The organism is Rhodopirellula sp. MGV (assembly GCF_002251265.1).
Classification (GTDB): Bacteria; Planctomycetota; Planctomycetia; order Pirellulales; family Pirellulaceae; genus Stieleria; species Stieleria baltica_A.
This window is the reverse complement of the sequence record NZ_NPDI01000052.1, coordinates 57,672-115,342: the sequence shown is the minus strand read 5'-3', so window position 1 is coordinate 115,342 and position 57,671 is coordinate 57,672. Positions and strand designations below refer to the sequence as shown.

The following is a 57,671-nucleotide window of genomic DNA, read 5'->3' as shown; positions in this document are numbered from 1 at the left end:
TGTCGAGAAGCACTCGATGATCTTCGGCAACAACGGGCCGAACTTGAACGCCAAGGTATCACGTTGGTGCTAGTTCACATGGGTGACAATACCGAACAGGCAACGTTCTTTGACCGTTACGGACTGGACGACGTACACCGAATCAGTGACCCCAGCTGCCATTTGTATCAAGCGTTTGGCTTGCAACGCGGTGGCCCCAGCCAACTATTTCCACCTGGCGTCTGGTGGCGAGGCTTTCAAGCGGCGATTGTCAATCGACACGGCTTCGGCAACTTAATCGGCGACGGATTCCAAATGCCTGGCACATTCCTACTAAAAGACGGCCGAATCGTAAAAGCTTATCGGCATAAAACGTCTGGCTCGCGCCCCAACTATTGTGACATTGCAATCACACCACTGAACACAAACACCGCTAACCTGGAGTCTCACCCCTCTCCCAGTTGCTGAATTCACTCACATTGCCAATTCGATGTTTGTCAGCTGGGCTCAACTTTTTTATGCTATGGCGTCTGCGATGCCTTATGGGGCACGTTTCGTGGCAACGACGACCAATGAAATGTGTTCCAATGGTGCCGGATCACCTACCCCACCTGGAACACACCCAGGCCCATCCTCACCCCGCCTTGAATCTGATGAACTCGATCGATCGAATTCAGTTTTGTAAGGTCTCTCGGCTGCCACACCGCGCCACGCACCACCGTGACCGGATCGTGAATCGAACGAACGAACGACTCGCAATCGCGATCGCTTTGTCGTTGATCGTTTCGATCATGCCGCAGGCAATCCTTCGTGGTGGAGAACTGCCGTCGATCGAATCGGATCCTGTTGCAGCTTATGAATCGGACATCGTGCCGATCTTGCAGCAGTACTGTTATGACTGCCACGGTTACGGTGAGCGTGAAGGCAATTTCGTTCTCGACCAGTTCTCCTCTGGCCAAGAGGCTAACGCGGATCCGATCTTTTGGTGGCGCGTCCTGAAAAACCTTCGCGCCGGTGTCATGCCACCGGTCGATTCGCCGAAGCTAAAACCTGAAGAGATGGCCCGGATCACACGTTGGGTGAAGCTTGGACCATTTCACATCGATCCGGAAAATCCAGATCCCGGGCCGATTGCCGTGCGCCGCATGAACCGACAAGAATACGGCAACACCGTACGATCGCTGATGGGTGTCGACTTTGACGAGAAGCTGCTGTTCCCGCCTGACGACTCGGGGCACGGCTTTGACAATGTTGCTGACGCGTTAATGGTTTCGCCTCTGCTGCTGGACAAGTACCTGCAAGCGGCTGAGATGATTACCGACCGTGCCGTCCCCAGCGTGACCAAGATCATCCCACGTCTGGACTTCCGCGGCGACGATTTCAAATCCACAAGCCCGGACTCCGACCGCACGGGTCGATCGATCGACGGCAAGAAAACGACGACGGTCGAACGAGCGTTTAAGCTCGATGCGGACGGACAATACAACGTGACGATTGGGACCAAACAACACGGTTCCTTCGAGTTCGATCCGGCACGCTATCACGTCACCTGCAAAATCGATGGGGAGGTTGCTTTCGAGTCCGAGTTGGGCTGGGACGAAAACAAGCTGACAGAGTTCACCTCGGTGAAAGGGTGGCCCGCCGGCGAACACAGGATCTCGTTCCACGTGACCCCAGTCGTTCAAGAAAACGACGAGGACGAAGATCTCGATGACGACGGCGGAACGCACGTCCATTTCGAAGTGTACCGAGTGTCCGTGGAAGGACCGCTGGAAACAAACGACCTCGTCCACCCACGCAACTACGAACGGTTCTTTACCCGCGACGCGCCGCCAGAAAGTCCCGAAGAGCGTCGCGACTATGCGGCCGAGATTCTGCAGCGTTTTGCCACCCGCGCCTTTCGGGGCAAAGTAGATTCGGTCACGGTGGGTCGTTTGGTGGACATCGCGGAATCTGTCTACACACAACCCAACGAAACCTTTGAATCCGGTGTCGGTCGAGCAATCGTCGCTATTCTGGCATCCCCAAAATTCTTGTTCCGAATCGAATCAGCAGAAGCGACCGATCCCCACCAACGCTTCGCCCCCGTCGACGAACTCTCCTTGGCCTCACGTCTGTCTTACTTCTTGTGGTCATCAATGCCAGACGATGAGCTCGTTGGTCTCGCCGAGCAAGGCAAGCTGCGTGAGAACCTGCCACAGCAAGTCGATCGGATGCTTGCCGACAAGCGTGCCGATGCGTTCATCGCGAACTTCGTCGGACAGTGGCTGCGGACACGAGACGTCGTCAACGCCAACGTCGATCCGAATGTGATCTTGGGTTACGCCGACGAGCTTGAGGAACTACGTGAATGGTTCAAAACCTTGCCGCGCGGGTTCTTCCGCCGACGAGGCGAAATGCCAGCTGAAGACCAAGCAAAACTCGATCGCTTCCGTGAAATCCGTCGTATTGTCGATCGTGTCGATGATGATCTGAAACGCTCCATCCGCCGCGAAACCGATGAGTTCGTCGAATACGTCATGCGGAACGACGTTAGCCTGCTGGACCTGCTCGATTGCAACTACACGTTCTTGGACGCACAGCTTGCCGAGCACTACGGGATCGAAGGCATCAAAGGCGAAAAGATGCGTCGGGTCGAACTACCTGAAGGCAGCCCACGTGGTGGTCTGTTGACGCAAGCTTCAATGCTGATGGTGACATCGAATCCAACCCGTACGTCACCGGTCAAACGTGGTTTGTTCATCCTGGACAATATCTTGGGCACCCCGGCGCCGCCGGCTCCTGGTGTAGTACCAGAACTGGAAGAATCAGCCGATCGATTCGGTGATCGTGAACCGACGCTGCGAGAACTGCTTGCGGTTCACCGCGAAGACGCCTTGTGCGCGTCCTGCCATGCACGGATGGATCCGCTCGGCCTAGCACTCGAAAACTTCGACGCACTCGGTATGTGGCGTGAAACCGATAACGGTTCTCCGATCGAACCCCAAGGGGAATTGGTCACCGGCGAAACGTTCAACGACGTTCGCGAATTGAAGAAACTGTTGCGTGAAAACCATGCCGACGACTTCTACCGTTGCGTCACGGAAAAACTGTTGGTGTTCGCGATCGGACGTGGCATGGAATACTCCGACGAACACACCGTCGACATCATCGTCGACAAATTGCGGGCAAACGATGGCAAGTTCAGCGTGTTGGTCAAAGCGGTGATCGACTCGGCACCGTTCCAAATGCAACGCGTGACCAATGTCGACCATCAGGCGAATCAGGCGAGCGACATTCACAGGGGGGGAGAGGGACAATGAGTAACGGACAAAAGCGATCTTTAAGTCGACGTGGTTTCTTGCGTGGCAGTGGATTGACACTCGCCCTGCCAGCGATGGCTTCGCTGCGTGGCCGCGCGGTCGCCGCAGAAACGGCGGCACAGTCAGCGACCGCGGTCACCTCCACCGGCGCGCCGCTGCGGATGGCGTTCATGTCGATCCCCAACGGCGTGCAACAAGAAAACTGGTTCCCGTCCGACGACAACGAACTGAACGAGACGATGAAGCCGCTCAATCGCTTGAAATCGGATCTGCAAGTGATCAGCGGACTTGACCACATCAATGCGACACCGGGGCCGGATGGCGCCGGCGACCATGCCCGCGCCAACGCGACCTTCCTGACCGGATTGCGTGCTCGTAAAACGGCTGGCAGCGATATCGAATGTGGTATCTCGGTCGACCAAGTCGCCGCCCAGAGCATCGGCTCAATCACACGCATGCCTTCGCTGGAACTGACGTCCGACTTGATCCGCAACTCCGGCAGTTGCGATTCCGGCTATGCATGTGCTTACCAGTACAACTTGGCTTGGAGTTCGCCTTCCACGCCGGTCACGCCCGAAGCCAATCCACGTTTGGTTTTTGAGCGGCTGTTTGGCTCGGGTTCACGCGGGGATCGCAAAAAGAATTACGAAGCTCGCCTAGCCACCAAGAAGAGCGTCCTGGATTTTGTGCTCGAAGAAGGCCGCGATGTCAAGCGTCAACTCGCCGCCGCAGACAGCCGCAAATTTGACGAATACTTTTCGGTCGTCCGCGACATGGAACGACGCATCGAAGCCGCCGAACAATTCAAGGATCCACCGGAAACCGACGAAGACGCACCGGCCGGGATTCCACGCGACTTCGGCGACTACATGACGCTGATGTACGACATGCTGCACTTGGCATTTCAGACGGATTCGACGCGCGTCGCAACGCTGCTCTTGGCATACGACGGCAGCAATCGCACGTTCCCACAATTGGGCATTCCTGAAGGCCACCACTGGCTGACACACAGCCAACGTGACGAGGCGCTTGCACAAAAGGTCGCTCGCATCGACCAGTTCTACATCGAACACTTTGCCCGGTTCCTGGAGAAGATGCGACAGACCGAAGATGTCGATGGCAACAGCTTGCTGCACAATTCGATGATCGTCTACGGGGGTGCAATCGCAGACGGCAATCGACACACCCACGAAAACTTGCCGGTGATTTTGGCTGGACAAGCCGGAGGCCAGATCGAAACCGGCCGCTACTACCAAGCCGAAAAACAGCCGATGAGCAACCTCTACGTCAGCATGTTGAACCTGATGGGCATCCCAGTTGACGAATTCGGCGACTCCAACGGCAAACTTTCATTGTCGTAGTCTGCTAAACTGATAACGGATGACGCCGGGCGTTGATCAACGCCCGGCGTTTTCTGTTGCCGCTTGCACTCCGCGTGCCGGCCGCGCCACCCCGCCTCCACCGCAACGCCCTCCCTCCTGCGGACCCAGCCGATGAGCCTGTCAAACACGCTTGTATCGCGTTGTATTGCTTTATTGCGTTTTCATGGGATTCTATTTCTAGGTCTCGCCACTGCGCACGCGTCGCCGGTAGCTGCCGCTGAGGATGACGTCGCAAACTTTGAAGCCTCGATCGCACCGCTTTTGCAATCGTATTGCATTGACTGTCACACGGGCGATGAAGCCGAAGCGGAGATCGATTTGTCGCTATACCAAAATCAAGGCGACCTTATCGGCGACCAGACCGTCTGGATCAAAACTCGCACCATGCTGTCCAGCGGTCAGATGCCGCCCAAAGACTCTGTACAGCCGACTGATGCCGAACGTGCGGACCTTGAATCTTGGGTGACCGGATATTTGTCGAACCTTGCCAAAGCGAGTGCTGGCGATCCCGGACCGGTTGTTTTGCGTCGTTTAAACAATGACGAATATCGCTACACCATTGGCGACCTAACAGGTGTAACGTCACTCAATCCGACACGCGAGTTTCCGGTTGATGGTGCGGCAGGCGAAGGCTTTATCAACTCCGGTGAAGCTCAAGCGATGTCCCCCGCGTTGGTGACAAAGTATCTTGATGCGGCCAAAGAAGTCGCATCCCATGCAGTCCTGACGCCCAAGGGGATCCGATTTTCCGATTTCGATTCCCGTCGCGACTGGACTGACGAACGGGTGCAAGCGATTCGTGATTTCTATCGTCGGTGGACAGTCCCTGCGAACGTCGAAATGCAGGTCAGCGGCGCAGGGGACGTTCCCAATGAAGGCGGAACCCTACCGCTTCGTCAATCGCTGCTCACTCTCCTAAAAAACCGCGACTCGCTAGAACGAGGCAGCGTCAGTTTTCGAGAAATCGCCGAGTCCGCCTCCGACGATGGAACACCGGTCAACGCGAAATACTTGTCACTGATTTGGAACGCGTTCAACGCAGACGACAACGCCGATGACGCGATCATGAATTCGCTTCGTCGTCAGTGGCGAATCACCAACGTCAGCAATCTCGATTCGTTCGTCGCATCGATCAATCGGTTGCAGGACGTCACGTTTCGATTTAATTCGATCGGCCACATGGGCGGCGATGGGAAACCAAAAGCATGGATCGAAGGCCTCAATCCGATCCAGTCCAAACAAAGCGTTCGTCTGGATCTGCCGACCACGCCGAATGAAGACCTCACAATCTACTTGGCGGTCTCAGACGCTGGTGACGGACCCGAAGGTGACCAGGTACTGTTCAAGAACCCACGACTTACCACAGACAGTGGCATCTCGATTCCGCTGAGTAAGTTGGCAGGATTAGCGAACGCACTCGAGTCTCGGAAAAAATTGGCACTGCGTTCGGTCACGGAATACTTGAGTGCGATCAATTCGATCGAATCAACAGCGATCAGTACCAACGAGGAATTCCAAACAGTCGCAATCGAACGAAACCTCGATCCGATTTTGTTGAAAGCGTGGGCGGACTATTTGGGGCTGAACGTGTCCTCGACGGTCGAAGTCAACGGGCGTTTTCAAAACACAGAAACCAATCCGACATATCCCTTCATTAAAAGCTGGGGATCAGGGTCAACGCCTTTCGTTTCTTCAAACGCGTCCGACGACCAAGTTCGAATCCCTGGCGTTGCAAACCCACACAAAGTTTTCGCTCACCCCGCACCCGATCGTTTTGCCGCGATTGGGTGGCAAAGCCCTCTCGACGGAACGGTGGAGGTGACAGCGTCTCTACTTGATGCCCACGCTGATTGCGGTGGTGGTCAGGAATGGTGGCTTCAACACCTGAGCGGGCGTGGTGACCGCAATCTTTGGCAAGGCAGAATTGGCCGCGGCGGTCGCGCACAGTCTGAAACAATGGAAGTCACGGTTCGGAAAGGCGACGTGATTTCGTTTCTGCTGGGTCCCGGTGACGAATACACCTGCGACCTAACCGAAATGGACCTGACGATCAACGAAAATGGAAACGAAAAACGACACTGGAATCTTGCCCAAGACGTCGCGGACGACCTGCTAGCCAGTAACCCTCATGCGGATCAATTCGGCAACGCAGACATTTGGCATTTTTACCAAGGCGACTTATCCAGCGCACGATCGGTGGCGTCACCGACCGATGCAATCCCGCCGGATTCGACGCTGGCTCAGTGGTTGGACGAAAGTGATTTAAATCGTCGTCAACAACTTGCATCGCAAATCCAAGCTCAATGTGATCGCATCACCAACGATAACCAATCGCCTGAGAAATCAGCGGACACAACAGTTTGCCAACAGATTTCGCACCTTGTCGCACGCAACGTGTCACTGGATGCCATGCTCCGTGAAGAGCATCCTGACGAACGATTTGGCCCGAAGGGCGACAATGAACTCGCCCCGGAAGACTTGCTTGTCCAAGCCCCCGCTGTCTTGGCATTTTCCATTCCACATGAACTGTCACTGGGCCGAAGACTTGAAGCACAAGCCAGCCTGGCGAAAAGCGATGGAAACCCCGGCAGTGTTCGGATCGCGGTCAGTTCGACTCCGCTTACCGCAGCCGAAGTGGGTCTGGAACAACCGACGCTTGCCGTGCCGGGATCCAAACGATTCGAAGAAATTGCAAACAGCTATCGACGATTTCGCGAACTGTTTCCTCCAGCAGTTTGCTACACAAGAATCGTCCCTGTTGACGAAGTCGTCACACTCAGTCTGTACCATCGCCAAGACGAGGCTCTTCAGCGTTTGATACTCAGTGAGGATGAGATCGCAACACTGAACGCCATGTGGGACGAGATGCTGTTCGTCGCCCAAGAACCGCTGCGTTACGAAGTCGCATTCGAACAGTTACGTGAATTTGCGACGCAAGATCGCCCCGATTTAGTCAAAGTTTGGGACCCACTCAAACCCGGTGTAACCGCTCGGGCAGAAGCGTTTCGTCAGCGGCAAATGCAGCTAGAACCGTTGCACGTCAATTCAGTAATTGAATTTGCGAACCGGGCTTGGCGTCGCCCGCTGGAGACAGAAGAATTCGACCAGATCCGCGATCTCTACCAAATATTGCGTGCCGAAGGATTGGACCATGAACCCGCGATTAAGTTACTGCTAGCACGCGTTCTTGCTTCGCCATCGTTTCTATATCGCCGCGAGGTTCAACCACCAGGCAACGCACCGGCGGAAGTAAACGGAATCGAATTGGCGAACCGATTGAGTTACTTCTTGTGGTCATCCATGCCGGATGACGAGCTATTGCAGCTTGCTCTCGACGGTCGCTTGTTGGACGACAGGATTCTTGAACAGCAAGTCGATCGTATGTTGGACGATCCGCGGTCACGACGTTTGGCAATTCAGTTCGCGTGTCAGTGGCTGCACCTGCGAAACTTTGACCAAAACGACGACAAGAACGAAAAGCTCTATCCCGAGTTTGCAGTGCTGCGTCAGGAGATGTACGAAGAAACCATTCGCTTCTTTGACGACCTATTTCGATCCAATCGCCCGGTCACCGCGATCTTGGATGCGGACCATGTCTTCGTCAACGAGCGTATGGCCAAACACTATGGCATTGATGGAGTGCACGGCGACGACTGGGTGAAAGTCGATGCCGCCGGTGACGTCGGACGAGGCGGTATCCTGGCGATGGCGACAGTCTTGGCCAGTCAATCGGGCGCGTCCCGAACCAGTCCGATCTTGCGGGGAAATTACGTCTATGAAACGTTGCTGGGTCAGCGATTGCCACGACCACCAGCCAATGTGCCACAGCTTCCTGATCAAGTTCCTGAAGGCTTGACGGCGAGACAATTGATCGAGCTCCATAGCTCCGCCCCGGAATGCGCCAAGTGTCACGAGTTAATCGATCCATATGGTTTCGCACTCGAACAGTACGACGCGATCGGGCGTATTCGTCCTGTGCCCACGGACACGTCGGCGCTATCATCCGATGGCACAGAACTCAATGGAATCGACGGTTTACGAAACTACCTGCTCGGCGAGCGACGCGACGATTTTCTCCGTCAATTCTGCCGCAAACTCTTGGGCTACTCGCTCGGTCGTGAAGTCCAGTTGTCCGACGAAGTCCTACTCGATGAAATCCGGCAAACGCTTCATTCAAATGATGATCTTGTCCGGATTGCTGTAAAATCGATTGTCACCAGTCCGCCGTTTCGGCGGATTCGTGGTGCCGATTGGGTCCAACCCTAATCCCCTCCTGCTTTCGCCCACCTTTCGGATTGTCGCATGCCTTCAACATCAGTTCAGCGCCGTACATTCTTGCGTGGAATCGGCGTCAGCATGGCGTTGCCTTGGATGGAGTCCCGCTCGGTCTGGAGCGAATCGCCAACATCGACGAGCGATTCAGCATCCGCGCCGACCCGAATGGCAATTTTGTTTTCCGGTTGCGGCTATCACTCGACCGAATGGTGGGCCGAAGGTCAGGGAAGCGAGATGAAGCTTGGGCGCGTCTTGCATCCGCTGAATGAATTCCGTGACCGAATGGTTTTCATCAACGGTTTGTACAACGCCGAAGCATTGAAAGGCAACATCCACAGCTCACAGACAGGCAACCTATTGTCTGGTGCCCCGCTGTCCTCCGGCGGAAAAATCCGATCGGGTACCAGCGTCGATCAAGTCGTCGCGCAGCACCTCGGTCGCCAAACCAAACTGCCCAGCTTGGTGCTTGGCTGCGAGAAATCCAATCCGTCGGTCCACAAAAATTATTCGATGCTTTACAGCTCGCATATTTCATGGAGCAGTCCGACAACACCGACACCGCTGGAAGTTTATCCGGCCCTCGCATTTGATCAGCTATTCAAAGACGCCGCACAGCAAGGTGACAAGAGCGTGTTGGATGCGGTATTGGAGGACGCCAAAGATTTCCGTCGCGGAATCAGCCACCGCGATCAACAAAAGCTTGATGAGTACCTTCACTCGGTCCGCGAAGTCGAATCACGCTTGGATCGGGCTGGGCAGCGTGGCGAACTACAAGGCTGGCGTCCAACCTTGGAAAAACCCAACATGGCTCGTCCCGTTGATGGCTATCCACAAGACATCGTCGAACACATGCGGCTGATGTGTGACATCCTTGTCTTGGCATTTCAAACAGACACAACGCGTGTCTGTACTTTGAAACTGAACAACGACCATGGCACGTTGCGATTCCCGCACTTGGGAATCGACTACATGATCCATCACTTGCTCTCTCACACCGACAACGAAGATTGGTTGACGGTCAATCAATTCTTCTTGGAACAATTCCGCTACTTGGCGGCGAAGATGGACTCGATCGAAGAAGGCGAACGAACTTTGCTTGACAACTCGATGCTGATGCTGTGTTCGAGCATGCGGAACGGGCAGCACGATGCGTCACGCTTGCCGGTCGTCATGCTTGGCGGTGGTGGCGGTAAAATCAAAGGCGGGCAAAATCTTGACTACAGTGACAATCCCGATCGCCAGATGTGTCGCTTGTACCTCAGCATGATGAAGGTGATGGGGGTCAATCGCGAGACGTTCGGCGACGCAACGGCACCACTTGCCGAAGTCTAAACTGCGAGTTTCGTGTTACGCCAAGCCCGGTGTTCTTGGTACTTGGCGACGATCGCAGCCGATCCGAGGCAGATCGCAAACACGCACGCGACACCGTTGCTGCCGGCTTCTAGAAACGCGATCGGTATCATTCCGACCATAGCGACCGAGTGCAGGATCAAGTTGGCGGCAAGCTGTCGTGACTGGCCCATGAACAGCAACGCGGTAGGCGAAAGCGAAAACAACGTCCACAGACATGCCCCCGAACTGATCCAGATCAGTGCCGTGTGCGACGTCACAAACTGGGGTCCAAACAACGACAGAATCCAGTCGCCGAATTGGTACAAAATCACCCAAAACACAAGTGCCGCTCCACCGATCACAGCTTGACGACGTCTTCGAAGAAGCTGGTCAGATTCCATGTCTCCAGTATCAATCGCGACAGCAAGCATCGGGAAGTAGTATTTGTCGGCGGACTTCGAAAGCAACAGGACGAGACAGCCCGTCTCAAACGCTGGGGCAAGCAACCCCAATTCCGCCGAAGAGTGCGGCAAGTGGTGGAGCACAACGAGCGGTGCTTTGAAAAGCCACGTGATCGCGCACCCGATCGCAAAGTATGAAAGACTGCGATACAGCCAATGCCCCCACTGGATCCCTGTCGTCGATTCGTTTGCGATGGAATCGTCTGGTCCGATGTCCGGCTGCGAACGTTCAATCAAAAGCGGTAAGCAAACGAGTAGCCCGACGACACTGCCGATTCCGAAACAAATGACCGCCAGGGTCGCATCAAACGATTTAATCCAATGCGCGCTTGCCAAAATCAATGTTAGCGTGACGGTCGGCACCAAGGCACGCGCGATCAATGTCCCCAAAATCGGCGACCGACTTGCGATCAGCAAATCGACTGCCACACCACACCCTGCAATCGCCGGAATAAACAGCACCGCAGTTAACGACGTCAACTCAACAGCGCCCCGCACCAACTGCGATTCGAGTCCAATACCGATTGCAACAAACAGTGCACTGACGACGAAGACCATTCGCTTTGCGAAGGCAAAATAGGCTTTCCGTTGACGGCGACTATCGGATTGATCCGCCAATGGAATGCGTTTATAGGCGTACTTCCCCACCCCTGCTTCGGCGAGCGCACCAAACATGGTGAGCACCGCAATCGCCCCGACGAATCCGTCAAACTCGTGCGCGGACAATCGATGAGCTAAATACAGCATCAACAAATAGCTCAGCAGCACGCCGGTGATATTTGCACCGATCAGAATCCCTGCGATTGAAGTGGAGAATCGCGTGGCAGATTCAGAAGTGTCTGGCAGGCGATCCATAGATGCAGAAGGCCGAGAGCGGTGGGAAGGGAGACGCGATCACGACGGGTAGGGCAATATCGTTGTGCCCACAGCGACAGAGGGCAGCAATTTACCTTAGACAGAAAGCAATAGCGATAGATCAGTGTCGTTGAGGTGGGACCGACGTCTAAGTCTGCTGTTCGATCATCTTGAAATACAGAAAACCGATCAACACGACAATCAACGCGTGCAAAACGATCGTCAAGTAAAACGCGATTTGGAACGACAACTTCCGAGTTTTGTGACGCACCATTCGTTGTGCGATCCAGGCGCCGGGCCACCCGCCGAGGACCGCCCAAATGTGCAACGTCGCCTCTGGAACGCGCCAACGTCCCCGCTGAGCCGACCGTTTGTCAGCGACATAGATGAAGAAAGTTCCCAAACTGACGATCAGGATCCATCCTATGTAGATCAAAACTAAATTCAAATCACTGCTCGATTTGGTGAATGAGTACGACGCAGAAAATTTCGCGTTTCCACACCCCCACTGCGGGGCCACTATATGGAGGGTGCACCATTCAGCGGTTTACTGGATTCGAAGGAGTTTTGTCCATCCCGACTCGCTTGAAAACCCTCCCAGTCGCACAACACAGCCACGGCCGGCTCGGCTTTCGCGGCAGATATGCTTTGTCGGATCGATGAACTGCCATTAAACTTTGGATCCGACGCCCCGCCTCATGATCATCCCCCCGCCCCTGCCTATGTTTGCTTCGCACCAGCTCGCTTCGCTGTTCGCAGTTTTCGTTGTTTTGTGTAATCAGTCACTCGGCCAAGACTGGTTTCGTTGGCGAGGCCCCAACCTTGACGGAATCGCCCAATCAGAAAAATGGTCGGGAGAACTACCGAAGAGTGACTCCAAGATTCGTTGGCGTGCGTCGGTCGGCATCGGATTTTCCTCGTTCGTGTGCCACGACGGACTTGTGATCACCATGGGACACCAAGGCGATGATTCGGTCGTCACCGCGTTAGACCAAGAATCCGGTAAAACGACTTGGCAATTCAAGTTCCCAGCGCCGCTTGATGATCGCGATTTTGAAGGTGGACCAACTTCCACGCCGACGATCGACGGCGACAACGTTTATGTGTTCAGCCGAATGGGCGAGCTGTTCTGCTTGACACTCAAAAGCGGCGAACAAATTTGGAAAACGTCGTTGGCCGATCGCGCCCAAGTCCGCTTGCCAGGATGGGGATGCTCCGCCGCGCCCTTGGTCCTTGGCGACAAACTGATTTTGAACCTTGGCGAAGCCGGAATGGCGGTCAATAAACAAACCGGCGAATTGATTTGGCAGTCCGATGACCGCGAATGCGGCTACGCTTCCCCGGTGCCGATTCCAAATTCTGATCCCGCAGCCGTGATCATCGCATCTGGGAAAACGTACGTCGGCGTTGAAGTCGAAACCGGGAAAGAACTCTGGGCCGTACGCTGGCTGACGAGCTTCAACTGCAACGCTGCCGATCCGATTGTCAACAACAATCAGATGTTTTTATCGTCCGGATACAACCGCGGTGCAGGCTTGTTTGACCTCAGCAGCGAAAAACCCGATGCGATTTGGAAGAACAAAGAGATGAAGAACCAAATCCATGGTTCGATTCTCTATCAAGGCAAGCTGTACGGAATCGACGGAGACATGGAAAGCGGCGGCAGTTTGAAATGCTTGGACTGGGCGACCGGCGAAGTCGAATGGTCAACCGACGACTTACGACCGAGCGGACTATCAATGGTCAATAACCAACTGCTAGTTCTGACCGAAGAAGGCGTTCTGATCACCGCACCGGCAACGCCCGACGGTTGGCAGCCGATTTCGGAAATGAACGTCTTGGAAGGCAAGTGCTGGACCAGCCCTGTGTTTTCAAATGATCAGATCTATTGCCGAACGATTCACGGCGAAGTCGTTTGCGTCGATTGCCGCGAGTAAACTATCGCGGCGATTCAAACCTTTCTCATCTAAGCAACACTCCACCACGATTGTCACTATGAACCTGAAACGTCGTAGCTTCCTAGCCGGTACCGCCGCCGCCGCAACTTGGGCCTCGGCACCCGCTGTCCACGCGGCGCCGAAAGATAAAAAGTACCGCACCGCATTGATCGGTTCGGGCTGGTGGGGAATGAACATCTTGCGTGAAGCTTTGACGGCAGGCCAAACCAAGGTTGTCGCTTTGTGCGATGTCGATAGCGATCGATTGGAGATCAACGCCGAAGAGGTCAATGACCTGTGCGGCGACACGCCAAACACCTATAGCGACTATCGCGAGCTGCTCGAAAAAGAAGACATCGAGGTCGCGATCATCGCGTCTCCCGATCACTGGCACGCGCTACAAACGATCGCGGCGATCAACGCCGGTGCGCACGTCTTTATCGAAAAACCGACCGGACACACGATCGGCGAAAGCCAAGCGATGGTCAAATTGGCCAAAGAGTCTGACCGGATCGTCCAAGTCGGATTGCACCGACGTATCGGACCGCACCACGTTTCGGGAATGAAATTCTTGAAAGACGGCGGTGCCGGCGACATCGGGATGGTGAAGATGTTTGTGCATTCACGCGGTGGAGCCGAACGGCCGACACGCAATAGTGAACCGCCAGAGAACCTGGATTGGGAAATGTACTGTGGGCCAGCGCCAATGCGACCGTTCTGTCGCCGTATCCATCCCGGTGGTTTTCGTCACTACCTCGACTTTGCCAACGGTACGCTTGGTGATTGGGGTGTGCATTGGCTTGACCAAGTGTTGTGGTGGGCGGACCAGCAATCGCCGACTTCGGTGTATTCCAGTGGCGGTCGACCGATCGCCGGTGAAGTAGTCCTTACCGACGACGAACAGACCACGGACGCGCCGGATCATCAAATCGCGACGTACAAGTTTGATAACTTCACCGCTTACTGGGAACATCGCAAATTCGCCGGGAACGGCCCCGAACAATCAAGTGTCGGTTGTTATTTCTATGGCACCAACGGCACCGTCCACATGGGCTGGCGTGATGGCTGGACGTTCTATCCGGCGGACAGCAAGAAACCCGTCATTCACGAAGACCACCAACTGCAAGAACCCGACGGACACAACATCCAGTTGCTGTGGAAGGATTTTTTGAACTCGATCGAGACCGGCCAAAAACCCGCTGCTGACATTGTGATCGGACATCAAGCGACGACTCTCAGCCTGCTGGGGATGTTGTCGATGAAGCTCGGACGCAGCATTCAATGGGATGGCGATCGTGAAATGATCCCAAATGATCCCGAAGCCGCCGCGTTGATGCGGCGTGATTATCGCGGCGATTGGGTCTATCCCAGTTAACGAACGAGAGCGAAAACGCTATCGTCAGGCCAACCTTGCCTGACCGACTCCCGCAGTTTTCCGAACCGATGCTCTCCAATCTCTCCGCCCTCGAATTCACGCTGCTATTTCTTGGGGCGATGGGAATCGGTATCTCCAAATCGGGATTCCCGGGCATCAGCATGTTTCATGTCGTTGTCTACGCGTCGATTTTCGGTGCCAAAGAATCCACCGGTGTGCTGCTGCCGATGCTAGTCGTCGGTGACTTTTTCGCGATCAAAGTCTTCGGACGAAAAGCCGACTGGGGTCAAGTGCGGCGACTGCTACCGCCAACGTTAGTGGGAATCTTGGTCGGCTGGCAGATGATGGGAGTGCTCGACGAAACGATCTTCAAGCGACTCGTCGGCACCATCATTTTGACGCTAACCGGTGTCCAAGTCATTCGGATGTGGAAACCGGGATGGTTCGACAAGGTGCCGCATTCGACAGCCTTCGCGATCGCGCTCGGATTTCTGGCCGGCGTGACCACCATGCTTGCCAACGCGGCCGGACCAGTGGTCGCGCTGTACTTGATCGCAATCAGTTTGCCAAAATGGGAACTGATCGGAACGGCAGCGTGGTTGTTCCTGGTTTTGAACGTGCTCAAGCTGCCGCTTAGCTACAACCTAGGGCTGATCACTTCCAAGTCGCTTGCCGTCGGGGCATTGATGTCGACCGCGATTCCCATCGGAATTTTCTCCGGACGTTGGTTGGTCTCGCGGGTTCCACAAACACTTTTCAACGGCATCCTCTTGGCATTCACCGCAATTGCGGCATTGCGATTAATTGGCCTGTTCTAGTCACAGTCGGCCATCGATTCGCAGACCATCAGTTCGCCGGCTCTGGCGACCAATCAAGCATCTGCTGTTTGAGGTCTAGCGGATACGAAATCTGCACATCGGTGATCTCTCCGGCATCGTTCGTGACCGCCGTCAACGTCGGCTGGACGAAGCCTGTGTAAGCGGGCGGATCTAAGTCCGCATAACGATCCAAGACTTCATCACGAAGATCGATGTTGATATTGATCGCGTAGTCCTTCATTAACCGTTCGGCCGACGCGCGGTCGCCTTCAGATTTGATTCGTTGTACTTCGGCCAGCAGTCGTCCGACGCCGGCATGCCACGCTTTCACATCAGCGACGCGAAAGAACGTTTTTCCGTCACGTTGGTCAACTTGAATCGCACTCGTATTTGCAGCCAGCCAGCCGACAATCATCTGGCGATTTCGCATGTGATCTTCTTCGATCGTGGTACCGGTTTTGATGCGACGCAGCTGTGTCATTGCGTTGCGTGTATACGCTTCATAGGCCGCCAATTGCAATTCTTGAAGATCGGCTTCGTTCGCCACCAAGCCCAATTCGATTAGCTTTTCGTTCCCGATGAAGTATAGCGCAACCAAATCGGCGCGTCCTTCTTCGAGTGCGCTGTAGTACTCTTTGATCGAAACCGCCGGCTCGACACCCGCGTTCACTTGACCGGACGCGTGACCGATCACCTCGTGCATGTTGACTTCGAGAGCCAAGGCTTCGGTTTTCCATTTGTCAGCGCGTGCGGCCTCGGCTTCGTCAAAGCAGAACTCCGAGCGGGCCGCTTTCGAACCCGACTTGTCGTACGCTTCCATCACGTTACTCAGCGACACTGACTTGCTGCCGTAACGCTGCCGAACGACCGGATCGTTGGGCAAATTGATTCCGATCGGGGTCACTGGTCCCGAGTCACCAGTCTCCATGACGACTTGGATAGCTTTGGCCGAGATGCCTTTGACGTTCGCTTTGCGGAATCGCTGGTCGTAAGGCATATGGTCTTCGAACCACTGAGCGTTGTCGGCAAATTTGCGGATCATGTCCATCTTCACCGGATCGTTGAAATACACGACCGCTTCCCACGCCCCCTTCATTCCACGGGCGTCGACGTAGACCTCGATAAACCCGTTGATCGTGTCAACCGGGCTGTCTTTGTCGTCGACCCAAGCGATGTTGTATTCGTAAAAGTCCCTCGCGTCACCAGTTTTATAGAAGTGAATCAGAGCACCGATTGCCTGGGCCATCTGTGGCGTCGCATAGGGAATCGCGGCTTCCAAATGGTCGACAATTCCGGTGATCTGTTTCGCATACAACCCGGCCGGAACGTATTCGTCCAAGCCCATCCGGTAGACCTGTTCGACGATCTGGCCGTCGGCTTGTTTCACCACGCGTGAATTCAACGGATACTGTTCGCGAAAACCTTCGATGTCTTGCATCGTGACGTTTTCATAAAAGTTGTTGGCACTGGCAACCAAGATGTCGCGGCCGTCAGCGGGTGACTTTTGCGTCACGTGGGATTCGTAGTCTTCGTCGAAAAATACCGGGGCAAGCTCATCCAACAGCGGTTCAAGCTCCGTCGTACCTTCGGGCATCAGTGCCCCGTTGGCAATCGCTATCTCGATGGCGGCTTCCAAGGATTCTGGATCACACTCCATCAAGTTCTTTTGCGCGGTCAGTGAACTGTGCGGTCCGTTGTTGACCCAAAACAGTTTCATGTACTTTTCGATCGCTGACAAAGTCACCTTGTCGATGCCTTGGGGATGTTCCAGCACACCTTCGAGCAACGTTCGAATGGTGAGTGAATAGCGATAACGCTGATCGATGTAGATATCGCGTCCGGCGATCGCGGCTTGGGACAAATGGTAGATCAGGGCTTTCTCGCGAAGTGGCAATTGCTCGAACCCGTCGACGTATAACTGAACGATCGCCACATCATCAACGCGATCGAGCAAGTACTGACGTTCGTTGGGCTCGGGGGCGCGGTCTTGTCCAATAGCCGGGTGCCAGGCCGTCAGCACAGTCAATGTGGCGAGTAGTTTGGAGATTGAACGCATCTCGATTGGTTTCCGTGGGGTGTTGGTAGCAAAGGTGAATCAATTGATCGCTGCACGCAGAATGGGCTCGAATACGTCCGCTTGGCGATAGAACCCAAGGTCGCTGGCATGCGAACCGTCAGTCGCGCCATCGCCATCGGTCCCATACAGTTCATCGCCGGGAACGTAGTAAAGCTGCTCGACTCCGTCATCGGTCAGACGTTTGAAGGCTTGCTTCAAGGCATCGTGATTCGCGGTGTGATGTGCATCGCGTGCTGGCAAGATCCAGCTGTTTGTGTTGCGCCGATCCTCGACCAAGACAATCGGAGTATCGGGCTTTGCGGCGCGGATCTGGTTGACCAACGGTACACAACGTTCATCGACCATTTTTGCATTCATGTTGGGAAGGCAGTCGATGACGTAGACCGCTGCATCGATCTGCACCAAGTACTCGCCAACGGCTTGATGCATTTTTCCGTTGCCTGAAAATCCCAAGTTGACAACAGGGTGATCAAATCGACGTCCCAGAATCGCGGTGTGAACCATTCCGGGACGGCTTGCGCAAGCACCGTGCGTGATGCTGGTTCCATAAAATACAATCGGTTTGGAACGGGGCGCAAGCGTTTGAAAATGACTTCCAGCTGGTACACCGATGCTGAGTGAATCGATACCGTTGTAAAGTGGCAAGTAGGCGGCGAATTCTCGATCACCGGGTGCGATGTCTTTCGCCAAGACAGTTTTTACTTCTTGGCTGTTTGGACGTGTGACTTGCACCCAACGCCAATTCCCATTTTCGTCGCGAGCGTACAAGTCGATTCCGCTAACGCCGGTCGCCGGCATGTGCTGCATCGCCAAATTGGCGCTCAGCAATTTGTAGTGGACGTGAATGTTGGTCGCATCGGTTTTGAATCGAACCATCATTCCGGCGGAGTGCCTGCTGAGGTTCCACACATTCGACGTCACAGACTGCTGTGCCGAGGCCGGCAATCGGTCGAACCATCGCAGGCGTTCTTGGTCTGGCAAGATTCGTCCCTCGACATCCCACGTCGTGACGTCGTACCAAACCAAGCCATCCGCAGAAGGCTTGGGCTGGGCCATTTCTGGATCCAGCGTTCCGATTTCGGACGACGGTTTGTCTTGAGCGGAGGTGGTCTCGACCGAACAGGAGAGAGCGAGGGACATTGCAAAGGCAAGCCAGAACAGTCGGTTTGGTTTCATCTTTGGCGCGGTGGGGCAGAGGAGGGAAGTGTTTGACATCCTTCGATGATTGGCGAGTTGCCACCAGTATAAGCGTCGTGGTGATGTCGCCGGTAACCGTGCCGATTGCGCGTCTCGAATTCCGTGTTGTGGTCACGGCGTTGTAGTCGCAGCGCAAAGAAAAATCGCGGCCCCTGAAAACAGGAACCGCGATTGGCGTGACTTAACGTTGTCGAGTGAGAACTAGTCTTTCAATGGCATCACTTCGACTTTGCGGATCTCGACAACGCTGCCGGGATCGTGTTGTTGGAACGCGAAGTGGCCTTTCTTGAAGGTCTTGTCGAAGTCCAGGTATTCGAACAGCTCGTCGCCATCGATGGTGACTTTGATGCGGGTCATTTCACGACCGCGCCATACATCATCACGGACTTCCAATTCGTAGGTGAACCAGGTATCGGGTTTTGAAACTTGCTTGTAGACGTGGCACATACCGTAGATCGAACCGGTGCGGATCGGGTCGGTATGGGTGCTGTCGATCTGTGCTTCGTAGCCGTCCAAGAATCCAGGCTTTGGCGAAGTACGGAAATACAGGCCGGAGTTTCCGCCGTCATTGATTTTGACTTCGGCGCGATAACGGAAGTTTTTGTAGGGGCCGGAGGTGGTGACCAGCATCGAAGGGTTGCCGGTTCCTTGGATGGCGCCGTCTTTGACGTCCCAGTGGCTGTCGTCGCCGCCGACTTTTTGCCAACCGTCAAGCGTTTTTCCGTCGAACAGAGAAACCCACTTACCATCTTCGGCCTGTGCGTTCGAACCGAGAATCAGCAGCAGCGCTGCGACGAGACCGAGAGTGCGTTGTGTCATGGACAAGTTGTTCACCTATGTAAGTCGTTACGATCGTGTTCGCCCCACCCAGTGGCGATGGGGTAGTTCTCGAGATTTGCGTCGGATTTTACCGTCAAATCCAAACGTCAATGTAGCATTCGAATCTTTTCCGGCCACCCATCCCCCGAATGCCGCATCAGGCGGTCGGTGTGTTCTACAATGCGGCCCGGATAAGGTAGCGAGCGAGGACACTCCAGCGTCAACTGAACTGCGCAATGTCGCCCTCGCTTTTCGTCGACGGATCCTTTCCCCAGCCTAATCCGTCGCCATTTTTTCAGATCCAAATTGTCTTGGAATTTATGACTATGCACAATTTCGCCCCTTCACGTCGTCAATTTCTGGCCGCAGTTGCTGCGACAGCCTCGGCGGCAAGCCTTCCACGAGTAACCTCGGCCGCCGAAGACGCCGGCTACAAGCTTGGGATCCAGCTCTACTCCTTACGCGGCTACAACGTCGACGAAGCGCTTCAGCACGCTCACGACCTTGGTTTCCAGCAAGTCGAATTCTACAGCGGGATGCTGCCGATCGACTCGTCAGCCGAAGCGATTGAAGCGATGAAGAAAAAGGTCGCCGATCTGGGCATGTCGATTTCGGCTCATGGCGTCAACCGATTAACCAAGAACGCTGACGAGAACCGCAAGCTATTCGAATTCGCAAAAGCGCTTGGTGTTCCCGCCATCACCGCCGATCCCGATCCGGACTCTTTCGACAGTCTCGACGAGTTGGTCAAAGAGTTCGATATCCGCGTCGCGATTCACAATCATGGCCCCCGTCACCGTTACAACAAAGCCGTCGACGTACTCACCGCGATCGAAGGCCACGACGAACGCATCGGTGCTTGTGCAGACCTGGGACACTACATCCGCTCAGGCCAACGTCCGACCGAAGTCATCCGTTTACTTCAAGGGCGACTGTTTGGCATCCACCTGAAAGACTTCGAAGAGATGCAAGACCGCACCAAAGGAGTGATCCTTGGCAAAGGTCACTTGGATGTCGAAGGCGTATTCATGGCGCTCAAATCGACTGGCTTTCCAACCAACGGCGCGATCTCGTTGGAATACGAAGAGAACCCCAAGGATCCGATTGACGATATCCGTCAATGCGTCAGCGTTGCGAAAGAAGCGATGAGCAAGCTGTAAGCAGATTCGCAAAACGATCGCTCCAGAAACAAATCAACCCCAGCGACCGAGAGATTGGTCGCTGGGGTTTAATAATTTTAGACGTCCAATGTCTAATTCGAATCCATTCGATCGGTCACATCCTGCGAGCCGAAGTGATCCGCGTCAGACGCGGTTGAATCCTTCACTGGCGAGAAGTGTAGGGCGTGTAACGATTTCGACCAATACCAAATTCAGGTAGTTTTTAACGATTCCAGATGGGCGGATTGGTTTGGCTGATTCGAGGTGGTCGTATTGAACGCTTTCCTGTTCGAATCGCTCACAGTTCGTTCGAAACGGTCATCAACATCGCCGCTGACATCAGATCAAAGTGCGTGGGCAAACGTGTTTATTCACGAGGGAAATTGCCGTTTCAAACTTGCAGAACGACTTTTCATTTCATCGTGCCAAGTCACAATAGAGAGTGCGGTCGCCAACGAATGAGATGACCGCGGGCAATTGGCGGGTGCCCCTTTTCTTTGTACTTCTGCACTGCATGACCACTTCGTCCCAATGACCACCAACTATGGAATTCGCACGCGAGGCGAATTGATTCGCGACCGGCGTGTCGAACTTGGACTTTCTCAACAAGATCTTGCTGACGCCGCCGACGTCGCACTAACGTTGATCGTTGATGTCGAGTCCAGCGTCTACACTCGTGAATTTGCCGCACTGGAATCTGTTGGAAACATCCTCGGCTTTCAACTTGACGAGATGACCAGCCCCGGCGCATCGGTGCGCCCTACCGAACAGGCATTCGCGTCGTGGCCATGGAGTCTCAGCAGCTACGTCCAAAACCACTTGCTGCCCGATGATCTGGCCTACTGCCGTGACAAGGACGACGCGCGGGCGTCGATCGAGCAAATGCGTGACGGTTGGCGAGAACATCTGCGTCAATGTGGAGAAGAGGTCGAAGAGTTTCAACTCGCCGATGACTTGCTCAATCAAGAGCGTGACCGCTATGTCGACCGCTACGTCAAACTATGGCAGGCAAACGACGAAACCTTGATGCATCCGATCGTTGACGGCCAACGTGTCGCCTTAACCGTCGTCTTGCCTGTCACCGCGAAGGCGTACGAAGCCATGCGAAATGGCCAAATCTCGTTCATGGACATCGGCCCCGATGACGTCTTGCCAGAAAGCCAGCACATCGTCTTGGATTCCGCCGTGGAGTTTTCCTGTGACCCGCCTCCGGCGACCAAGAAAGTCGCAAATGCGATCAGCTATTCGGTGTTTTATCAAATTGCAGTGCTTGCCAAAGACCCTTCAGCGGACGACTTTTGCATGCTCGCGTTTGCGGCAAGTGGAACCAATATCCAACGACTTGCGGCGATCGGCTTTATCGATCATGACGTCACGATGCCGAACTACGGTTACCAACTCTGTGAGTTCAGAGCCGACAACAAAGACTTGCCAAACAACATTCAAGAACGACGTGAGTCGATTTCGTTCTTCGCAGGAATGTTTCGCCGCTGGGTTGCCGGAGACAAAACTCTCCGTCGCAAACGACGGATGATCCTTGGAACGCTTTCGGTTTTTCATAAGCTCGTCAAACCGCGACGAAAAGGCAGCCGCAAACGCACTCGGGCAAGCTGACTCGTTTTTTCATAAAATGCGAGGTTTGCTGTCGATCCGATGCAACCGCCTTCGACCAGTTGATAAAGCTGGTTCCTGACGCGTTGCGCTGTTGTTCGCGCAATCAAGCTCCGGCTCATCTCACCTTCAAGCAACTGAGTACCGGTATGAAATTCGTTTGCCTAGGTTACATCGACGAAAAGAAGTTTGCCGAAGTCCCTCCTGAAGAGGGCAAGCGGATGATGGAGGCCTGTTTCGAATACGACGACGAGCTTCGCCTTGGCGGACACTTCCTCGGCGGAGAAGCGTTGGGTTGGTCACAAAAAGCGGTCACTCTGCACAATGTGAATGGCGAAATTGAAGCCGTCGACGGTCCTTTCGCAGAAACCAAAGAAGTGCTCGGCGGGATCTTGTTGCTCGAAGCGAACAACATGGAGCACGCAATAGAACTGATGTCGAAGCATCCCGGGGTGCGCGTTGGGCCTTTCGAAATTCGCCCCGCGGATGAAGAGATCAACGCACTGATTCGGCAACGTGACGCAGCGGTCGCAGCCGAGTAGGCTCAATCCGTGCATGCACGCGGGGGTCGCATATTGTTTCCGATTGCGATTTGTCCAAATCGCAATCACCCTGTTCATCGATCACACAAGATCGGGTCGTGCACTGAACAGGAAATCCGCGTAATCAAAACTCGCCCAGTTCTTGATCGCGTCGGGCAATGTTTGATCACTTTACGCGTTGCTTTCCCACCTGACGGAAACTGTTCGCATGTCAGGTAGGGACCACAAGCACACGCTCAATCCGCCCAGCCCGCGACGCTATCGCGCGCGTCTGCCTGGAACGCATCTAGAACACATTGCGGCCGCCCAAATAGTTGCCGGTGTATTGAGGGCTACCAACCACACCACAACAGAATTTAGCTTCTTCGCAAAGAATCTGGACAAAATTTCTTCGATGTGGCACGGGCCTAGCAGGATCACAGCAATCGTTATCCGTTGGCTCAGCAAGAACACATCGAGATGTGTCCCTGCGGCCAAGCACTTGAGCGATGGAGAATCGAACGATGTCCACGAGCGTAACCGAAGTCGACGGCGGCAAGACGATTGAAGTCCATTTGACTGGCAAGTTGTCCGGTGCGGACTACGAGCATTTCGTACCGTTGACGGAGCACCGAATCGAACAGTACGGCAAGATCCGGCTGCTAGTCGTTTTCAGCGATTTCCATGGCTGGGATGCCGAAGCCCTCTGGGACGACATCAAATTTGATGTCAAGCACTTCAACGACATCGAGCGTTTGGCCGTTGTCGGCGATAGTCGCTGGGAAAAAGGGATGTCTGTGTTCTGCCGGCCATTCACCACGGCAAAGATCAAGTATTTCGATACGTCGCACCTTGCGGATGCCCGGGCCTGGGTAAACGAAAACTAAAGCCTCAGCAATGAGGCCCTCGGTAGACGTAACCCAGCCGACCGAATTTGATCTGATCCACAGCATGTTGAGTTTCCTCCGCTATGTTCCGTTGGTGATTGTGGTCGCAACCGCTTTCGCCACCGGTTACTACTCCACCGCCGGTTCCCTGCTATGGCTAGGGGCGGCGATACCATTGTCCGCACTTGCCATTCTCGGATGCTACAACCTGTTCCATCCGACAAACAACCTGCTGCGGATCTATCCACTGCTCGCTTATGGCCGGTTCTTTTCTGAAGAGATCCGGCCGGAGATTCATCAGTACTTTGTGGAAGACGACACTCATGGGTCTCCGCTAAGTTTCAACGACCGCCAGATGGTTTACGAGCGGGCCGCGAAGGAACATCAAGAGAAATCGTTTGGTACCGAGCTTGATGTCTATGCGTCAGGGTATGAATGGCTTAACCACACGATCGCTCCCAAGGACGCGAACCCCGAACAGTTTCGTATCACAATTGGCGGTGCGGCCTGCAAGCATCCGTACGACATGGCATTGTTGAACGTGTCATCAATGAGCTTTGGTTCGCTGAGTGCCAACGCGGTTTTAGCGCTGAATGGTGGAGCCAAACTTGGTGCGTTCGCCCATGCGACCGGTGAAGGTGGGTTGAGCCAATATCACCTCCGGCCCGGCGGCGATCTGGTTTGGGAAATTGGCACAGCGTACTTCGGATGCAGAACCGAGGACGGCCGGTTCGATCCAGAACAGTTCGCCGAAAAGGCAGCCGAGCAAGCGGTCAAGTGCGTCACCGTGAAACTCTCTCAAGGTGCAAAGCCTGGCTTGGGAGGTGTGATGCCGGCGTCGAAGATGACGGAAGAAATCGCCAAGGTTCGTGGTGTCCCCGCCCATCAAAAATGTGTTTCGCCACCGGGGCATACGGAGTTCAATACGCCGATCGGTCTGTTGCAGTTCCTCGAACAACTACGCGAACTATGTGGCTGGAAACCGGTCGGATTCAAGCTTTGTATTGGTCACCGAAGTGAATTCTTGGCGATTTGTAAAGCGATGTTGGAGACGAATATCTTGCCCGACTACATCATCGTCGATGGTGGTGAAGGCGGGACCGGTGCGGCTCCGCTAGAGTTTGAAGACCACGTCGGTGTGCCACTGACCGAGGGTTTGCATTTCGTCAACCAATCGTTGATCGCATGTGGATTGCGTGACGCGATCAAAGTCGGGTGCAGCGGAAAAATCACCTCTGCGTTCGGGATGGCCAAACGAATCATTCAAGGCGCCGATTACTGCAATTCAGCTCGCGCGATGATGCTGGCCCTTGGCTGTATTCAAGCCCAACGCTGTGAAACGAATCGCTGTCCGACCGGCATTACAACGCAAGACCCGTCTCGGACGCGAGGCTTGCAACCTGACGTTAAGAAGCACCGCGTCAGAAATTTCCAGCACGCAACCGTGATGGAATTCAATCGACTGATCGCATCGATGGGCTTGGATGGCCCCGAGCAACTCCACCCAAGCATGTTGATGCGCCGCGTTGGGCCGACCACGGTGAAGTCCTACGAAGACATCTATTACCAAGCCGAACCGAATGAATTGGTCGATGGCTGTGATGCTAGTTTTTGGGGGCGTGATTGGACCGACGCTCGCAGCGATTGCTTCGGTCCGCGAACGATCAAGGCAAACGCATAGCCAGTTTTCCCACTCGACTTTGCGGGTGATCGTGCCCCTCAACAAATCGTTATGTCAACAACAGTTTCAGAACAATTGCTCGACCTGCTCATCAAGGCTGGCGTGCAACAAGTCTTTGGCGTCATCGGCGACGCATTGAATCCATTCGCACAAGCGATCCATCGCAGGGAGGGTGTGGATTGGGTTGGTGTCCGGTTCGAAGGCAACGGGAGCTACGCAGCGTTTGCTCAAGCGGAACTCAGCGGACATTTGGCGGTCTGTGCCGGCACCGTTGGGCCTGGTGCGCTGCACTTAATCAACGGACTATACAACGCGAAACGCGAACGATGCCCAGTGATTGCGGTAACGGGACAAGTCCCTTTGTCACAACTTGGCACGAACTTTCACCAAGAGGTCGATCTCGAAAAAGTCTTCGCGGATGTATGCGGCTATCAAGCGATCATCCGTTCGGCTGCAGAAGCCCCGCGTTTGATTCAGCGTGCGATCAAAGTGGCACTAAGCGAGCGAACCGTGTGCCGGATCGAACTCCCTGCCGACATCGCGGCGATGCCCGCGTCCGGCGATCAATTCATTCATCCGCTAGTGCAATCCCAGGCTCAACTGACACCATCCGACGCTCAGGTACGAGACGTCGCAGCGATGATCCGCGAGCATGAAAAAATTGCAATCCTTGCTGGTGCGGGTTGCCGCGACTGTCGTGACCAAGTCATCCAGCTCGCCGAACGACTGCAAGCACCGATCACACACTCGTTGCGTGCTTGCGATGTTTTTGATCACGATTGCCCGCACGTCGCAGGACTAACCGGCTTGATCGGTATTCCATCAGGCTATCATGCCGTGATGGATTGTGACTTGCTGATCATGCTAGGCACAGATTTTCCCTATACCGGATTCCTTCCCCACAAAACGAAGACGATACAAGTCGACACGCGATTGCCAAACATTGGAAATCGAACGGCCGTCAGCCTTGGCATTCACGGCGACATCGGTGCGACCCTGGAAAAGCTGCTGCCGATCGTTGATCCACGACCAACCAATCGTTTCCATGACGCGATCTGTAAGAACTTTCGGTCCTGGCGGCAATCGGCGAAGGAAAATGCTTCGCCATCTCGAGACCACGAGCCGCTGCATCCGCAGATCTTTTTGTCGATGATCGATCAACATGCGGCGGACGACGCGATCTTCGTCGTCGACACGGGGACGGCAACCGTCTGGGCTGCTCGGCATGTCTCGTTCCATTCCGACCGTCGAATGATCGGCTCATTCAACCACGGTTCGATGGCAGTCGGCGTCCCCGGTGCACTCGGCGCCCAGATGTTGTTTCCCGATCGAGAGGTATGGGCGATCGTCGGCGACGGAGCCTTCACAATGGCGATGCAGGATTGGTTGACGATCGTTTCACATCAATTGCCAGTAAAACTCCTGGTGCTGCACAACAACAGCTTGGCATTTGTGAAGTTGGAGATGGAAGTCGCCGGAATTGTTCCTGAAGACGACGTCCTCGGCGTGGACGTCCCCGATTTGGCAGCCTATTCGCGTTGGTGCGGCGGGGACGGTATTCGCGTCGAGCATGCCTGTGATATCGAAGCGGCGATTCAACAGGCGAAAGCAGCGGACGGCCCGTTCGTGATCGATGCGGTCGTCAGCAGCGGCGAATTGATGATGCCACCGAAAATCGGCATGGATCAAGTCACCGGGATGGCAGCGAGCAAGATCAAGCAAACGATGATGGCGATCAGTGGTGACCAAAAACAATGGGACATGATGACTGAAGAGCTAACGAGCTACTTCGACACGTCACGTTGATCCACATTCGAGACATCAAATCTGGAGGGGTTGAATTTCATGTGTCGCTGGCTTGCATACTTTGGCGATCCAATTCGGTTGGACAAGTTGTTGTACTGCGCAGAAGACGCCTTCATCGGGCAAAGCTTGCACTCACGCCGGTCGACGACTCCCGTCAACGGCGATGGCAGCGGTTTGGGCTGGTACGGCGATTCGCCGCGACCCGGCGTATTTCACACGATCCGGCCGGCATGGAATAGCGGGAACCTCCGCAATCTGTCGGACCAATTGAACAGCCATCTATTTTTTGCCCACGTCCGGGCAACCAGCGGAACGGCGATTCAAGAATCCAACTGCCATCCGTTTCGATACGAACACGTTCTGTTTCAGCACAACGGTTTTATCAACGGATATGACAAGCTGAAACAGTCATTAGATATGGCCGTCGACGCGGAACTGTATCCGTTGATGCAAGGCTCAACCGACACCGAACGCATGTTCTATTTGGCACTCACATTTGGGTTGCTCGATAACGTGCAAAACGGATTAACTCGAATGGTTCGATTCGTCGAAAAGACGGCGACCGCCTATGGCATCAAGAACGCGATCTCAATGACGGTTGCCGTCGGACTTGGCGATTGTTTCTATGCCGCGCGCTACTCGACGTCAGGAAACTCGCCAACTTTGTTCCACAGCAATCACTTGCAACGTTTGAAAGAAAACAGTGGGCAAACGGAATCGATTCCCCAGTCAGGTTCGGTCGTTCTATCCGAACCGCTTGACGACGTGCACGAACATTGGACTGAGATTCCTGAATCGACTTTGGTGCGTGTCTGCCGTGATGGACTCTCAATGAGCCCGTTTTGCCAGGGAGCGACTTGCGACTGAACTTCCGATCGATCGTTGCAGCTTCCCGGCGCTGTATGGAAGGACCTGTCGAATCGACTGGCGAAATGTGTTGCAGCACTCGGTCGCGCTGCGCACCTTCGAACGGTCCTGATCCTTGGCTCACGAGCAACGTGATGACGCCCAAGGTCAGTGGGCGTGAATTGCTTAGTACTGGTAGCATCAGGTACTCCAGTTCGAACGAAGTACGAGTGGATAGCATCCCTAACTGAATCGAATTGCGAGCCCCGATAATTCGCTGCTGGTGCGAAAAGCGTGAAACAAACGTACAAACAGTGGGTTGATATGCCGCGATGACGCATTTCCGCCGGGAATTTGCAGTCTTTTCTAGGCGCGGACTCTCAACACACCAATCGCAAACAAACTCGCCAACTTCTTGCAAGACGTGAACACCCAAGGTGGTACGCAATCCCCTTGCTTTGGCCCAATTGAGTTTTGTTTCCCATAATTGTTTGACGAGCCCCAATCTGGCGATAACATCATGTTCACCGGTCGGCTGAGCTGGTTAGTTGCAGGGGCAACGACTCACAGTTTCAGTCGATCGGTTTTCTTTTTGGCATCAAACATAACGAATCGGTGACAACGTCAGTCATCGTACCGATTGTTCTTCAATCGATGTCAGGTGTTTTGTATTTCCGGTGCAACCATCGGCTACGGGCAATTGCACAACGCTTGATCTTCCACTACCAAAGTGCCGCACCATCGGTGCGAATAACAAGACACCCCGCTTGCAAGACAAAGAGGCGTTACCATGGCAATGCAAGTCAATGAATACTTTAACGGCAATGTAAAATCGATCGCGTTCAGCAACTCTGACGGCAAAGCCACCGCCGGCGTAATGGCTATCGGAACGTATGAATTTGGCACGAGCGAAAACGAATTGATGAAAGTCGTTTCGGGTGAAATGTCGGTGAAGTTGCCAGGTAGCGATGCGTTCGAAACGTTTTCTACCGGACAAGACTTTCGCGTGCCGGCAAATGTCAAGTTTCAAGTCCAAGTGATTCAAGAAACCGCTTACTTGTGCTTTTATGGGTAACGTGCAGGCGTCGTTAGGCGCGCGCACGAAGCCATTGTGAGCTCACACCCTTTTGCAGGATCCGTCATCAATGGCGAAGAAAAACTCTTCCGTCACCGAGTTCATCAACAAGGACAAAACTTGGCAGCAAGAGATTCGCAAGCTACGCGAACTGCTCTTGGAAAACGGCCTGACGGAGGAGTTCAAATGGCGAGCCCCCTGCTACACGCACGAATCAAGCAACATCGTCATCATCGGTCGACTAAAAAAAAGCTGCACTCTTGGCTTTTTCAAAGGTGTGTTGCTGTCAGATCCGCAATCGATCTTGGTCGCCCCTGGCCCCAATAGCCAGTCCGCCCGCGTGGTCCGATTCGAGAGTCTTGAAAGCATTGAATCGCTGTCAGACACGATCGGTGCGTACATCAAAGAAGCCATCGAACTTGAGGCGAAAGGCGCAAAGGTCGACTTCAATCAAAAAGATGAAATCGAACTGCCCGATGAATTGCTGCAGACCTACGACGAAAACCCGCTCTTGAAGTCTGCGTTCGAGTCACTTACCCCAGGCCGACGACGTGCCTATGTGCTTCACTTCACATCGGCCAAACAGTCAAAGACTCGCAAATCGCGTGTCGAAAACTGCATCCCACGCATCATGGCTGGCAAAGGGATGCACGATTGTATTTGTGGCCTTTCTGATCGAATGCCGCGATGTGATGGTTCGCACCAACGAAAACGCTAGAATCTTCACCTGACATCTTTCGAAGGCCACTTGAAAACAGGTGTTGGGTGATGTTGAAAATCAGTCGACGGTTGATGCTTGGCGGATTGGTGTGTTGCTGCGCGTTTTCAAATGCTGACGAGCCTTACCGCAGTAAAGAAGACTCCGCTATTCATGTCCCCACACCACGTGACGTTGTCGACAGGATGTTGGCACTGGCCAGAGTGACCAAGCAAGACATGCTCGTGGACTTGGGTTGCGGCGATGGACGAGTCGTTGTTGCGGCCGCGAAACGCTATGGCTGCCATGCGGAAGGTTTTGAGATTGATGCGAGGAAAGTTGCGGAGTCACGAGAGAACGTGAAGACCGCGGGAACAGAAAAGCTGGTTCGGATCACCCAGAAAGATATCTTCGACGTGGACCTTCGCAAGGCGACCGTTGTCACGTTGTACCTGTTGCCCGAAATGAATGAAAAGCTGATCCCACAGCTTCGTCAGATGCCAGATAACGCTCGGATCGTTTGCCACGATTTTCCGATCGAAGGCATCAAGGTGACTCAAACCGAATCAATGAAGTCCGTGGATGACGGAGGCCCACACACCATCTATCTCTATCGCCTTCCGCTTCAAGACAAATAGATTGGCGTGATGCCAAGTAGATTGGCATCATGCCAGGGCCTTACTCCTGCAAGTTGACCGGACGACTGTCTCGCTTTTGCATCAGGTCAGCCATTTTTTCGCGATCAAAAAGTCCGTCGGTTCCGATCAACAGTGCGGCGTCTGGTTCGTGACTTTGATCCAGTGCCCGTTGATACTGCTCGCCCATGATCGCGCCGCGGCTTTCCAGCGATTCGAGAAAGTCATAATCGAAATTCTTCGTATGCGGCAACGAATTGAATCCACGCTCAGCCATCAGCCGAATCGCGTGGTATTCGTCGTCCATCCCCAACAAAAAGAACAGGGGCATCCACTTTGTGCCGGATGCTTCTTGCGCGGGTTGCCACTGGAACGCATTCACTTGCAAGGCCCGCTGGGCGGCGTCTCCGATCATGAACTGCAATACCCCCGACGCAATGTTCTTTTGGTCGCTGGTCAGCTGGGGTAAGTCGTGCCCGTACCAATCTGTGAGGTTCGTGGCGGTCTCTCCAAGGGTGTGGTCCAAGTGACAGAGATTGCAGGCGTTTGGACGCCCTGTCTCAAGCGTGGACTTCACAGAAGGACTCGTGATCGTATGCGAACGGCTGGTTTTCAATAGACCGTAGACCGTGTGCGGCATGTGACAATTCATACAGCGGCTGCCTGCTGAATCGATCGGATGGTGCGTGTGCTCGATGCCCAGTTCTTTGTATTTGGGATGGCATTGGATACAAGCATCATCGCCGCGCATCTGCGGTTTGAGTTGATCGTCTTTCCAGGTGTTTTGTCGAGAGAGATCTTGTTCGTGCATGGTGTGACAAGAGAAGCACGAGAGTTCGCCGTTTTTAAAACAAGGCGACTCGATCATGCCCGAATAATCGCGTCCCGTTACTCGGATTTCTCCATCCGACCAAAAGTGATTCTGGGTAAACCCCGAGTGCGCGTCGAACAGCTTGAATGTCTCGCCTGTTCGATGTTCTTCGGTTGCCCGCACCAAACGCAAAAAGGGCGCATCGTTTAATGAATCACCTGGGCGGAACTGCCTCCCGTCCTTGAAATACTGCTCTTGCTGATCCGCGTCCGCGATGCTGATCATCATCATGCCATGACATTGGCCACACATGTCCGATCGCAGTTCGGCGGGCAGCTTTGCCGGGTTCACAATGGGATCAACGGTATCACCGATCGACAGTGATAGCGATGTCGCGGCAAGTGACGAATCATGGCATTGAATGTGGTTTTCACCAGGTCCATGACACGCTTCACAGCTGATCCCAAATTCCGCAACACGCGTGTCCCAAGCCACATCACCTCGAGCAGGAGGACGTGTACGAACCTGTGTCGCGTGGCAATTGCTACAGATCGCATTCCAGCGTGAAAACTCGGGACCTTTGGCCATATCAGGGTGCCGCAGGAATGCGCTCTTGCGCGGAATCCATCGCTGCGCGTCAATGTAGTAAACAATGGGCAGCTGCGCAGGTGTACCGTCGTACCCTGACTCGTACCAAAACACTTGCATGTGGTGTGATCCGGTCGTCAGAACCAACTTCCGCTTCATACGCTTTCCGTTTGCGATCGGATCGGCCAATTCGACAAAGTACTCGTCGCCCTGACGGACAAAGTCGAATTTCGCACCTTCGCTCACAACGGATCCGCCATCGACAATAGGTGCCGGCACAGCGTCTGGGCTGACAACTTGTGTCATGGTGCGATGGTACGACTCATGCCATGACTGGTGATATTCGCGGTGGCATTCCAAACAGGCTTGTGAACCGACATACCCCGAGGTTCGTGCCACAGTTGGTACTGCTTCGATTGGGGGCGGCGTTGTAGCAGCTGGCTCAGGCAACTTGCTTTTCACCGAAGCAATCTTGACGACCTGAGGCGATGATTCGGAAAACACCAGCGCATAGACGAGGATCGCAGCGAAACCGATCGCCAGAAGCTTCCAGAGTAGGCTTGTTTTCATCCCAATCCGACTTGATGGTTGTCGTGAATCGTAGACACGTCAGCACAACCATTCTAGTGAAACCGCATCACCCAGCGTGTACAGAACCGCATTGCGATTTCAATTCCGTCGCCATTCCGCGACCTCACTGATCAAAGAGCGCCTCTACCACCTGTTCAATATCGAAATGGACGATGTGGTCTTCGGTCGGCTTTTGACGTTTGGCTCTAAGAATCAAAACAGCCATCGTCACGCCCATTTTGCGGTACAACGCTTTGTTGAACCGGAACAGTTGGCCATCGGGCAATTGGCTGAAATGAAGGATCTTTTGGACCATCCGTTGCACCCCCTTTGTGTACGGTTTGTTAATGGTAGCGGGGGACGGAGTGTAGGTCTACGAGAAAATCACCTGAAGAGGGCGACTGACATCGAAAGGCAGCCCTGTTTTGCTGGACCAATCAGCAGTACTTCAGTATTTGTCCATTACGCTGGTCGCATTAGCTCGCGGTAGCTAATCGCGTCCCAATCGAGGGCCAAAATCCGCCTTAGACTCGCCCTCAGACGTAATCGATGGTCAAAGGGATGAAGGGCGATTCTCACAGGTTTTTTCAAATGCCGCGTTGCCATCGCCAACTGATTCGCAACACGTAAAAACTGTTCGCGGAACAACGTGTCGGCTTCGAATCCGAAAAGCGGCAAACGCGTCCTTGTGAGCGTTTGTACTTGCCGTATGCCGGACAAAGTTTCGATCATCGGAAAAGGCAGATGAAGCAGTTGTTTCGCAGAAATTGCTCCCATTGCCCAAGCTGGCGGAACGTACAACACCGGACGGTCAAAATCTTGTTCATCAAACCACCGTGCACATCGCGAAACCAATTGGCAAATCTCTTCACCGGACAGGCTCAGATGCTCGGCGACATTTCGCGAAATCAGTCTTTGGTGAATCCGATGTTTCCAGCCATTCACCGAGCGGCATCGATGGAGCCAACCATGTCCCGCCAACTCGCAACCCTCGTCGCACCAGCGGCGCAGTAGTCTCAGATCAGAGTTGGACCATTGCTTGCCTGGAACAACTAGCAAGGTGATCCGCCGATGGCATGCCTCGCGACAGATCGCGAGCAATTGCCCCACTTCATCCAGAGTGTCCGGCATCACGTCATGAATCGACAACAGTGCCTTGGGACGCCGACTATCCATCAATCGTTTCTACGATACGGTTGCATGAATTGGATGCGGCATCGGTCAAGAACCGGAGCCAAACACGGATCGTGTGACGATTGAAATCTTCGACGGCTTCCCACCCGATTCGTCCGGTCGCTAATCGGTCTTGCCCCGACATCTTACAAAATGAAGCGATGCCCTCCGCGACGCTCTTCTCGTCGTCGAGATAAAACAAGCCGTTGGCAAATGAAGGCCACTTCGCAATACCACAAGATCGACGCAGAAGCACAAACCGTCGACGAGCGAGTGCTTCCAGAGCAACCGTACCAAACGCTTCGATCGATGATGGCAACAACAACGCGTCGCTGCGGTCCATCTCGCGGCGCACCTCATCACGCGAAAGCCAGCCGAGATAGCTTACGTTGCGATGACGACTTGCAAATGCTTCAACTTCGCATCGTCCTGGACCATCGCCGGCAATCGCGAACTCGTATTGCGTGTGCGTCTTTGCCGCGTCAAGAATTTCGGCGACACCTTTCTCAATCGCGAGTCTTCCGACGAATAAAAATCGGCGAACATCGGCGGAAGGTGGTACAAGTCTGTCGTTCAAAAAGTCGGCAGAGACGGGCGTTCCCATGATGCGAACTGCGTCAGCGCCGAGTTGCTTTGCCGCAAGGAATGAATCTGGATTCAACGCCGCGACCATCGTGGCTCGCCGTATGAGCCAGCGGTTCAACCAATTTAAACACCAACCAAGTGGCTTCGAAATCACCCCGGGCCAATACAACGGCAGCAGGCGATCAAAATTCGTATGATTGACGACCAAGACCGGAAGACTGCGTTCGATCGCATAACGCATGCCCATCAGTGTGTAGACGCCTAGCGAAGGCAACACGATCAACTGTGGCGACTGGCGATCCAATTGCGCTACGAATTTCCGATAGCGCGGCCAAACCATTCGCTGTGTCCTGTCACCGGGCATCGGCACAGACCATCGTTCAGTATCGCGATCGCATTCCGCTGAAGGACAGATCAACTGAATCTGCTCAACGGCGGGACGTAGATGCTCGATCAAATCTGCGTAGTACGTCCCGACCCCATTTCGTCCACGGATCGCGTCGGAAACAATCGAAATCCGCAAGCGACGTCGTCGCGAGCCCCAATCCGACACAGACGAATCCAACGTTCGCGGACTTTTTTCGGCAAGCCTTACATTCATGGTCCCACCTTCTGCTTCGCTGTGAACGACGACGTTTCGTATCCTTCATTCGGTAGAGCACCGAACGATTCCATCAACGTGGCTCGGTCGATTCCGAACTCGGCTAACGAATACAAGTGTGAACTCCGGTACGACTGCTGTTCTTCACACGCTGTCATGATTCGTCGACGCCCCGCGATCGAATAGATTGAACCGAATCGGGTTTCGATCCGTTCGACAACATTCCGTTTGGAATCGACAAGGTCTTGGTATTCAATCAGCAGGAAACGAGATTCGGGCAGCCTTGCCGCACAATGTTCCAAGACAAACCAATAGTGTGAAAGCAGATTGATAAACTTAGAAACGATTCGTGGGTCAGTGACATCGTTTCCAAACAGCGCCATGCCCTCACGCAGAGAACTCAGTTGTGATGGCACCGCCGAAACCGGACTTCGCCGAAGCCCAATGAAGGTCGCATCGGGAAACGCTTCAGCCAGTGCAGGTACCCACGTCGTCAGACTCGGATTCTTTGCCAAGTACCGGGCATCGGTCCCACGAAAGAAAAGGTGACGTTGAATCAATCGTTTGTAGGTTGCCACCAGCATTTTTCGCCGTTCCGTACCCAGGCGACTCTGAAAGTACCCCAGATCCCAAACCGCTTGATCAAACGGGTACAGCAAGACTTTCAAGAAACAACCATCGAACGGCAGCAGCCCCAGAAAATCTTCTTCGGGAGAGGTCAGCCTGGTGAGATGAACCGCGTCAAAGCGGCTGCCAATCATCCGCTGAATCAACGTCAGCATTCGCGCGACCGGGCGTCCAAAGAATTGATCGAGATTGCCGAGTCGCTGCACCAGTCGCTTCTGACATACGGCAGGCGCAAAGACGAGTTCCCATAACGGCATCGTCGCAAAAGCGGCTTCATCGCTTGCGAGCAGTCGATGTAACAACGTCGTCCCACTGCGCGGCAAACCAACGATAAACAGTGGCCTTTGAACCAAGACATCACGGAGCGACGGATAGAGCCAATCATCGATCTTAAAAGCGATTCGATGAATCCCAAAAAGGGGAACGCTCAACAGACAAATCAAAGCACCTTTCATCGCTCTCCATCTGTGCTTCCAAAGGCAGCTTAGCTATCCGAGAGCAAGCGTGTGAATTATCAGCGCGGCTGCATAGGCCAATCGAACCGATGCCAATTCACTTCACCAACCTTTCATCAGGCCTCCATAGGATGCTCCGATTGTGAAGCAATGTGTCCGTCATCATGACGTATGCTTAACAATGTTCGGCGAAGAGATACGCGGCGATAACGAAGCGAAACACTTCTCAAGAGACGCTTTTCCGACAGCGCTCATGAACACGGATCAAATGACTCGTATGATCATGCGATCAGTTCAAACGGAGTTGTACGTTGCCCGACATCCGATCGGCCGACCACATGAGCGCATGGGCCATTGCACGATAGAGAGAAAGCCAAAAAAGCTGGCGCGTTCGACGAACCGAGCGTCACGTTAACAACGGACCAAGTGAAAAAGAGATGAATGGTCAGGCTGATTAGTGACTTGTTCGCTTATTGGGCGACTTAATCCACCTTTGTGATCACGACTTTACATTCGCTGCTGTTAGGGCGAATGACACGCGATATGATTGAGACGTCGGTCGAGTGCTCGGAATGCGTAGGGGCAACACCATTCCATAAGCACTCGGCCGGCTTCTTTGAGCCAACCGGAAAGGGGAAGTCGAATGGGGCAGATCCGACATCCCCCTTGGATTCCGGTTGACTTTGAAAAGTTAGCTCCCAGCTAGACATATTTCAACCCTAACTGGCGGTTTGCAGCCCCCGCCGCGGAAAATTGTTCGGTTAGGCGATGAAATTGTTATTGCCGCCTTCTAGGGCCCGGTGAATCGGCGTTGCTTTTGACAACGATTCAACCAATTTTGCCCGATGCGTGCCTCAGCGACACACTTTTGCGTCAACCCGCTTCACCTGCAAGAGGGGAAACGTCACCGCAATGACGGCAAACCCGTGTTCGTTTCCAGCAAGCTGGCTAAGTGGTGACGCACAATTCGATGAGTTCCCTCACCTGGGGACTGTCGTTTTTGCTCCAACTGGTTTGACAGGTACGTGGTAGACCAATGGCATTCTCACCACAGCTCGTGGTCGCTTCGACAGAACTTTCTTCCAAAGTCGACTCAATCCAAACGAACCTCGACCTGTTGTGGGTATTGATCGCTGCCGCCTTTGTTTTCTTGATGCAAGGCGGATTCATGTGTCTCGAATCAGGAATCTGCCGCGCTAAAAACTCGATCAACGTTGCGATCAAAAACATGTTCGACCTGTTGATTTCGGTGGCGATCTTCTGGCTGTTCGGCTTTGGCCTGATGTTCGGACACAGCTATGAAGGTTGGATCGGAACAACGGACTTTTTACCGACATTCGAAACCAGTCCCTGGGCCGCTTGTTTCTTTATTTTTCAGGCGATGTTCTGTGGGACCGCAGCGACAATTGATAGCGGAGCTGTTGCGGAACGGACACGATTCGGAGTCTATCTGTTGGTCTCTGCGGTGATCTCAGGTCTGATTTATCCACTGATGGGGCATTGGGCCTGGGGCAGTTTCTTCCATGGCGAAACGAAAGGTTTTCTTGAAGCGATGGGCTTCATCGATTTCGCCGGGTCAACAGTGGTCCACGCGACCGGCGGTTGGGTGGCGTTGGCGGGAATCATCGCGATCGGGCCTCGACTGGGCAAATTTGATAGCGAAGGAAACCCACAAAAGCTGCCGGCTCATAATTTGGTCCTTGTCTACCTAGGAACGTTTGTCTTGTTCTTTGGGTGGTTCGGCTTCAATTGCGGCAGCACGCTTTCGGCCGGTCCTGAAATCGCCATGATCGCTGTCAACACCGCACTCGCCGCCTGCTTTGGCGGTCTATCGAGCGCGTTCGTTAGCGTTTTGTTCGGGGACGATGGACTGCCAACTGCAGAAGACATTGCCAACGGAGTTCTTGGTGGGTTGGTCGCGATCACCGCCGGATGCGCTGTCGTCGACCCGGGTTCGGCAGCCTTGATTGGGCTTACCGGGGGCATCTTGGTTTGGTTTAGCATCCAAATGATTGAACGGGTTTTCAAACTTGACGATGTCGTTGGGGCCGTCAGTGTTCACGGCGTATGCGGTGTCTGGGGAACCCTCGCGGTGGCTTTGTTCATGGGTTCTGATCACCTGCCGGAAGGAATGACGCGACTGAACCAACTCGGCATCCAATCGATTGGTGTGTTGACCTGCTTCGTTTGGTCCTTCGGCTGCGGCTATCTGGTTCTCTCACTGCTTAAGCTATTCGTGCCCTTGCGCGTGAGTCCTCACGACGAAGCGATCGGTTTGAATGTCGCCGAGCACGGTGCCAAGTCATCGCTTTTGGAATTGGCGATGTCGATGACTGCGGCGACACAATCGAACGACTACAGTGGTGCGAAGATCACTGACATTGAACAAGGAACTGAAATCGGCGACCTCTCGCATTGCTACAACAAGATGATCGATGCGATTCAATCCGACAGAACCAAGCTTGCGGATTCCGCTCAACACGATCACCAAATCGCGCTGCGGCTGCAACAGAATCTCGATCGATTCGCAAGCGAGGGCGAATCGGCAGTTCGCCAATCGCTCGACGCTTTGGATGCGGCTCGCGCTTGCTCGACGCAGATGCACGAGAATTTGAAAGAAGTCACTGCAATCGCCGGCCAAACTCATCTGTTGGCTCTGAACGCAACCATCGAAGCCGCGCGTGCTGGAAGCTCCGGTCGCGGCTTCGCCGTGGTCGCGAATGAAGTCAAGGCGCTTGCCAACGCGAGCCACCTCGCGGCGTCTGGCATTCACGGCATCGTAGCCGAAACGAATTCCAAAATCGAAAATGGTTGGAACTCTGCGGCTCACGCATCAAAGATACTGAGTGACATCGTGTCCGCTGGCAGCGAATCCGCAAACGAACTTCTTTCTCGGACAAGCTCCCGCACTTCTGGCTAGGACCACGATCGGGCCTATCGAAAACCACCATTCGGCCCAATGCTTTTGGGGACAACGGCGAGAGAGTGTGCACGCGCGACGGTATTTCCGCCGCCCTGACGACAACAAGCTTCTAAGAACTGCGTAATCCGTCGCATTTTCGCTCACCTCGTCTTTGGCACAGCACTTGCCAATTGGCGTGGACGTGTATTTCGCCGGTTCGTCCGGCACCGTCCGCCCCAATGAGTCAGTTGCCTTCATGCCTCTTCAAACCGAAGCCCCCACACTCGAACATCATGGCGGTGTAGCGGGTGCAATTGTCGGTAATCAGTTCTACGTCATCGGTGGGATGCTTAATCCCTTTGAACACCTCGACACGGCGCTCGCGATTTCGCTCAACACCGAATCGGAGCCACAATCGCTGGCACCACTTCCGACGCCACGGGCAAATGTTGTCGCGGTCGCAAACGGGACAAAGATCTATACCGTCGCCGGTGGGATTTCGCCTCAGTCGGAATCAGGCTTGCCGGAAGGCCCATCGTCGGTTGTTGAAATCCTGGACACAACCACAGGCGAGTGGCACAAAGGAGCTGACTTGCCAGCCCAGCGTGTTAAACCAGGCATCGCTGCGGTCGGTGATACCGTGTACGCACTTGGCGGGCGTGAAGACAAAGTGGATGCGAACACCATCTTCGCCTATGACACGGCGAATGACAGTTGGTCACTCGTGGGTACGCTTCCCTATGGTGCTCGACACGGCGCGGCTTGTTCGCACCGTGGACAGATTTATTACACCGGCGGATGGACAGCCGGCCCCGACAAAGGGACCTTCCAACGCGGCCTCATCGAATTCGATCCCGCGACCAATCGATCGCGACCGCTCGCTGATCTGCCGGAACCGCGTACAGCGCACGCGATGGTTGCACACGACGGTTCACTGTACGTGTTCGGCGGAGTCGACGCACAAAAACAGCCAACGTCAACCGTATTTCGTTACGACATCGCAAGCGATCGCTGGGAAACGTGCGAACCACTCGATTCGGTCCGTGCCGTTTTCGCCTGTGCAGTTCATGCCCCCGAAGGCGACGACGCACAAGTGATTTTGGCGGGTGGTTGGACACAAATGCATCGCCAAGCCAACACCACCCAAGAGTTCTATCGCCTGCCGAAGAAGGCCTAGCGCGCGTGCTCCTCTTTCCCATCCAACTCCAAAACATTTCGTCAGAATTCAAGAGTCGACACCTTATGAGCTTCACCCACGGATCGAAAGAATCGAGACGCGGCGGCTTCACCCTCGTTGAACTGCTGGTCGTAATCGCCATCATCGGGATACTTGTCGGACTGCTGCTGCCGGCGGTCCAAGCTGCCCGGGAAGCCGCACGGCGGATGCAGTGTTCTAACAACATGAAGCAAATCGGACTCGCACTGCACAACTATCACAGCGCGTTTCGAAAATTCCCCTGCTACGAAATCCTCGACCTCAGCGCTTGGCGCGGTCACGAATACAAGTCAGGCTGGGTCTCGTCGTTGTTGCCGTTCTTTGAAGAAGGCAACCGACTGGATGACTACGACTTTGACTACACCTGGTTCCACGAGGAAAACCAAGACGTGGTAACACGTCCGCTCCCAAACTTTGAATGTCCTTCCAGCCCTGGCGGGACACAAAAAATCTATACGAATTCGTTCTCAGACGAATTCACCGCAGTGACTCCCGACGTAGAAGCTTGGTCCGCCGACTATGCGGGGAACTGTGGACACCGGGCCACACTTCTGATGCCGGAAGAAGCCCGCGACAAACAACGCCGCAAGGGTTTCTTTGTACGAGCGTATCCGGTCCAACCACAGAAGTTCCGCGACATCTTAGACGGCACAACAAACACCGTTGCGGTGTGGGAATCCGCCGGCCGACACAGCGTTTACTTGTTCGGCCAACTTTGGAGCGATCCGAACACCGGCGAACTGCTGAATGTCTCCCCAGACAACTGCGCATGGGCCTCCGGTAATGCGTTTTGGCTTCAGTCATGGAGTCACGACGGGATTGCAAACGGTGGATCGGTCGTCGTGAATGCCACCAATCGCAACTCACAGCCGTACTCCTTTCACACAGGAGGCGTGTACTTGTTGATGGCAGATGGCTCGGTCCAATTTCTCACCGACTCCGTCAACGCGACAACGTTCATCCACATGTTGACCACGCAAGCAGGCGAACAAATCAACTTGGGAGAAGTGTTCTAATCATGGCTTCTTGGATTCCAACACTTTCGCAACGACTCCCACAACTTGTCGCATCGCTCATCGCAGTGTCTGTCATTGTGAGTCCGGGATGTAGCAAAAAACAGGAGATCCCAGTTCAGCCGACAACAGGACGATTGACCATCAACGGAGAACCCGCGGTCGGTGCGATCATCGGACTCTATCCTGTTTCAGGTGACTTCGACCAACGAGGGACTCGCCCGGCCGGACAGGTCAAACAAGACGGCGCGTTCACGATCTCGTCTTTCGGCGTGGGCGATGGAGCCCCGACCGGCGAATACAACGTCTCGATCTTTTGGCCCCAATTCCCCGGGCGAAGATCGTATGATGGGAAAGTACGCAAATCCAGACACATCCGGTTTGACAGTCAATGTTGGCGAGGGCAGCAATACTCTCGAGCCCATTGTGCTCGACAACGTCAAACTGATACGCCGCTAGGATCGCCCGATTCACAGATGGAACACGCGACGCTTTTTAAAGCCTTGTGCCTCTGTTTGCTTTCGGTGATCGGTGTAACGGCACTGATTCGGTCCTCAGATCCTGTGGGGGACGCTTCGAATCATCAGGCTACGGAGCGATCAAAGCGGAACCAAACGCCACTTTCCGAATCCCCACCACCTGGGTTCGGTTCGACACCGTTGGAGATTTCCCCCCAAGGCAGCCAGTACTTGGTGCGGCACCAGTTGGGAACGGTGATCGTCCCGATGCAGCCAACCCGGATTTGCGCTCTCGCGTTTACAGACGAGCTTCTGGCAATTGGCGTTACTCCCTTCGCGGCATCCTGCACAAATGGCGAATTCCCCGATTACTTGCGTGATCGACTTGAAGGAGCTGTCGCGATCAACCAGTTGATGGGTGTTGGGCAGCCGGACTTTGAAACGATCGTCGTGTCCCAGCCCGATCTAATCATCACATCGGCAGGGGATCCACAGACGTATCATCAATTGTCAAAGATTGCCCCCGTGGTGGTTCTTTCCGGCGACGGCGACAACAACCGTCAACGTGTACTGGACCTTGGAAAATTGTTGGACAAGGAACGTTCGGCGCGCGACTGTGTCTCGCACTATGACCAACGGATTCGGAATGCCAAACGTTTGCTCCATGAAACGATCGGCGATCGAAAAGTTGCCTTCTTTCGTATCTTTGGGAAGCAGTTCTACATCCACGGCCATACGCGTGGTGGGCTGATGCTCTACGACGAACTTGGATTGGCAACGCCGGCTTTGATCGACCAATCGCCACGCGGATTTATGCTAAGCCCTGAATCGCTGCTGCAGCTGGATGCCGAATTCATTTTCCTGGCAGTCGAAGCAAACCGGGGTGCGCAACGTTCTTGGAAATCATTGTTGTCACATCCCGCTTGGCAGCGCGTACCGGCTGTCCGCGACGGGCGAGTTTTTCTGTTACCGGAACAACATCATTGGCTGCGTCCTGGCTTCCTCGCCAAGTCAATGATGCTGGACGAAATCGTGCGTTCAATCCTTGGGCCCAATCGGATACAGGGCGATTGATGGAACGACGCCTTGAACGACATCGTTGGTCGATCGTCTTCGCGATCTTGGCATGCGCAACAGCATGCTGGGCATTATTCGTGGGGCCGACGCCAGTCACACTAGATGATTTGACGTCAACGCTGTTTGAATATGACGCGACAAGAGACACACAATTTGTCATCTGGGAACTCCGTCTGCCTCGCGTCCTGTTGACCGCGATGGTTGGAGGTGCGCTCGCCTGTAGCGGCGCGTTGATGCAGGGCGTGACCAAGAATGCGCTCGCAGGTCCGTCGATCATGGGGCTTAGCACGGGTGGAACACTGTGTTTGCTCGCAGGTTTGCTATTGCATCCGGACCTCAACTACAGCCAGTCGATCGTCCTTTCATTCGGCGGCGCGTTGTTGGGCTACCTAACGGTCTGTGCCGTCACGACTCTGTCCAGAGCGGGAGCCACGCCGGCAGGTTTTGCGCTCGCGGGTGCGGTCGTTTCCGCATTGTTTGGTGCGATTACACACGGTCTAACGATTTACTTTTCCCTTCACGACGAAATGCTGTACTGGACGGTCGGTGGCGTTTCTCATGTTACGTGGGTACAAGTCGTTGTCCTGGCGCCGATCTTCTTCATCGGGATTGCGGTTTCATTTGCGATAGCGCCCGCGGTCACGCTGCTTAGTCTTGGCAGCGACGTCGCGGTCAGCTTGGGGCAAAAGACGCAGCGGACCCGTTTCCTGGCGACCACGGCTGTCCTTTTCTTGACGGGCGGCGCGATTGCGGTTGCCGGCCCGGTCGGCTTCATCGGGTTGATGGTCCCGCATTCAGCTCGGCTTTTTGTCGGCGCTGACTATCGATACATCGTCCCGCTGTCGGTCAGTTTGGGCGCGTGTCTGGCCATTGCCGCTGATGCGCTCGCTCGGACGATTGGCGGTGCTCAGGAATTGCCCATGGGGCTGTTGACCACCATGATCGGTGCACCGTTCTTTGTCTATCTGGCGTCGAACCGGTCGTCACAAAGTCTCACTCTAAGACGCTGACGCATGACCAATCAGTTCAAATTGATGTGGATGATCGTGACGGTTTTGGCCGTTTCGCTAGCCGGCGTTTGCCTGGGAAGCCAGACGTTGTCACCAAGTCGGATCATTGAACTTTTGGACGCTCAACCAGACAACGTCCAACGCACAATCCTGCTCTCGTTCCGTTTGCCTCGCGTTGCAATGGGCTTGGGTGTTGGCATGACATTGGCTATCTCGGGAGTCTTGATTCAATGCGTCCTCCGCAACGAGTTGGCGGCACCAGGGATCTTGGGCGTTTCAAGCGGCGCGAATCTTGGCGTGACCCTCGCGGTGATTTTTGGTGGAGCACAAATTATCTCGGCTTGGATTTTCCCAGCGATGAGCATGTTGTGCGCAGCCGCAACCGTCCTGTTTGTCTGTGCGTTGTCGTATGACTCGCGAAAACTGCTACCGGTCCGATTGCTGCTAACCGGCGTCGCGGTCAGTACTTCGATGAGCGCAATCACATTGGTCTTTGCGATGAAGATGGATCGCCAAGCCTATGCCCAATCCATCGCTTGGATGTCAGGCAGCTTTGGTAAGTCGGATTGGAATTACGCGACCGCAATCGGGTGCGTCTTGCTGATCTTGTTGCCGACATGTTGGTCTATCCGGAAGCAACTCGATGTACTGCGGTTTTCTGACCAGACCGTTATGGGCCTAGGTATCGCGGTGGATCGGTGGCGTGTTTCGATTTTGCTGCTCGGCGTGATGGCCGGTGCGGCGGCAATGGCAGTGGTCGGCAGTGTCGCCTTTGTTGGGCTGATTGCCCCACACATCGCGCGGCGGCTAATAGGTCCAAACCATGGCACCCTGGTTGCATCGGCAGGTCTGGTTGGCGCCGGATTTCTGACGGCCGCAGACACGCTCGGGAGAACGATGTTTCATCCCATCGAAATGCCTGCCGGAATCATCGTCAGCGTCTTGGGTGGCATCTATTTTTTATCTCTTCTGATCATGCAAAGGCATTGAATACGATGGCCGAATTGACTGCCGAAAACCTGTCGCTGCGCTACGATGGTGACAATATCATCCACGATGTCACTCTGTCGATCTCCCCAAATCGGATCACCGCGTTGGTGGGTCCGAACGGTTCAGGCAAGTCAACCTTGCTACGAGGGCTGGCGCGTTTGCTGCCCCCATCGTCCGGGCGTGTGACGATCGATGGTCAGAACATCCACCAATTGAACACACGCACCGTCGCCAAACGCGTCTCCATTCTCGCCCAATCAAATGACGCCCCCGACGGATTGACGGTTCGTGAGCTTGTCGGATTTGGCCGGTTCCCTTATCGAGGCTGGCTGGGACAAGCCGACCCTGACGACCATGCGGCGATCGAGCGTGCGATGGAAATCGTTGGGATCAAAGACCTGGCCCAACGCCCGCTCGGAGAGCTATCTGGGGGGCAGCGTCAACTTGCCTGGATCGCCATGAGCGTCGCCCAGGATTCGGAAATCATGCTGTTGGACGAGCCAACGACGTTTTTGGACTTATCCCATCAACTGGAGGTTCTGCACTTGCTGGAAACCCTGCAGTGCGATCACGGCCGCACGATCGTGATGGTGCTGCACGACATCAACCAAGCCGCTCGGTTCGCGCACCATATCGTCGCATTGCGTGACGGCCGCATCCGATTTCAAGGATCGCCCGCTACAATTCTGACACCAGAAATGCTGGAAGATGTGTTTTCTGTCGTGGCGAACGTGATGTCCTACACCGAACAACCAACCGATCGGTCGGATGTTTTGACATCGGTCCCTTACTGCGTGCCATTGCATCCCGTCGGCGTGATTGAAGCTTAGGAACGAACGCTTGATCTTTCGATTTTGCCTCTACGGATTTCTGAAAAATCAACGGTACTTCGCGCCGTTTTGGATCCTTGCGTTTTTGGACAAGGGGCTGTCGTTCGCAATGATCGGCGCCCTCATCGGATTTCGCCAGATCTGCGTGACGATTGCCGAAGTCCCCACTGGTGCATTGGCGGACACGCTCGGTCGACGACGAGCAATGATCTTGTCTCATATCGCATACGTCATCGCGTTCTTGACATTCGGATTCGTCGATTCGGTACCACTCTTGTTTGCCGGTATGTTTGCGTTCGCCGTCGGTGAAGCGTTTCGAACGGGGACGCACAAAGCGATGATTTTCTCGTGGCTGAAGCAACACGGCCGAGAGAACGAAAAGACCGAGATTTATGGTTTGACAAGGAGCTGGTCACAAAAAGGCAGCGCGCTGTCGACAGTCATCGCTGCCGCATTGGTTTTCACGACCCTGGACTACTCTGCGATTTTTTGGCTCAGTGCGATCCCCACCGGCTTGAATATTTTCAATTTCCTGGGCTATCCGAAATCACTCGACGGATTGGTTGATCGATCACACAATGCGCGTTCATTGTTCGCGTTTTTCGCCAAATCGATCCGCGATTGTATTGCCAGAGCCAAACTCCGTCGCCCGATTGTCGAATCGATGGGATTTGAAGGCGTCTACGGTGCGAGCAAAGATTACCTGCAGCCCATCATTCAGCAGACCGTATTGGGTTTGCCATTGCTGACGATGCTGGATGTCGAACGACGCACTGCGTTGATGATTGCTGTGATCTACACCACGCTGTACTTGCTCTCAAGCGTCGCATCGCGCCGAGCTGGTGCAATGGCCAAACGGTTGGGTGGCGACGATGCCGCGGCGAGACGCTTGTGGGGAATGTTTGCGGCGACGTTTGTGTTTGTCCTAGTTGGGACACTGACGCCCTGGTCGATGCTTGCCGTTGTCGGTTTTATTGCCTTGGCCATCCTGCAAAACATTTGGCGACCGGTACTCGTTTCGAGAATCGCCGACCAAGTCGACGAGACGAACATGGCAACGGTGCTGAGTGTCGAATCGCAAGCCAAATCATTCGGGATCGCAATCTTGGCACCCATCATCGGAATGTTGATTGACAACACACCGGAGGGGTACCAGTTCTCGGCGATTGCGATTGTCGGAATTGCGGTTTCTTTGCTCGCGTTGTTCTTCTCGCGATCGAGCACACATGCGAAAGAGAATTCGCTTGCGAGCACGGGATAGGTCTTCGTTTCAAGCGACAGACTAGGACGTGCCAAGTCGGTATCATTGATACGGTCCGGTGCGCCCGTCCGACCAGCAAATGCGACGATGAATCGGGGCCCTACGGTGGAAGCGTCACACGGTGCGTGATGACGCGGCAACACACGGAGTGAAGATGGCTTTTGAAATCGGAACGTTGGCTTACTTGCCTCTCTTGCTGTTGATTCCGCTGTTTTGGTTTACCGGACAAAAGCTCGCACAAGTTGTCGGACGCAAACGGGCCTTCATCGCGATCACTTTGCGTTCCTTGGTCATCGCTTGTGTCGTCTTGGCATTGTCAGAGCTGCAATTCGGATGGCTCGCTGATCGACTTGCAGTCGTCTACGTCTTGGATCAATCGGACAGTATCTCCGCCGAATCACGTCGAGCGATGCTTGAATATGCAAAGACCAGTGCTACTCGTGATCGGAACGAACAGCGCCAAGACATGGTTGGCATGGTTGCATTCGCCGGTGACGCGAGGATCGAGACGCCGCCTTATGAAGCGGCATTGCCGAGTCGACCGACGATCTCCGGCGATCAATTAAATGCAGACGCGACAAATCTAGAAAAGGCGCTCGACCTTGCGGTCGCTGCAATGCCACCGGAGAGTCGTCAGCGTGTCGTCGTGCTTACAGACGGCCACGCCACAGCAGGCGATGCGCAAAACGCGGCCTCGCGTGCCGCAAAACATGGGATCGGTATCGACATCGTTCCTGTCGCTCGAGATAACGCCGGCGACGTCGCGATCACTCGATTGGATGTGCCACAACATCTCGATGCTGGGCAATCATTTTCGGGCCGATTGATTGTCGAGTACCAAAACGTCGACCGTTCCGCGAAAGCGGCAGGCAATATCACGGTCACCCAGACCACGATCGAAGGACGACGGTTGGTCTTGAGCGAAGCTGTCGAACTTTCGACGGGCAAAACGGTCTTGCCATTCAATCATGTCATTCAAGATCCATCGATGGTGACGTTTCATGCCGAATTTGTGCCCAAGAATCGCAGTGACGATCGCCATCACAAAAACAACCAAGTCAGCTCTTACGTTTGGGTGGGCGGACCGTCGCGGACGCTCTTGATTAAAAAGGCAAGCCAGCCCGGCGAATTCGATTTCTTGGTCGAGACGTTACGTCAACAAGAGATCGAAGTGGAAGTGCGTCAGAGTGATGCCGCGTTCGATTCGCTTGCGGATCTGATGTCCTTCGATTCAGTGATTCTGGCGAATCTTCCCAAAGCCGGCGGCGATTCGGCGGAGACGATCGGTGGACTGAGCGATCGCCAAGTCGACATGCTGGTTCGAAACACACAACGGTTCGGCGCAGGCCTATTGATGATTGGCGGCCCCGATTCATTTGGCGCAGGCGGGTGGCGTGGTTCAGCACTGGAAGCAGCGATGCCAGTCGACTTCGAGATTAAGAACACTCGGATTCGCGCTGTCGGCGCGCTGATGCTGGTGCTCGACACATCGGGCTCGATGGACGGCCAAAAGATTCAACTTTGCCGGGCCGCGGCTCGCTCGGCAATCGAATCACTCGGTTCGACCGATTTCGTCGGCGTGGTTACCTTCGATAGTGAAACGAAAGAAACGATCCCGTTGCAACAAGTCAATGACCCGCGGCGCATGAAACCGGCTTTGTCTCGAATCGCGGCGAGCGGTGGGACAGATATGTTTCCGGCGATGTCGCTTGGATACGCAAAACTGTCTCGGGTCGATGCAATGGTCAAACACATGATCATCGTGACCGACGGACAAACCAATCCAGGGCAGTTTGACCAATTGACGCGACAAATGCGTCAAGATTCGATCACGGTCAGCACCCTAGCGGTCGGTGCAGACGCCGACCAAACACTGTTAAACCGGATCGCTTCTCAAGGCGGCGGAAAGTACTACGCCGTTAAGTCACCTCTCGCAATTCCACAGATCGTCCTGCGTGAATCAAGGCGTGTTGCCAAGCCGCTGATCTATGAAGTCCCCGAAGGAATGGTTCCGCTAAAGTCATCGGTACACCCAATCATCGACGGAATCGAGTCGCTGCCTCCGGTCACCGGCATGGTGTTGACGACACCGAAAACCAGCCCGCTCGTTCAAAACCTTCTCATGGCTCCACAACCGGTCGACGGCGATTACCCTTTGCTTTCGGTCTGGACCTATGGACTTGGACATACCGCAGCGGTGACAACCGACAGTGCGCCGCGTTGGTCTTCGACATGGATGGACTCACCGTCGGCAAAACAGCTTCTCGGCCAATTGGTTCGTTGGCTGAAACGCCCCACCGATGGTTCCGATCAATACGACGTTGTGAGTCACTGGAAAAACGGTGAAGCCAAAGTGATTGTCGACAACCTGCGCCCGGACGAGTCGACGAACGATTTGATTGAATTCGAGGCCGCGATGATTGGGAGCGATGGCGAACCGATTCCGCTTTCGCTTCGCCAAGTCGCACCGGGACGATTTATCGCAACGGCGGCAGTGACCGATCCCGGCAGCTACTTTGTGCAAGTCGTCCCCAGCGACACCCGCGCTCCGATTGTCAGGGGCTTCAACGTCCCGTTTGGGATCGAATACGCGACCAATGCGCATGATACGACCGTTCTCCATTCCATCGCCGATGCGAAACCGGTTGGTGGACAACCGGGGGAAGTCTCGCAGCCGATTGGGTCGAAACAAACTGCACCATCCCTCGTCAATCACTTTCGCGATGGACTACAACGTCACGCGACAATGCAAGACGTGTGGCCATGGCTGGTCTTTGTATCCTGCCTGATCTTCCTGGGTGACATCGGCAATCGGCGGCTGACGATTGCCTGGCCATGGAAGCGAAAAAACTTGGCCGAAGAATTGTTGGCTGGAGATCGAGCGCCACGTCCCGTCGACAGACTGTCGCGTCCAACAGATGCTGGCCAACCAAACCCAGCAACGAAATCAAACGCCGGTGTCACCAATCGATTCGAATCGGACGCTGCTGCGGAGACAACACAGCCAGAAATCGATCCCCGCCCGTACACTCAACGACTGCTTGAAGCAAAACGTCGGGCGCGTGCGAATGAGTCATCGGATAAGTACGAGAGCTGACGGAACGATCGGGTGGCGAACAGCCAAACTGTTCGATCATTGACCAAGCTGGAATCAATCTTTGTTTCGATTGACCGTGCGAGGCGTCTCTTGTCCAGAGTGAAAATGGTTCGGCGCGAAGTTTGCAAAGGGTGATTGACCCTCAAATTGACCTCAAGCTTTGTCGTCAGTGCCGTGAATCGCGAACGATTCTCCCGCGGTCGCGGCCACTGGCGGCAATCAGTTGACAGGCTCTCTACCATCACCTCCCCGAGACAAGGATTCTTCGATGAAGATGCGATTCGTTCAGCGTAGCTTCGTGGCATTGGCGTTGGCTTGCTGCGTTGCGGTTCCTGCATTTGCAGTCCAACAAACAACCGCCACGCCACGCCCTGCGGCACCTCCAACCACTGGTGCGGCGCACTCCGAGATTGACCATGCCCATGTACCACAACACGCGGTCGCAGTCGTGTTCCCGACCCAAGGGAATGACGTCCGCGGTGTCGTCGTTCTCCAACAGGACGGAGACGACATTACCGTTCGCGGTCGAATGATCAACCTGACACCGGGTAAACACGGATTCCATATTCACCAGTACGGCGATCTTCGATCGGTCGATGGCAAATCGGCTGGCGGACACTACGATCCCGAAGGCCACGACCACGGCGGTCCCGATGCGAGCAGCCACCATGTCGGAGACCTCGGCAATATCGAAGCGAACGAAGAGGGTACTGCCGAATTCAAGATGACAATCAAAGGGCACAAAGTCCATCTATTGGTGGGCCGAGCGATTGTCGTCCATGAAGGTGAAGACGATTTGAAGAGTCAACCGTCAGGTGCGGCCGGTCCTCGTGCTGGCGTTGGCGTGGTCGGTATTGCGAACCCCGAAGACAACTCATGAGTTCAAGCGGAACGCGGCAACACCCCGTTCGCGAACTGTTGGACAAGCTCAGAGAGTCTGCCGACCAGCACGATTCTTTGACTTTTGGCACCGTCATGGATGCCGTGGGGCGAAACTCCTTCGCCTCACTGCTCCTGGCGATTGGCTTGATCATGATGGTCCCTGGACCGGCCGATATTCCTGGCGTCCCCAGTCTGCTTGGGATCGTCGTGATCTTGCTTGCGATCCAGCGGCTATTCAATCGAGATCATGTATGGATCCCCGATTGGATGGAACGCCGCGAAGTAAAAAGCGACACCGTCAAAAAAATGATCCGCTGGCTCCGACGCCCGGCTGGTTGGATCGATGCGATTACGAAGTCACGAATGACCTGGCTGATCAACCGAGGCAGCCTTGGTCTTCTCGATGTCGCGGCGATTTTGATCGCACTGTCGACGCCATTTCTTGAGCTTATCCCCTTTAGCGCCAACCTCGCGGGTGTCGCACTAGCCGCGATCGGTTTGGCCATTCTTGCTCACGACGGTTTGATTGCGATGGTCGCCGTCATCGTCACGTTTGGGCTTTTCGCGTTGCTGATCTATCAAGCAGTGCTTTGATGCATTGAAACACGTCGGCTGGGTCGCTCTAGACCCGACGTGGCATGGCAATTGCTTGTCGTGAGTGTAGCAGCATACCGACTTCGACACTCCCATCCCTCAATCGCTATGACAGATCAACGCCCATCCGTGATCGTGACCGGCAGTTCCGGATTGCTCGGTCGCCCCGTCTGCCGACGCCTCGCAGAAGCTGGCTACTCCGTATTCGGATTTGACCGAGTCGGTCTACCTGAACCGCCCAAAGAACTTGAGCATGTTTGTGATGTCGAATGTGATTTGTCGGACTCGACTTCCGTTCGAGTCGCCCTGCAACAAGTCCATCAGAAAACAGGTGGCAAGTTGGCGAGCGTTGTTCATATGGCTGCCTACTACGACTTCTCCGGAGAGGACAGCCCACTCTATGAAGACGTTACTGTTCACGGAACGGATCGCCTACTTAACGGACTGGAAGCATTTCAGCTGGAGCAGTTCTTATTCACCAGCACGATGCTGATCCACGCCCCTTGCCCGGTTGGCGAACATATTCGTGAAGACGACCCGCTACAAGCCAAATGGCCGTACCCCCAAAGTAAGATCGACACTGAGAAATTGATCCGCGTTGGCCATCCCAATGTACGGTCGGTGTTCTTGCGAATCGGAGGTGTCTACACGGACTTTGGGCGACAGCCGACTTTGGTTCAACAGATCAAACGCATTTATGAAAAAGACCTGCAAGGCCATTTCTATCCGGGTGACATGGACGCCGGTCAGTCGCCGGTTCATGTTTCGGATGTCGTCGACGCGATCATCAAGACCGTCGATCGTAGAAATCAACTCGCCCCGCAAACGGCAATCCTGATCGGCGAACCAGACCCTCCTTCCTATGGGCAGTTGCAGGAATTGATCGCCGCGAAGCTGCATGGTCGCGACTGGGCGACACTGCATGTTCCCAAAGCGATTGCCAAAGTTGGGGCGGCTGTGACCGACGCCTGTCAAGGCGGAGACGCTTTTATCAAACCGTTCATGGTCGATATGGCAGACGACAACTACGCGCTCGACATTTCACAGGCCAAACGACTGCTTGACTGGCAACCACAGTATCGGCTGATCGATGTACTGCCAACGATCTTGCAATCTCTGAAGAACGCCCCTGACGTTTGGTACCAGAAAAACGGCCTGTCCTGATGTCAAACGCTCTTGAAACCTCACGCCCAATCGCCGGCCACACGTCGCCTCTGGATCGGACGGTACCGCCCTATCGACACAACCCGTCCGCTTGGTCGCAGCGTATTCCGATCTGCATGTTGGCGTTCGTCGCCGCAATCATTTCGAGCCACTTGGCATTGTTCCAGTGGGGCTTAACGGACAGCGTATGGGACCCTGTCTTTGGTGACAGCAGCAGCAAAGTAATCAAGTCTGACACCGCCGAGAAGATGTATCGGCTGCTGGGTGTTCACGACGCCGCATTGGGAGTCCTTGCCTATTTGGGCGATGCGATACTAGGACTTGCCGGATCAACAAGACGCTGGCAGTACCGGCCTTGGCTAGTGATCCTCTTCGGTATCGATGTGATACCACTCGGTATCGTCAGTGTGTTCCTGGTGCTTTGCCAAGCCTTCGTGATTGGCCAATGGTGTTTCCTGTGTTTGGTCACGGCAACGATTTCTCTGACGCTCGTGTACTGGGCATGGGACGAAGTCCGCGCGTCGCTTAGCTATTTAAAAATTGTTTGGAATGACCACCACGATCGCCGACTTTTATGGAATGCGTTTTGGGGTTACCGATGTGACCAACTGGACGCCGCTGCTGACAAACTGCTTTCTCGTGAGGTGCCGTGATGTGGGGACGAGTCGTCGAAATCATGACTGCGGTTTGGCTCGCCGCTAGCCCATTCGTCTTCCGGGTGCATGATGACTCTGTCGTGCTGTGGACCGACCTTGGCTTGGCGTTCCTGATATGCCTGTTTTCCGGCCTGTCTTATTGGCGACCGACACAACATGCACACCTGCTGACTCTCGTGGTCGCTAGCGGTCTGGCGATCTGGGGCCGATTCGCTTCGGAAGCACCGACGGCGATTGGTCAAAACCATATCGTCGTGGGACTGTTTTTGATGATGATCGCTTTGGTTCCCAATGACGCTTCGTTGCCACCAGTCAAATGGCGACAGACCGGACGAACACGCAATTCAATGTAGCGTCATCCATCACTCGATCGCACGTCGGTTGCTGGATGAAGATTCGATGACCAAGACCAATCGAATCAAGGTGAGTTCAGGTTCCCCGAATTGGCCCCCATTCTTGGCCATCAACAGGCGACCAGAAAACGACTGCAGAGTTGGCCGTTGCTAGTCGTCAAGTCCAAGTCGAATCCGAGCTTCTTCTGCCCACGGTCCGTCAGGTGCAAGTTCGACGAGACGTTGCCAATGCACCAACGCTTCGACTTCTCGGTCACAGCGATCGAGTGTTTTGGCAAGGGTGTAGTGAACGTCGGCGTAGTCGTTGTAAAACGTCAGTGCGCCGCGCAAAGCTGCAACCGCTAAATCGAATTGTCCCAATTCGGCCAGCACCGCGCCCAAGCTGGCACGTGCTTCGACAAAATCTGTTTCTAGCTCGATCGCTGCGTAATACCGTTCTCTGGCGGCAACCAAATGATTCATGCGGTAGAGCAGTTCACCGATTTGAAAACTGATTTCTGCTCGAGCCCCATCACGCGCGAGGATCGCGTGATAAATATCGATGGCGGTTTCCAAATCGTCTTCGTCTTCCGCAGCGTAAGCCTCCCGCAGCAATGGGTCTGCAACGGATTCGCTGTGTTCGCGGAGCATCGGCGGACGATCGGCATCGGCAAACGCTAACAGCAACGGGGAATCTTCTTCGTCTTGTTGATAGACGTGCGACGTTGCCGGCGATTCAGCTTCGCCTCCTCCGTCGAAATCAAAACGCATCTGCCCGCCCGGTTCGATCAGCCCGTCGCCCTGACGCAGCAACACGTCTTTGCCTTGAACCAGAACGGTCAACTGGTCGAGTGGACGTGTCGAATGGGGAAAGACTCGGATCAGTTCGGCCAATCGCTTTTCAATCGCTTTCCAATCCGCGCCGGCCGCAACCCAACCGGCCAAACGCTTTGCAGTGGCCACCTCGGCAAAGTCGAAATACGGCAACTTGTGAAGTGTCACCACCGGACGAATCAGTCCGCATCGGTGCCAGCGGCGGATGACGCGGACGGAGATCCCCAGCAAATCGGCAAGCATCGCCGGCGTCCAATACCTCCGCACTGGCTGCTCAAGTTCAACCAATCCCAGCCTTTCCCATAACTCCGTTTCGTGAATGATCTCGACTTCGCCCCGGCCTGCGGAGTCGATCAATGCTGTTGGAAGTAGCTCCGATTCGCTTAGCGGTGGCTGATCTGCGCCGATTACGACCCAATCGACCAAAGCCTCATACTGGGGTGTCTTTCCACGAGGCAATTCGATCACCTTCGCGCCGAACGATTCGATCACATTGCGGGCTTGGCCATGATTCATGCTCCCAAACCGACCGACGAGAGCCACTTTTTTACCACCGACTTGCCCATCCCCCTTGGCCGATGGGGCCGGGGCGTCAAGCATCGGGTCGTCAGGGTCGGCAAAGTCGACTTCGTCTTCATCGAGCAACCTGTCCGCCGAAGAGTCCAGTAAGTTGGACTCACCGCGATCGCGACGTTGGTCTTCGCCCCAGTCATCGGCTTGTTGAACCGACTCATAATGACGGCGTGCGTCTTCGAATGACAACACCTCGGATCGATCGTTGGCGTCAGGATCGGTGGGTGCAGTCAACGTAGATCAGCAGGTTTAACGGCGTACGAACAAGTTGGACAGTTTGGAAGCGACGATTATCCAGGAATCCCGTCGCGTGAGTAGCCATCGCAGTGCATCTACCGAGCCAAAAAAATACAGTCCTTTCGCGACAATCGGTGGTGTCAGGTTCCGAAGTCTGCCGTCTCGCGATCATTTTTTTCCTAACGGCTGGAACAATCCCACCCACAATTGCGTAAGATGCCGTGCTTGCACGGTGATTGGATTCCGGTTCTGATCATGCCCTACAATCGATTCAATTCGGGGGGGACCAAGCAGCCAGGCGTTGCCAGGTTTCTCTCCACCCACGATTTCACCGCCTGTTTGAAATGACGGACAGTCGGTCTCGGTCTCCAATCTAGTTCAGCATGCTGCACGTCGAGGCACTTACGAAACGATTCGATCTCGGTGACGACACGTTGACTGCGGTCGACGACGTTACGTTCACCATCCATCCCGGTGAAGTGTTTGGCTTGTTGGGACCGAACGGTGCTGGCAAGACGACCACCATGCGAATGGTTTTGGGCTTGCTCGCCCCAGACGGTGGCTGGGCAGAAGTCGACGGTTTGCGAACATCCGAAAACCCGATGGCTGTCAAAAGTCGCCTGGGTTTCGTTTCGGCCAGTGATGGTGTTTATCCATGGTTGACCGTTCGTGAGATGTTGCACTACTTCGCGGACCTCTACGACGTTCCGCCCGATGTCGCCGATGCACGCACAGTCGAACTGTCACGTTTGTTGGATATCGAACGGTTGCTCGACCGACGTGCCGGCGAATTAAGCACCGGGCAGCGACAACGGGTAACACTGGTACGTGGGCTGATTCACGATCCGCCAGTCATGCTACTCGATGAACCGACGCGTGGCCTGGATGTCGTTGGCGTTCAGACCATCTTCGACTACATCGAGATTCTTCGAGACCGCGGCAAAGCGGTCGTCGTTTGCACCCACCGCTTGGACGAAGCCGAACGTCTCTGTGACCGATTCGGATTGCTTCACGCAGGTCGCTTGAAGTACTGCGGTTCGCTTGAGGAACTGCAACAGCAAACCGGCCACCAAACACTTGTCGATATCTTCGTTGAACTGATCAGGAATTGAACCTAGCGTGGCTTCGGATTCATCACCTTCGCCGTCGGTCTCCTCGGCGTCGCATCGATCGCACCTCGGCACCGGTCGTCGTCTCGCACGGCTCTGCCAGAAAGAACTTCGCGAAACCCTGCGTGACCGCCGCACGATCATCACCCTACTGATGATGCCGTTGCTGGTGTACCCGCTGCTCAGCATGGCGCTCAATCGATTCTTGCTGAATGCGGCGCGCGATACCGAAGAGATGCCCTACACAATCGGCGTCGGAACAGACGAGGAAGGCAACGCACTCTTGGCTTGGTTGGAGAGCCCCGCAAGCCAACCGCCAGATGTGATCGTGAAAGCCAGTCACGGACGCGTCGCGAAGTTCAAAGTTCTCAACACCACGGGTGATTCGCCTCCTGTCGAAGCACTGAAGTCCGGCAAAGTTGATATCGCGGTTGAGATCACCAACACGATGCCGCCGACCATTCGAATTAAATCACTCAAAGGCAACTCGATCAGCGAAGCGGCAGCACGGATTGTTACCGAACGGGTCCATTGGTTAAGACTTGCCTATGCCGAAAAAAGCGTTCGCCAGCTCGATAATTACATGCCACCACCCGCTGTCGAGATTCTCGATATCGGCACTGCATCGTCGCCTTCAATGCTGGGCACCATCGTCCCGCTCGTCTTGGTCTTGATGACGATCACCGGCGCTGTCTATCCCGCGATCGACTTGACCGCTGGGGAGCGAGAACGGGGCACAATGGAATCGTTGATGGCATCGCCAGTACCTCGTACTTACATCTTGTTTTCCAAATATGTCGCCGTGGTGACGGTCGCCTTATTAACAGCGATCGCGAACTTATTGGCAATGTTCACGACACTTTGGGCTGGACGCCTACTCCCCTTGCTTACCGGAGACGATGCCGGTTTCCCATGGTTTGCCGTGTTGCAAATCCTGATGCTGTTGGTCCTGTTTAGCGCATTCTTTTCGGCAGTGCTATTGTCCCTGACCAGTTTCGCCAGGTCTTTCAAGGAAGCGCAAGCGTATTTGATCCCCATCATGCTGCTATCGTTGACGCCGGGGATGCTTTCACTGCTTCCCGGAGTCACACTCTCCGGTCCCCTAGCGATTGCACCGTTGATCAACATCGTGCTGCTCGCACGCGAAGTTTTACAAGGCACCGCAGAAGCTGCCCCCGCCGTCGTGACTGTGCTCAGCACGCTTGGCTATGCCGCCGCTGCGGTTGCCGTCGCATCGATGTGTTTTGGGAAAGACGCCGTCAGTCGAACCAGCGGGCAAACGTTTGCTTCGATGCTCC

At 54.6% G+C, this 57,671-nt stretch carries 45 protein-coding genes (2 of these 45 cut by a window edge); 34 read left to right on the top strand and 11 right to left on the bottom strand.

Features of this window, described 5'->3' with window-relative positions; genetic code table 11:
• From CGZ80_RS19000 to CGZ80_RS18980, 5 genes are all read left to right on the top strand, one after another.
• Window positions 1-447, top strand: partial view of a peroxiredoxin-like family protein gene (locus tag CGZ80_RS19000; protein ID WP_094417260.1) — the 3' portion only. The gene continues 615 nt to the left of window position 1, outside the view; only the last 447 of its 1,062 coding nucleotides appear in the window; its start codon lies beyond the left edge, outside the window; the stop codon is at window positions 445-447.
• Window positions 448-632: 185 nt separating this feature from the next.
• Window positions 633-3,281 (top strand): DUF1592 domain-containing protein, encoded by a 2,649-nt coding sequence (locus tag CGZ80_RS18995; RefSeq protein ID WP_158222772.1) that lies wholly within the window; start codon window positions 633-635, stop codon window positions 3,279-3,281.
• The gene (locus tag CGZ80_RS18990) at window positions 3,278-4,642 is read left to right on the top strand and encodes a DUF1552 domain-containing protein (RefSeq protein ID WP_094417258.1); all 1,365 of its coding nucleotides are present in this window, start codon (window positions 3,278-3,280) and stop codon (window positions 4,640-4,642) included. The genes CGZ80_RS18995 and CGZ80_RS18990 overlap by 4 nt, the downstream gene beginning before the upstream one ends.
• 132 nt (window positions 4,643-4,774) lie before the next feature.
• Window positions 4,775-8,929, top strand: coding sequence for a DUF1592 domain-containing protein (locus CGZ80_RS18985; protein WP_094417257.1), 4,155 nt, complete (start codon window positions 4,775-4,777; stop codon window positions 8,927-8,929).
• Between the two features lie 36 nt (window positions 8,930-8,965).
• Window positions 8,966-10,270 carry a DUF1552 domain-containing protein gene (locus CGZ80_RS18980; RefSeq protein WP_233148523.1) on the top strand — a complete coding sequence of 435 codons (1,305 nt, stop codon included), beginning with the start codon at window positions 8,966-8,968 and terminating at the stop codon, window positions 10,268-10,270.
• On the opposite strand, the gene CGZ80_RS18975 is transcribed toward CGZ80_RS18980, so the two are convergent.
• Both CGZ80_RS18975 and CGZ80_RS18970 read right to left on the bottom strand, forming a co-directional pair.
• A complete protein-coding gene (locus CGZ80_RS18975; protein ID WP_094417256.1) occupies window positions 10,267-11,586 on the bottom strand; it encodes a lipopolysaccharide biosynthesis protein in 1,320 nt (439 codons plus the stop codon). The genes CGZ80_RS18980 and CGZ80_RS18975 overlap by 4 nt on opposite strands.
• A 148-nt stretch (window positions 11,587-11,734) precedes the next feature.
• A complete protein-coding gene (locus CGZ80_RS18970; protein WP_233148522.1) occupies window positions 11,735-12,022 on the bottom strand; it encodes a DUF1294 domain-containing protein in 288 nt (95 codons plus the stop codon).
• A 286-nt stretch (window positions 12,023-12,308) separates the two neighbouring features.
• On the opposite strand from CGZ80_RS18970, the gene CGZ80_RS18965 reads away from it, so the two are divergent.
• From CGZ80_RS18965 to CGZ80_RS18955, 3 genes are read left to right on the top strand one after another with little or no spacing between them, the layout of a single operon-like run.
• The gene (locus CGZ80_RS18965; RefSeq protein WP_158222771.1) at window positions 12,309-13,523 is read left to right on the top strand and encodes a PQQ-binding-like beta-propeller repeat protein; all 1,215 of its coding nucleotides are present in this window, start codon (window positions 12,309-12,311) and stop codon (window positions 13,521-13,523) included.
• Between the two features lie 58 nt (window positions 13,524-13,581).
• A complete protein-coding gene (locus CGZ80_RS18960; protein WP_198953732.1) occupies window positions 13,582-14,898 on the top strand; it encodes a Gfo/Idh/MocA family protein in 1,317 nt (438 codons plus the stop codon).
• A 35-nt stretch (window positions 14,899-14,933) separates the two neighbouring features.
• On the top strand, window positions 14,934-15,716 hold the full coding sequence (locus CGZ80_RS18955; RefSeq protein WP_233148521.1) for a sulfite exporter TauE/SafE family protein: 783 nt from the start codon (window positions 14,934-14,936) through the stop codon (window positions 15,714-15,716).
• Between the two features lie 28 nt (window positions 15,717-15,744).
• On the opposite strand, the gene CGZ80_RS18950 is transcribed toward CGZ80_RS18955, so the two are convergent.
• From CGZ80_RS18950 to CGZ80_RS18940, 3 genes are all read right to left on the bottom strand, one after another.
• Window positions 15,745-17,772 carry a dipeptidyl-peptidase 3 family protein gene (locus tag CGZ80_RS18950; RefSeq protein WP_094417252.1) on the bottom strand — a complete coding sequence of 676 codons (2,028 nt, stop codon included), beginning with the start codon at window positions 17,770-17,772 and terminating at the stop codon, window positions 15,745-15,747.
• Between the two features lie 39 nt (window positions 17,773-17,811).
• Window positions 17,812-18,933: an SGNH/GDSL hydrolase family protein gene (locus CGZ80_RS18945; RefSeq protein WP_094417319.1), complete on the bottom strand. Its 1,122-nt coding sequence runs from the start codon at window positions 18,931-18,933 to the stop codon at window positions 17,812-17,814.
• 258 nt (window positions 18,934-19,191) lie between these two features.
• Window positions 19,192-19,809, bottom strand: coding sequence for a DUF1080 domain-containing protein (locus tag CGZ80_RS18940; RefSeq protein ID WP_094417251.1), 618 nt, complete (start codon window positions 19,807-19,809; stop codon window positions 19,192-19,194).
• A 326-nt stretch (window positions 19,810-20,135) separates the two neighbouring features.
• Here CGZ80_RS18940 and CGZ80_RS18935 point away from each other — a divergent pair, with 326 nt between their 5' ends.
• The 10 genes from CGZ80_RS18935 (at window position 20,136) to CGZ80_RS18885 (ending at window position 30,731) form a co-directional block, all read left to right on the top strand.
• Window positions 20,136-20,969, top strand: a complete 834-nt coding sequence (locus CGZ80_RS18935; protein ID WP_094417250.1) for a sugar phosphate isomerase/epimerase family protein — start codon at window positions 20,136-20,138, stop codon at window positions 20,967-20,969.
• A 531-nt stretch (window positions 20,970-21,500) separates the two neighbouring features.
• On the top strand, window positions 21,501-22,583 hold the full coding sequence (locus CGZ80_RS18925) for a hypothetical protein (RefSeq protein WP_094417248.1): 1,083 nt from the start codon (window positions 21,501-21,503) through the stop codon (window positions 22,581-22,583).
• Window positions 22,584-22,729: 146 nt separating this feature from the next.
• Entirely contained in the window at window positions 22,730-23,122 is a 393-nt protein-coding gene (locus CGZ80_RS18920; RefSeq protein ID WP_094417247.1) for a YciI family protein, read from the top strand.
• Between the two features lie 503 nt (window positions 23,123-23,625).
• A complete protein-coding gene (locus CGZ80_RS18915) occupies window positions 23,626-23,988 on the top strand; it encodes an STAS/SEC14 domain-containing protein (RefSeq protein ID WP_094417318.1) in 363 nt (120 codons plus the stop codon).
• 64 nt (window positions 23,989-24,052) lie between these two features.
• Window positions 24,053-25,669 carry an FMN-binding glutamate synthase family protein gene (locus tag CGZ80_RS18910; RefSeq protein ID WP_094417246.1) on the top strand — a complete coding sequence of 539 codons (1,617 nt, stop codon included), beginning with the start codon at window positions 24,053-24,055 and terminating at the stop codon, window positions 25,667-25,669.
• 51 nt (window positions 25,670-25,720) lie between these two features.
• The gene (locus CGZ80_RS18905; protein WP_094417245.1) at window positions 25,721-27,475 is read left to right on the top strand and encodes a thiamine pyrophosphate-dependent enzyme; all 1,755 of its coding nucleotides are present in this window, start codon (window positions 25,721-25,723) and stop codon (window positions 27,473-27,475) included.
• 39 nt (window positions 27,476-27,514) lie between these two features.
• A complete protein-coding gene (locus tag CGZ80_RS18900; protein WP_094417244.1) occupies window positions 27,515-28,342 on the top strand; it encodes a class II glutamine amidotransferase in 828 nt (275 codons plus the stop codon).
• Window positions 28,343-29,117: 775 nt separating this feature from the next.
• The gene (locus CGZ80_RS18895) at window positions 29,118-29,396 is read left to right on the top strand and encodes a pyrimidine/purine nucleoside phosphorylase (RefSeq protein WP_094417317.1); all 279 of its coding nucleotides are present in this window, start codon (window positions 29,118-29,120) and stop codon (window positions 29,394-29,396) included.
• A gap of 70 nt (window positions 29,397-29,466) precedes the next feature.
• A complete protein-coding gene (locus tag CGZ80_RS18890; RefSeq protein WP_094417243.1) occupies window positions 29,467-30,114 on the top strand; it encodes a DUF1801 domain-containing protein in 648 nt (215 codons plus the stop codon).
• 50 nt (window positions 30,115-30,164) lie between these two features.
• Window positions 30,165-30,731, top strand: a complete 567-nt coding sequence (locus tag CGZ80_RS18885) for an SAM-dependent methyltransferase (protein ID WP_094417242.1) — start codon at window positions 30,165-30,167, stop codon at window positions 30,729-30,731.
• A 40-nt stretch (window positions 30,732-30,771) separates the two neighbouring features.
• Here CGZ80_RS18885 and CGZ80_RS18880 read toward each other — a convergent pair whose 3' ends face one another.
• The 5 genes from CGZ80_RS18880 to CGZ80_RS18860 all read right to left on the bottom strand — a co-directional run bounded on the left by CGZ80_RS18880 (window position 30,772) and on the right by CGZ80_RS18860 (window position 36,114).
• Window positions 30,772-32,697: a multiheme c-type cytochrome gene (locus CGZ80_RS18880; protein ID WP_094417241.1), complete on the bottom strand. Its 1,926-nt coding sequence runs from the start codon at window positions 32,695-32,697 to the stop codon at window positions 30,772-30,774.
• A 124-nt stretch (window positions 32,698-32,821) separates the two neighbouring features.
• The gene (locus tag CGZ80_RS18875) at window positions 32,822-33,013 is read right to left on the bottom strand and encodes a hypothetical protein (protein WP_094417240.1); all 192 of its coding nucleotides are present in this window, start codon (window positions 33,011-33,013) and stop codon (window positions 32,822-32,824) included.
• Window positions 33,014-33,159: 146 nt separating this feature from the next.
• Entirely contained in the window at window positions 33,160-33,873 is a 714-nt protein-coding gene (locus CGZ80_RS18870; protein ID WP_094417239.1) for a polysaccharide deacetylase family protein, read from the bottom strand.
• Entirely contained in the window at window positions 33,866-35,056 is a 1,191-nt protein-coding gene (locus CGZ80_RS18865) for a glycosyltransferase (protein ID WP_094417238.1), read from the bottom strand. Before CGZ80_RS18865 ends, CGZ80_RS18870 begins: the two co-directional genes overlap by 8 nt.
• Window positions 35,053-36,114, bottom strand: coding sequence for a sulfotransferase family protein (locus CGZ80_RS18860; RefSeq protein ID WP_158222770.1), 1,062 nt, complete (start codon window positions 36,112-36,114; stop codon window positions 35,053-35,055). Before CGZ80_RS18860 ends, CGZ80_RS18865 begins: the two co-directional genes overlap by 4 nt.
• 1,060 nt (window positions 36,115-37,174) lie before the next feature.
• Between CGZ80_RS18860 and amt the strand changes: the two genes are divergently transcribed.
• The 14 genes from amt to CGZ80_RS18785 all read left to right on the top strand — a co-directional run bounded on the left by amt (window position 37,175) and on the right by CGZ80_RS18785 (window position 53,641).
• Window positions 37,175-39,058 carry an ammonium transporter gene (gene amt / locus CGZ80_RS18850; protein ID WP_094417235.1) on the top strand — a complete coding sequence of 628 codons (1,884 nt, stop codon included), beginning with the start codon at window positions 37,175-37,177 and terminating at the stop codon, window positions 39,056-39,058.
• Window positions 39,059-39,296: 238 nt separating this feature from the next.
• Complete coding sequence (locus CGZ80_RS18845; protein WP_233148519.1) at window positions 39,297-40,217, top strand: Kelch repeat-containing protein; 921 nt, start codon at window positions 39,297-39,299, stop codon at window positions 40,215-40,217.
• A gap of 65 nt (window positions 40,218-40,282) precedes the next feature.
• A complete protein-coding gene (locus CGZ80_RS18840; protein ID WP_094417233.1) occupies window positions 40,283-41,272 on the top strand; it encodes a DUF1559 domain-containing protein in 990 nt (329 codons plus the stop codon).
• 2 nt (window positions 41,273-41,274) lie between these two features.
• Complete coding sequence (locus tag CGZ80_RS18835) at window positions 41,275-42,801, top strand: iron-siderophore ABC transporter substrate-binding protein (RefSeq protein WP_094417232.1); 1,527 nt, start codon at window positions 41,275-41,277, stop codon at window positions 42,799-42,801.
• The gene (locus CGZ80_RS18830; RefSeq protein ID WP_094417231.1) at window positions 42,801-43,814 is read left to right on the top strand and encodes a FecCD family ABC transporter permease; all 1,014 of its coding nucleotides are present in this window, start codon (window positions 42,801-42,803) and stop codon (window positions 43,812-43,814) included. The genes CGZ80_RS18835 and CGZ80_RS18830 overlap by 1 nt, the downstream gene beginning before the upstream one ends.
• Before the next feature lie 3 nt (window positions 43,815-43,817).
• Window positions 43,818-44,804, top strand: coding sequence for a FecCD family ABC transporter permease (locus CGZ80_RS18825; RefSeq protein WP_094417230.1), 987 nt, complete (start codon window positions 43,818-43,820; stop codon window positions 44,802-44,804).
• 5 nt (window positions 44,805-44,809) lie between these two features.
• A complete protein-coding gene (locus CGZ80_RS18820) occupies window positions 44,810-45,634 on the top strand; it encodes an ABC transporter ATP-binding protein (RefSeq protein ID WP_094417229.1) in 825 nt (274 codons plus the stop codon).
• Window positions 45,635-45,644: 10 nt separating this feature from the next.
• Window positions 45,645-46,895, top strand: coding sequence for an MFS transporter (locus CGZ80_RS18815; protein WP_158222769.1), 1,251 nt, complete (start codon window positions 45,645-45,647; stop codon window positions 46,893-46,895).
• Window positions 46,896-47,049: 154 nt separating this feature from the next.
• Window positions 47,050-49,992, top strand: a complete 2,943-nt coding sequence (locus CGZ80_RS18810; RefSeq protein WP_143544029.1) for a VWA domain-containing protein — start codon at window positions 47,050-47,052, stop codon at window positions 49,990-49,992.
• Between the two features lie 268 nt (window positions 49,993-50,260).
• Window positions 50,261-50,872, top strand: a complete 612-nt coding sequence (locus CGZ80_RS18805; RefSeq protein ID WP_094417226.1) for a superoxide dismutase family protein — start codon at window positions 50,261-50,263, stop codon at window positions 50,870-50,872.
• Window positions 50,869-51,468, top strand: a complete 600-nt coding sequence (locus CGZ80_RS18800) for an exopolysaccharide biosynthesis protein (RefSeq protein WP_094417225.1) — start codon at window positions 50,869-50,871, stop codon at window positions 51,466-51,468. The genes CGZ80_RS18805 and CGZ80_RS18800 overlap by 4 nt, the downstream gene beginning before the upstream one ends.
• Before the next feature lie 108 nt (window positions 51,469-51,576).
• Window positions 51,577-52,632 (top strand): NAD-dependent epimerase/dehydratase family protein, encoded by a 1,056-nt coding sequence (locus CGZ80_RS18795; protein ID WP_094417224.1) that lies wholly within the window; start codon window positions 51,577-51,579, stop codon window positions 52,630-52,632.
• Complete coding sequence (locus CGZ80_RS18790; protein ID WP_409994556.1) at window positions 52,632-53,285, top strand: vitamin K epoxide reductase family protein; 654 nt, start codon at window positions 52,632-52,634, stop codon at window positions 53,283-53,285. Before CGZ80_RS18795 ends, CGZ80_RS18790 begins: the two co-directional genes overlap by 1 nt.
• Entirely contained in the window at window positions 53,285-53,641 is a 357-nt protein-coding gene (locus CGZ80_RS18785; RefSeq protein WP_094417223.1) for a hypothetical protein, read from the top strand. The genes CGZ80_RS18790 and CGZ80_RS18785 overlap by 1 nt, the downstream gene beginning before the upstream one ends.
• Before the next feature lie 150 nt (window positions 53,642-53,791).
• Here the strand turns inward: CGZ80_RS18785 and CGZ80_RS18780 are convergent, their stop codons facing one another.
• Window positions 53,792-55,261 carry a MerR family transcriptional regulator gene (locus CGZ80_RS18780; protein ID WP_233148518.1) on the bottom strand — a complete coding sequence of 490 codons (1,470 nt, stop codon included), beginning with the start codon at window positions 55,259-55,261 and terminating at the stop codon, window positions 53,792-53,794.
• Between the two features lie 386 nt (window positions 55,262-55,647).
• Here CGZ80_RS18780 and CGZ80_RS18770 point away from each other — a divergent pair, with 386 nt between their 5' ends.
• Window positions 55,648-56,376: an ATP-binding cassette domain-containing protein gene (locus CGZ80_RS18770; RefSeq protein WP_094417221.1), complete on the top strand. Its 729-nt coding sequence runs from the start codon at window positions 55,648-55,650 to the stop codon at window positions 56,374-56,376.
• Between the two features lie 7 nt (window positions 56,377-56,383).
• A protein-coding gene (locus CGZ80_RS18765; RefSeq protein ID WP_233148517.1) for an ABC transporter permease subunit/CPBP intramembrane protease crosses the window boundary here: on the top strand, window positions 56,384-57,671 show its 5' portion. 890 nt of this gene lie beyond the right edge of the window; 1,288 of the gene's 2,178 nt are visible here — the first part of the coding sequence; its start codon is at window positions 56,384-56,386; its stop codon lies off the right edge, out of view.

What these genes read in the sequence shown, in the direction of transcription:
- CGZ80_RS18995 (WP_158222772.1), top strand. Translation starts at nt 633, where the DNA reads ATGAACTCGATCGATCGAATTCAGTTTTGTAAGGTCTCTCGGCTGCCA.
- CGZ80_RS18990 (WP_094417258.1), top strand. Translation starts at nt 3,278, where the DNA reads ATGAGTAACGGACAAAAGCGATCTTTAAGTCGACGTGGTTTCTTGCGT.
- CGZ80_RS18985 (WP_094417257.1), top strand. Translation starts at nt 4,775, where the DNA reads ATGAGCCTGTCAAACACGCTTGTATCGCGTTGTATTGCTTTATTGCGT.
- CGZ80_RS18980 (WP_233148523.1), top strand. Translation starts at nt 8,966, where the DNA reads ATGCCTTCAACATCAGTTCAGCGCCGTACATTCTTGCGTGGAATCGGC.
- CGZ80_RS18975 (WP_094417256.1), bottom strand. Translation starts at nt 11,586, where the DNA reads ATGGATCGCCTGCCAGACACTTCTGAATCTGCCACGCGATTCTCCACT.
- CGZ80_RS18965 (WP_158222771.1), top strand. Translation starts at nt 12,309, where the DNA reads ATGTTTGCTTCGCACCAGCTCGCTTCGCTGTTCGCAGTTTTCGTTGTT.
- CGZ80_RS18960 (WP_198953732.1), top strand. Translation starts at nt 13,582, where the DNA reads ATGAACCTGAAACGTCGTAGCTTCCTAGCCGGTACCGCCGCCGCCGCA.
- CGZ80_RS18950 (WP_094417252.1), bottom strand. Translation starts at nt 17,772, where the DNA reads ATGCGTTCAATCTCCAAACTACTCGCCACATTGACTGTGCTGACGGCC.
- CGZ80_RS18945 (WP_094417319.1), bottom strand. Translation starts at nt 18,933, where the DNA reads ATGTCCCTCGCTCTCTCCTGTTCGGTCGAGACCACCTCCGCTCAAGAC.
- CGZ80_RS18940 (WP_094417251.1), bottom strand. Translation starts at nt 19,809, where the DNA reads ATGACACAACGCACTCTCGGTCTCGTCGCAGCGCTGCTGCTGATTCTC.
- CGZ80_RS18935 (WP_094417250.1), top strand. Translation starts at nt 20,136, where the DNA reads ATGCACAATTTCGCCCCTTCACGTCGTCAATTTCTGGCCGCAGTTGCT.
- CGZ80_RS18925 (WP_094417248.1), top strand. Translation starts at nt 21,501, where the DNA reads ATGACCACCAACTATGGAATTCGCACGCGAGGCGAATTGATTCGCGAC.
- CGZ80_RS18920 (WP_094417247.1), top strand. Translation starts at nt 22,730, where the DNA reads ATGAAATTCGTTTGCCTAGGTTACATCGACGAAAAGAAGTTTGCCGAA.
- CGZ80_RS18915 (WP_094417318.1), top strand. Translation starts at nt 23,626, where the DNA reads ATGTCCACGAGCGTAACCGAAGTCGACGGCGGCAAGACGATTGAAGTC.
- CGZ80_RS18910 (WP_094417246.1), top strand. Translation starts at nt 24,053, where the DNA reads ATGTTGAGTTTCCTCCGCTATGTTCCGTTGGTGATTGTGGTCGCAACC.
- CGZ80_RS18905 (WP_094417245.1), top strand. Translation starts at nt 25,721, where the DNA reads ATGTCAACAACAGTTTCAGAACAATTGCTCGACCTGCTCATCAAGGCT.
- CGZ80_RS18900 (WP_094417244.1), top strand. Translation starts at nt 27,515, where the DNA reads ATGTGTCGCTGGCTTGCATACTTTGGCGATCCAATTCGGTTGGACAAG.
- CGZ80_RS18895 (WP_094417317.1), top strand. Translation starts at nt 29,118, where the DNA reads ATGCAAGTCAATGAATACTTTAACGGCAATGTAAAATCGATCGCGTTC.
- CGZ80_RS18890 (WP_094417243.1), top strand. Translation starts at nt 29,467, where the DNA reads ATGGCGAAGAAAAACTCTTCCGTCACCGAGTTCATCAACAAGGACAAA.
- CGZ80_RS18885 (WP_094417242.1), top strand. Translation starts at nt 30,165, where the DNA reads ATGTTGAAAATCAGTCGACGGTTGATGCTTGGCGGATTGGTGTGTTGC.
- CGZ80_RS18880 (WP_094417241.1), bottom strand. Translation starts at nt 32,697, where the DNA reads ATGAAAACAAGCCTACTCTGGAAGCTTCTGGCGATCGGTTTCGCTGCG.
- CGZ80_RS18875 (WP_094417240.1), bottom strand. Translation starts at nt 33,013, where the DNA reads ATGGTCCAAAAGATCCTTCATTTCAGCCAATTGCCCGATGGCCAACTG.
- CGZ80_RS18870 (WP_094417239.1), bottom strand. Translation starts at nt 33,873, where the DNA reads ATGGATAGTCGGCGTCCCAAGGCACTGTTGTCGATTCATGACGTGATG.
- CGZ80_RS18865 (WP_094417238.1), bottom strand. Translation starts at nt 35,056, where the DNA reads ATGAATGTAAGGCTTGCCGAAAAAAGTCCGCGAACGTTGGATTCGTCT.
- amt (WP_094417235.1), top strand. Translation starts at nt 37,175, where the DNA reads ATGGCATTCTCACCACAGCTCGTGGTCGCTTCGACAGAACTTTCTTCC.
- CGZ80_RS18845 (WP_233148519.1), top strand. Translation starts at nt 39,297, where the DNA reads ATGCCTCTTCAAACCGAAGCCCCCACACTCGAACATCATGGCGGTGTA.
- CGZ80_RS18840 (WP_094417233.1), top strand. Translation starts at nt 40,283, where the DNA reads ATGAGCTTCACCCACGGATCGAAAGAATCGAGACGCGGCGGCTTCACC.
- CGZ80_RS18835 (WP_094417232.1), top strand. Translation starts at nt 41,275, where the DNA reads ATGGCTTCTTGGATTCCAACACTTTCGCAACGACTCCCACAACTTGTC.
- CGZ80_RS18830 (WP_094417231.1), top strand. Translation starts at nt 42,801, where the DNA reads ATGGAACGACGCCTTGAACGACATCGTTGGTCGATCGTCTTCGCGATC.
- CGZ80_RS18825 (WP_094417230.1), top strand. Translation starts at nt 43,818, where the DNA reads ATGACCAATCAGTTCAAATTGATGTGGATGATCGTGACGGTTTTGGCC.
- CGZ80_RS18820 (WP_094417229.1), top strand. Translation starts at nt 44,810, where the DNA reads ATGGCCGAATTGACTGCCGAAAACCTGTCGCTGCGCTACGATGGTGAC.
- CGZ80_RS18810 (WP_143544029.1), top strand. Translation starts at nt 47,050, where the DNA reads ATGGCTTTTGAAATCGGAACGTTGGCTTACTTGCCTCTCTTGCTGTTG.
- CGZ80_RS18805 (WP_094417226.1), top strand. Translation starts at nt 50,261, where the DNA reads ATGAAGATGCGATTCGTTCAGCGTAGCTTCGTGGCATTGGCGTTGGCT.
- CGZ80_RS18800 (WP_094417225.1), top strand. Translation starts at nt 50,869, where the DNA reads ATGAGTTCAAGCGGAACGCGGCAACACCCCGTTCGCGAACTGTTGGAC.
- CGZ80_RS18795 (WP_094417224.1), top strand. Translation starts at nt 51,577, where the DNA reads ATGACAGATCAACGCCCATCCGTGATCGTGACCGGCAGTTCCGGATTG.
- CGZ80_RS18790 (WP_409994556.1), top strand. Translation starts at nt 52,632, where the DNA reads ATGTCAAACGCTCTTGAAACCTCACGCCCAATCGCCGGCCACACGTCG.
- CGZ80_RS18785 (WP_094417223.1), top strand. Translation starts at nt 53,285, where the DNA reads ATGTGGGGACGAGTCGTCGAAATCATGACTGCGGTTTGGCTCGCCGCT.
- CGZ80_RS18770 (WP_094417221.1), top strand. Translation starts at nt 55,648, where the DNA reads ATGCTGCACGTCGAGGCACTTACGAAACGATTCGATCTCGGTGACGAC.